The 54412-nt window shown below is 39.5% G+C and carries 68 protein-coding genes and 3 riboswitches (2 of these 71 running past the window's edge); of the genes, 22 read left to right on the forward strand and 46 right to left on the reverse strand.

Annotated elements, in window-relative coordinates; translation table 11 throughout:
* From IHV11_RS13795 to tapA, 3 genes are all read right to left on the reverse strand, one after another.
* A protein-coding gene (locus tag IHV11_RS13795) for a CalY family protein (RefSeq protein ID WP_197195183.1) crosses the window boundary here: on the reverse strand, positions 1–279 show its beginning. It extends 315 nt beyond the left edge of the window; 279 of the gene's 594 nt are visible here — the first part of the coding sequence; the start codon lies at positions 277–279; its stop codon lies beyond the left edge, outside the window.
* A gap of 73 nt (positions 280–352) precedes the next feature.
* Positions 353–934, reverse strand: coding sequence for a signal peptidase I SipW (gene sipW, locus IHV11_RS13800; RefSeq protein WP_197195463.1), 582 nt, complete (start codon positions 932–934; stop codon positions 353–355).
* A gap of 2 nt (positions 935–936) precedes the next feature.
* Positions 937–1773, reverse strand: coding sequence for an amyloid fiber anchoring/assembly protein TapA (tapA, locus tag IHV11_RS13805; RefSeq protein ID WP_370568690.1), 837 nt, complete (start codon positions 1771–1773; stop codon positions 937–939).
* Positions 1774–2157: 384 nt separating this feature from the next.
* On the opposite strand from tapA, the gene IHV11_RS13810 reads away from it, so the two are divergent.
* Entirely contained in the window at positions 2158–2364 is a 207-nt protein-coding gene (locus IHV11_RS13810) for a hypothetical protein (protein WP_197195185.1), read from the forward strand.
* A 203-nt stretch (positions 2365–2567) separates the two neighbouring features.
* On the opposite strand, the gene IHV11_RS13815 is transcribed toward IHV11_RS13810, so the two are convergent.
* The 5 genes from IHV11_RS13815 to IHV11_RS13835 form a co-directional block, all read right to left on the reverse strand.
* Positions 2568–2993 (reverse strand): hypothetical protein, encoded by a 426-nt coding sequence (locus tag IHV11_RS13815; protein ID WP_197195186.1) that lies wholly within the window; start codon positions 2991–2993, stop codon positions 2568–2570.
* A 142-nt stretch (positions 2994–3135) separates the two neighbouring features.
* On the reverse strand, positions 3136–3468 hold the full coding sequence (locus IHV11_RS21395) for a helix-turn-helix domain-containing protein (protein ID WP_197195187.1): 333 nt from the start codon (positions 3466–3468) through the stop codon (positions 3136–3138).
* 47 nt (positions 3469–3515) lie between these two features.
* Complete coding sequence (locus IHV11_RS13825; RefSeq protein WP_197195188.1) at positions 3516–4457, reverse strand: polysaccharide deacetylase family protein; 942 nt, start codon at positions 4455–4457, stop codon at positions 3516–3518.
* Positions 4454–5800, reverse strand: a complete 1347-nt coding sequence (locus IHV11_RS13830; protein WP_197195189.1) for a glycosyltransferase family 2 protein — start codon at positions 5798–5800, stop codon at positions 4454–4456. The genes IHV11_RS13825 and IHV11_RS13830 overlap by 4 nt, the downstream gene beginning before the upstream one ends.
* Positions 5800–6612 (reverse strand): glycoside hydrolase family 16 protein, encoded by an 813-nt coding sequence (locus IHV11_RS13835; RefSeq protein ID WP_231620344.1) that lies wholly within the window; start codon positions 6610–6612, stop codon positions 5800–5802. The genes IHV11_RS13830 and IHV11_RS13835 overlap by 1 nt, the downstream gene beginning before the upstream one ends.
* Before the next feature lie 437 nt (positions 6613–7049).
* Between IHV11_RS13835 and IHV11_RS13840 the strand changes: the two genes are divergently transcribed.
* Positions 7050–7562, forward strand: a complete 513-nt coding sequence (locus IHV11_RS13840) for a DUF2628 domain-containing protein (RefSeq protein ID WP_197195191.1) — start codon at positions 7050–7052, stop codon at positions 7560–7562.
* Positions 7563–7784: 222 nt separating this feature from the next.
* Here the strand turns inward: IHV11_RS13840 and IHV11_RS21520 are convergent, their stop codons facing one another.
* The 7 genes from IHV11_RS21520 to IHV11_RS13875 form a co-directional block, all read right to left on the reverse strand.
* A complete protein-coding gene (locus IHV11_RS21520) occupies positions 7785–8081 on the reverse strand; it encodes a DUF2651 family protein (RefSeq protein WP_370568680.1) in 297 nt (98 codons plus the stop codon).
* 97 nt (positions 8082–8178) lie between these two features.
* Positions 8179–8454 (reverse strand): hypothetical protein, encoded by a 276-nt coding sequence (locus tag IHV11_RS13850; RefSeq protein ID WP_197195193.1) that lies wholly within the window; start codon positions 8452–8454, stop codon positions 8179–8181.
* 141 nt (positions 8455–8595) lie between these two features.
* The gene (locus tag IHV11_RS13855) at positions 8596–9063 is read right to left on the reverse strand and encodes an SMI1/KNR4 family protein (protein WP_197195194.1); all 468 of its coding nucleotides are present in this window, start codon (positions 9061–9063) and stop codon (positions 8596–8598) included.
* Between the two features lie 412 nt (positions 9064–9475).
* On the reverse strand, positions 9476–10150 hold the full coding sequence (locus IHV11_RS13860) for a hypothetical protein (protein WP_197195195.1): 675 nt from the start codon (positions 10148–10150) through the stop codon (positions 9476–9478).
* A gap of 138 nt (positions 10151–10288) precedes the next feature.
* Positions 10289–10804 carry a HEAT repeat domain-containing protein gene (locus IHV11_RS13865; protein ID WP_197195196.1) on the reverse strand — a complete coding sequence of 172 codons (516 nt, stop codon included), beginning with the start codon at positions 10802–10804 and terminating at the stop codon, positions 10289–10291.
* A 307-nt stretch (positions 10805–11111) separates the two neighbouring features.
* Positions 11112–11483: a hypothetical protein gene (locus IHV11_RS13870; RefSeq protein ID WP_197195197.1), complete on the reverse strand. Its 372-nt coding sequence runs from the start codon at positions 11481–11483 to the stop codon at positions 11112–11114.
* Between the two features lie 287 nt (positions 11484–11770).
* Positions 11771–12745 (reverse strand): NAD(P)H-dependent flavin oxidoreductase, encoded by a 975-nt coding sequence (locus IHV11_RS13875; RefSeq protein ID WP_231620345.1) that lies wholly within the window; start codon positions 12743–12745, stop codon positions 11771–11773.
* Positions 12746–12955: 210 nt separating this feature from the next.
* Positions 12956–13047, forward strand: a riboswitch (cyclic di-GMP riboswitch).
* Between the two features lie 29 nt (positions 13048–13076).
* Between IHV11_RS13875 and IHV11_RS13880 the strand changes: the two genes are divergently transcribed.
* From IHV11_RS13880 to IHV11_RS13890, 3 genes are all read left to right on the forward strand, one after another.
* Positions 13077–13220, forward strand: a complete 144-nt coding sequence (locus tag IHV11_RS13880) for an anti-repressor SinI family protein (RefSeq protein WP_370568681.1) — start codon at positions 13077–13079, stop codon at positions 13218–13220.
* Between the two features lie 98 nt (positions 13221–13318).
* Positions 13319–13639 carry a helix-turn-helix domain-containing protein gene (locus IHV11_RS13885; protein ID WP_144703208.1) on the forward strand — a complete coding sequence of 107 codons (321 nt, stop codon included), beginning with the start codon at positions 13319–13321 and terminating at the stop codon, positions 13637–13639.
* Positions 13640–13818: 179 nt separating this feature from the next.
* Entirely contained in the window at positions 13819–14862 is a 1044-nt protein-coding gene (locus IHV11_RS13890) for an STAS domain-containing protein (RefSeq protein WP_197195199.1), read from the forward strand.
* 508 nt (positions 14863–15370) lie between these two features.
* Here the strand turns inward: IHV11_RS13890 and IHV11_RS13895 are convergent.
* The 7 genes from IHV11_RS13895 to IHV11_RS13925 form a co-directional block, all read right to left on the reverse strand.
* Positions 15371–16024: an NlpC/P60 family protein gene (locus IHV11_RS13895; protein ID WP_197195200.1), complete on the reverse strand. Its 654-nt coding sequence runs from the start codon at positions 16022–16024 to the stop codon at positions 15371–15373.
* 174 nt (positions 16025–16198) lie between these two features.
* Positions 16199–17068, reverse strand: a complete 870-nt coding sequence (locus IHV11_RS13900) for a DUF6843 domain-containing protein (RefSeq protein ID WP_197195201.1) — start codon at positions 17066–17068, stop codon at positions 16199–16201.
* Positions 17069–17169: 101 nt separating this feature from the next.
* Positions 17170–17883 carry an ABC transporter ATP-binding protein gene (locus IHV11_RS13905; RefSeq protein ID WP_197190076.1) on the reverse strand — a complete coding sequence of 238 codons (714 nt, stop codon included), beginning with the start codon at positions 17881–17883 and terminating at the stop codon, positions 17170–17172.
* On the reverse strand, positions 17880–19043 hold the full coding sequence (locus IHV11_RS13910) for an ABC transporter permease (protein ID WP_197195202.1): 1164 nt from the start codon (positions 19041–19043) through the stop codon (positions 17880–17882). Before IHV11_RS13910 ends, IHV11_RS13905 begins: the two co-directional genes overlap by 4 nt.
* Positions 19013–20242 (reverse strand): ABC transporter permease, encoded by a 1230-nt coding sequence (locus tag IHV11_RS13915; RefSeq protein WP_197195203.1) that lies wholly within the window; start codon positions 20240–20242, stop codon positions 19013–19015. The genes IHV11_RS13910 and IHV11_RS13915 overlap by 31 nt, the downstream gene beginning before the upstream one ends.
* 297 nt (positions 20243–20539) lie before the next feature.
* Positions 20540–22165 (reverse strand): DUF6583 family protein, encoded by a 1626-nt coding sequence (locus IHV11_RS13920; RefSeq protein WP_197195204.1) that lies wholly within the window; start codon positions 22163–22165, stop codon positions 20540–20542.
* 195 nt (positions 22166–22360) lie between these two features.
* Complete coding sequence (locus IHV11_RS13925; RefSeq protein WP_197195205.1) at positions 22361–22861, reverse strand: sigma-70 family RNA polymerase sigma factor; 501 nt, start codon at positions 22859–22861, stop codon at positions 22361–22363.
* A 601-nt stretch (positions 22862–23462) separates the two neighbouring features.
* On the opposite strand from IHV11_RS13925, the gene IHV11_RS13930 reads away from it, so the two are divergent.
* On the forward strand, positions 23463–23681 hold the full coding sequence (locus IHV11_RS13930) for a DUF1659 domain-containing protein (RefSeq protein ID WP_197195206.1): 219 nt from the start codon (positions 23463–23465) through the stop codon (positions 23679–23681).
* A 41-nt stretch (positions 23682–23722) separates the two neighbouring features.
* Entirely contained in the window at positions 23723–23938 is a 216-nt protein-coding gene (locus IHV11_RS13935) for a DUF2922 domain-containing protein (protein ID WP_066398672.1), read from the forward strand.
* A 110-nt stretch (positions 23939–24048) separates the two neighbouring features.
* On the opposite strand, the gene IHV11_RS13940 is transcribed toward IHV11_RS13935, so the two are convergent.
* The 5 genes from IHV11_RS13940 to IHV11_RS13960 are packed head-to-tail and all read right to left on the reverse strand — an operon-like array spanning position 24049 to position 28023.
* Positions 24049–24450 carry a MaoC/PaaZ C-terminal domain-containing protein gene (locus IHV11_RS13940; protein ID WP_197195207.1) on the reverse strand — a complete coding sequence of 134 codons (402 nt, stop codon included), beginning with the start codon at positions 24448–24450 and terminating at the stop codon, positions 24049–24051.
* 2 nt (positions 24451–24452) lie between these two features.
* The gene (locus IHV11_RS13945; RefSeq protein WP_197195208.1) at positions 24453–24830 is read right to left on the reverse strand and encodes a MaoC family dehydratase; all 378 of its coding nucleotides are present in this window, start codon (positions 24828–24830) and stop codon (positions 24453–24455) included.
* Entirely contained in the window at positions 24827–25933 is a 1107-nt protein-coding gene (locus IHV11_RS13950; RefSeq protein WP_197195209.1) for an acetyl-CoA C-acyltransferase, read from the reverse strand. Before IHV11_RS13950 ends, IHV11_RS13945 begins: the two co-directional genes overlap by 4 nt.
* Complete coding sequence (locus IHV11_RS13955) at positions 25930–27408, reverse strand: AMP-binding protein (RefSeq protein WP_197195210.1); 1479 nt, start codon at positions 27406–27408, stop codon at positions 25930–25932. Before IHV11_RS13955 ends, IHV11_RS13950 begins: the two co-directional genes overlap by 4 nt.
* 42 nt (positions 27409–27450) lie before the next feature.
* Positions 27451–28023, reverse strand: coding sequence for a biotin transporter BioY (locus IHV11_RS13960; RefSeq protein WP_197128435.1), 573 nt, complete (start codon positions 28021–28023; stop codon positions 27451–27453).
* 188 nt (positions 28024–28211) lie between these two features.
* On the opposite strand from IHV11_RS13960, the gene IHV11_RS13965 reads away from it, so the two are divergent.
* Entirely contained in the window at positions 28212–28391 is a 180-nt protein-coding gene (locus IHV11_RS13965) for a DUF2187 domain-containing protein (RefSeq protein WP_066398675.1), read from the forward strand.
* Between the two features lie 138 nt (positions 28392–28529).
* Here the strand turns inward: IHV11_RS13965 and IHV11_RS13970 are convergent, their stop codons facing one another.
* Complete coding sequence (locus IHV11_RS13970; RefSeq protein WP_197195211.1) at positions 28530–29144, reverse strand: hypothetical protein; 615 nt, start codon at positions 29142–29144, stop codon at positions 28530–28532.
* A 163-nt stretch (positions 29145–29307) separates the two neighbouring features.
* On the opposite strand from IHV11_RS13970, the gene IHV11_RS13975 reads away from it, so the two are divergent.
* Positions 29308–29448 (forward strand): YpzI family protein, encoded by a 141-nt coding sequence (locus IHV11_RS13975; protein ID WP_082861516.1) that lies wholly within the window; start codon positions 29308–29310, stop codon positions 29446–29448.
* Between the two features lie 273 nt (positions 29449–29721).
* Here IHV11_RS13975 and IHV11_RS13980 read toward each other — a convergent pair whose 3' ends face one another.
* Entirely contained in the window at positions 29722–30219 is a 498-nt protein-coding gene (locus IHV11_RS13980; protein ID WP_197195212.1) for a DUF1648 domain-containing protein, read from the reverse strand.
* Positions 30220–30346: 127 nt separating this feature from the next.
* Between IHV11_RS13980 and IHV11_RS13985 the strand changes: the two genes are divergently transcribed.
* Positions 30347–30718: a VOC family protein gene (locus IHV11_RS13985; RefSeq protein WP_197195213.1), complete on the forward strand. Its 372-nt coding sequence runs from the start codon at positions 30347–30349 to the stop codon at positions 30716–30718.
* Between the two features lie 49 nt (positions 30719–30767).
* Here IHV11_RS13985 and IHV11_RS13990 read toward each other — a convergent pair whose 3' ends face one another.
* Complete coding sequence (locus tag IHV11_RS13990; protein ID WP_197128427.1) at positions 30768–30983, reverse strand: carboxymuconolactone decarboxylase family protein; 216 nt, start codon at positions 30981–30983, stop codon at positions 30768–30770.
* 48 nt (positions 30984–31031) lie between these two features.
* Positions 31032–31211 (reverse strand): hypothetical protein, encoded by a 180-nt coding sequence (locus tag IHV11_RS13995; RefSeq protein ID WP_197128425.1) that lies wholly within the window; start codon positions 31209–31211, stop codon positions 31032–31034.
* Positions 31212–31546: 335 nt separating this feature from the next.
* Between IHV11_RS13995 and IHV11_RS14000 the strand changes: the two genes are divergently transcribed.
* From IHV11_RS14000 to IHV11_RS14010, 3 genes are all read left to right on the forward strand, one after another.
* Positions 31547–32725, forward strand: coding sequence for a S8 family peptidase (locus IHV11_RS14000; protein WP_197195214.1), 1179 nt, complete (start codon positions 31547–31549; stop codon positions 32723–32725).
* 191 nt (positions 32726–32916) lie between these two features.
* Positions 32917–33132 (forward strand): hypothetical protein, encoded by a 216-nt coding sequence (locus IHV11_RS14005; RefSeq protein WP_197195215.1) that lies wholly within the window; start codon positions 32917–32919, stop codon positions 33130–33132.
* 64 nt (positions 33133–33196) lie between these two features.
* Positions 33197–33304: riboswitch (SAM riboswitch) on the forward strand.
* Between the two features lie 103 nt (positions 33305–33407).
* Positions 33408–34076 carry a sulfite oxidase-like oxidoreductase gene (locus IHV11_RS14010; protein ID WP_197195216.1) on the forward strand — a complete coding sequence of 223 codons (669 nt, stop codon included), beginning with the start codon at positions 33408–33410 and terminating at the stop codon, positions 34074–34076.
* 30 nt (positions 34077–34106) lie between these two features.
* Here IHV11_RS14010 and IHV11_RS14015 read toward each other — a convergent pair whose 3' ends face one another.
* A complete protein-coding gene (locus IHV11_RS14015; protein ID WP_197195217.1) occupies positions 34107–34397 on the reverse strand; it encodes a hypothetical protein in 291 nt (96 codons plus the stop codon).
* Between the two features lie 177 nt (positions 34398–34574).
* On the opposite strand from IHV11_RS14015, the gene IHV11_RS14020 reads away from it, so the two are divergent.
* Entirely contained in the window at positions 34575–34766 is a 192-nt protein-coding gene (locus IHV11_RS14020; RefSeq protein WP_197128417.1) for a hypothetical protein, read from the forward strand.
* A 53-nt stretch (positions 34767–34819) separates the two neighbouring features.
* Here the strand turns inward: IHV11_RS14020 and IHV11_RS14025 are convergent, their stop codons facing one another.
* From IHV11_RS14025 to IHV11_RS14070, 10 genes are all read right to left on the reverse strand, one after another.
* Positions 34820–36751 (reverse strand): vWA domain-containing protein, encoded by a 1932-nt coding sequence (locus tag IHV11_RS14025; protein WP_197195218.1) that lies wholly within the window; start codon positions 36749–36751, stop codon positions 34820–34822.
* 65 nt (positions 36752–36816) lie between these two features.
* The gene (locus tag IHV11_RS14030; protein ID WP_197195219.1) at positions 36817–37701 is read right to left on the reverse strand and encodes an ATP-binding protein; all 885 of its coding nucleotides are present in this window, start codon (positions 37699–37701) and stop codon (positions 36817–36819) included.
* Between the two features lie 175 nt (positions 37702–37876).
* Positions 37877–38647: an HAAS domain-containing protein gene (locus IHV11_RS14035; protein ID WP_197195220.1), complete on the reverse strand. Its 771-nt coding sequence runs from the start codon at positions 38645–38647 to the stop codon at positions 37877–37879.
* Entirely contained in the window at positions 38644–38976 is a 333-nt protein-coding gene (locus IHV11_RS14040; protein ID WP_197195221.1) for a PadR family transcriptional regulator, read from the reverse strand. The genes IHV11_RS14035 and IHV11_RS14040 overlap by 4 nt, the downstream gene beginning before the upstream one ends.
* A 136-nt stretch (positions 38977–39112) precedes the next feature.
* Positions 39113–39289, reverse strand: coding sequence for a hypothetical protein (locus IHV11_RS14045; protein WP_197195222.1), 177 nt, complete (start codon positions 39287–39289; stop codon positions 39113–39115).
* Between the two features lie 15 nt (positions 39290–39304).
* Positions 39305–40039: a YdcF family protein gene (locus IHV11_RS14050; protein WP_197195223.1), complete on the reverse strand. Its 735-nt coding sequence runs from the start codon at positions 40037–40039 to the stop codon at positions 39305–39307.
* Positions 40040–40131: 92 nt separating this feature from the next.
* On the reverse strand, positions 40132–40623 hold the full coding sequence (locus IHV11_RS14055) for a hypothetical protein (RefSeq protein WP_197195224.1): 492 nt from the start codon (positions 40621–40623) through the stop codon (positions 40132–40134).
* A gap of 34 nt (positions 40624–40657) precedes the next feature.
* A riboswitch (cyclic di-GMP riboswitch) is annotated at positions 40658–40740 on the reverse strand.
* A 167-nt stretch (positions 40741–40907) separates the two neighbouring features.
* A complete protein-coding gene (gene panF / locus IHV11_RS14060; protein WP_197195225.1) occupies positions 40908–42347 on the reverse strand; it encodes a sodium/pantothenate symporter in 1440 nt (479 codons plus the stop codon).
* On the reverse strand, positions 42344–42637 hold the full coding sequence (locus IHV11_RS14065) for a YhdT family protein (protein WP_197195226.1): 294 nt from the start codon (positions 42635–42637) through the stop codon (positions 42344–42346). The genes panF and IHV11_RS14065 overlap by 4 nt, the downstream gene beginning before the upstream one ends.
* A gap of 185 nt (positions 42638–42822) precedes the next feature.
* Positions 42823–43461 (reverse strand): spore coat protein, encoded by a 639-nt coding sequence (locus tag IHV11_RS14070; protein ID WP_197195465.1) that lies wholly within the window; start codon positions 43459–43461, stop codon positions 42823–42825.
* Between the two features lie 392 nt (positions 43462–43853).
* Here IHV11_RS14070 and IHV11_RS14075 point away from each other — a divergent pair, with 392 nt between their 5' ends.
* On the forward strand, positions 43854–44360 hold the full coding sequence (locus IHV11_RS14075; RefSeq protein WP_197128397.1) for a transposase: 507 nt from the start codon (positions 43854–43856) through the stop codon (positions 44358–44360).
* A gap of 131 nt (positions 44361–44491) precedes the next feature.
* On the opposite strand, the gene IHV11_RS14080 is transcribed toward IHV11_RS14075, so the two are convergent.
* A complete protein-coding gene (locus tag IHV11_RS14080; RefSeq protein ID WP_197195227.1) occupies positions 44492–46465 on the reverse strand; it encodes a methyl-accepting chemotaxis protein in 1974 nt (657 codons plus the stop codon).
* Between the two features lie 256 nt (positions 46466–46721).
* Between IHV11_RS14080 and IHV11_RS14085 the strand changes: the two genes are divergently transcribed.
* Positions 46722–46892 (forward strand): aspartyl-phosphate phosphatase Spo0E family protein, encoded by a 171-nt coding sequence (locus IHV11_RS14085; protein WP_082861519.1) that lies wholly within the window; start codon positions 46722–46724, stop codon positions 46890–46892.
* Between the two features lie 149 nt (positions 46893–47041).
* Here the strand turns inward: IHV11_RS14085 and IHV11_RS14090 are convergent, their stop codons facing one another.
* Positions 47042–47989, reverse strand: a complete 948-nt coding sequence (locus tag IHV11_RS14090) for a nucleoside hydrolase (protein ID WP_197195228.1) — start codon at positions 47987–47989, stop codon at positions 47042–47044.
* 76 nt (positions 47990–48065) lie between these two features.
* On the reverse strand, positions 48066–48482 hold the full coding sequence (locus IHV11_RS14095; RefSeq protein ID WP_370568683.1) for a thiol-disulfide oxidoreductase DCC family protein: 417 nt from the start codon (positions 48480–48482) through the stop codon (positions 48066–48068).
* Positions 48483–48610: 128 nt separating this feature from the next.
* On the opposite strand from IHV11_RS14095, the gene IHV11_RS14100 reads away from it, so the two are divergent.
* The 3 genes from IHV11_RS14100 (at position 48611) to IHV11_RS14110 (ending at position 51803) form a co-directional block, all read left to right on the forward strand.
* A complete protein-coding gene (locus IHV11_RS14100) occupies positions 48611–49273 on the forward strand; it encodes a DUF975 family protein (protein WP_197195229.1) in 663 nt (220 codons plus the stop codon).
* A 203-nt stretch (positions 49274–49476) separates the two neighbouring features.
* On the forward strand, positions 49477–51102 hold the full coding sequence (locus tag IHV11_RS14105) for a hypothetical protein (RefSeq protein ID WP_197195230.1): 1626 nt from the start codon (positions 49477–49479) through the stop codon (positions 51100–51102).
* Positions 51103–51107: 5 nt separating this feature from the next.
* Entirely contained in the window at positions 51108–51803 is a 696-nt protein-coding gene (locus IHV11_RS14110) for an OmpA/MotB family protein (RefSeq protein ID WP_197195231.1), read from the forward strand.
* A 56-nt stretch (positions 51804–51859) separates the two neighbouring features.
* Here the strand turns inward: IHV11_RS14110 and IHV11_RS14115 are convergent, their stop codons facing one another.
* Positions 51860–52342 carry a hypothetical protein gene (locus tag IHV11_RS14115; RefSeq protein ID WP_197128385.1) on the reverse strand — a complete coding sequence of 161 codons (483 nt, stop codon included), beginning with the start codon at positions 52340–52342 and terminating at the stop codon, positions 51860–51862.
* 216 nt (positions 52343–52558) lie between these two features.
* Here IHV11_RS14115 and IHV11_RS14120 point away from each other — a divergent pair, with 216 nt between their 5' ends.
* The 3 genes in view from IHV11_RS14120 to IHV11_RS14130 are tightly spaced (each overlapping or abutting the next) and all read left to right on the forward strand, a layout consistent with a single transcriptional unit that may run on beyond the window.
* A complete protein-coding gene (locus IHV11_RS14120; protein ID WP_197195232.1) occupies positions 52559–53104 on the forward strand; it encodes an RNA polymerase sigma factor in 546 nt (181 codons plus the stop codon).
* Complete coding sequence (locus IHV11_RS14125) at positions 53105–53860, forward strand: hypothetical protein (protein WP_197195233.1); 756 nt, start codon at positions 53105–53107, stop codon at positions 53858–53860.
* Positions 53861–54412: the 5' portion of an ABC transporter ATP-binding protein gene (locus IHV11_RS14130; RefSeq protein WP_197195234.1), read on the forward strand. The gene runs 333 nt beyond the window's last position; only the first 552 of its 885 coding nucleotides appear in the window; its start codon is at positions 53861–53863; its stop codon lies beyond the right edge, outside the window.

Consider the following 54412-nt stretch of genomic DNA (forward strand, 5'->3'; position numbering starts at 1 on the left):
TGCATCAGTAATAGTATAATCTGTCATAAGATCAATTGTCGCAATGTCTAATGACCCTCCATTCACTAGATCAAAAGATCTTAGCATTGTATCACCTGGTTTAATATTAGCAACGTTGATTATAGTTGTCGGATCTACACTTAAATCTAATGTTCCTGCTGCAAATGTAGCACTTGCTTCTGCTGAATCACTAAAGTACGCATAAGTCCCCCCACCTACTAAAGACAAACCAAGTGCTGCAGAAGCTACCCCAAGACCTAATTTCTTCTTTAAACTCATATTAAACTTCCTCCCTTTCACCCTTTTTTGGGTATGTACAATTTTTATATTGAAGCCGTATCGATTAATATCTTTACGGCATTTCAATCTCATTAGTGGGAGTCGTAGTTGTCTTTTTTGTCACTTCTACTTCTTTAATGGCTTTCCATATCGTAACGGCAGAGTAAAGAAGTAATAGGACACCTGGTAAGATTAATAGTAAGGCAGAGCCCATTTTAGATTGAGCAGCGTTTAAGAGATAACCGATGTAAGGAATTGTGAAACCGTTATACTCTCCAACAACGTTTGCAGCTAACACTGGCGCTAGATCTGGCGCGTCATTATTATCACCTTTTGTAATGTATTGTGTGTTATCTCCAGTTCCTCTTACTTCCTGAACACGGTGAGTAATTAACTTTGTTTCAGATTCTTTGAAGGTAATAACATCGCCCTTTTGAAACCTTTTCAAGTCACCACCTGGTTTTATAGCGATAATAGATCCCGTTTGTATATCAGGTTCCATTGAGCCAGATAGAACTGTCTTTAGCTGAAAACCCATCACAGTAGGTTCTCCACCTGAAGCTTTAGATGAGATTACTACGAATGCAGTAGATATTAATGTGAGAAACAATATAGTGGTCACAATGTTACTAATCCATCTTTTCACAATAATCATTTTCATTTTGGATCATCCTTTTTTGTCTCATTTTGTTCAACAGGTTGAGAATTAGGATTTACTACACCTTGTGTAGTTGTTTTTTGCGCTTCTTGTGCATTTGAACTCGATTTGGTCGGATCTATAGGTTTTATATCTTCTTTTGTTTCATTTGTTTGAGTTGGTGGTACTTCCTCCGTTGTTTCTGGTGTTGAAGGTTGAGGCGGTTCCTCTTGTTTCTGTTCAGGTACCTTTTCAACTTCTTCTGCTTTTTTTGGAACTTCTTTTGGTTCTTCAATAATTTTTGTATTAAAGCAATTTACTGCTATTTCATCACTCCAAAGCTCCCCTTTTCCTGGGTGCCCTGGTCTCTGAAAAGCTTTAAACTTATAAATTCCGTTTATAGTAGGTGTTAAAGATAACACTAAGCTTTCACCACTTTTGAGAGCTTTTATTTCTCCGCTTGAAATCTTCAAACCGTCTTTCGGATTGCCTTTTTCAGCCCACCATACTTCATAGTTAACTGATCCTTGCATGTACTTATCTCCACCATTTTTAATAGTCACCTTAATCGGTACACATTGATCGTTATTAGTAATTTGCTTAGTGTTTGGTAAAAATAATAACGAGCTCTTATCCCATTTCTCTGGCCAGGTTCCTACTTGAATAATTCCGTTTACGCTTTCCGTTTCGTTAAAGTAAGCACCTGTGTTACCAGTTAGGTGCAGAGTAGAGAAAGTCAAAGAATAAAAAATGATTCCCAATTTGAGACTAAATATGTACAACCAATTTCTTTTTCTAAACTTGCGTAAGCGCGTAACTCTAATTTTGCACCCCTCCTTCGGATTAAGGATCAGGATTTTTTGTTCTTTTTAAAGAACGTTTATATCATTATTATAGAACGTTTTTACTAGTTTAAAAAACGGTAAACAGGTTCATTTTGTTCTTTTTAAAGTACGTTTGAACTATATTCCGCTGTTTATCTTTCTTTTTCATTGATTTTCAGTTTTTTTCCGGAATTATTTGTTCTATCAAAAGAACAATCTTATTAATAATGCTGTCAATTCGGTTATGTTTTTACTCGTGGATAAGGGGAGGAGAAATTGTATAAGTCTGCGATGCAACTAAATTGGATGAATGTTAATTAAAAAAAATCTGGTTTTTACTTAATAATTTCTTTACAGTAAATATTTTCCATAATATGATATAGGTAATTTGTATGGAGAAAAAAAAGGAGTGCGGCCATGTATATCATTCCAACTGGCAGTTCCATCAATAATGATTTTGATTTTAATAATCACCGTTATTTGATGGTGAAGGTAGATGTTGTTTGTTTGAAGAAAAAAGTGACCGTTGACTCTGGATATATTGATGATTTCAATGAAAAGCTAATAGTGGTGAATGGAAAGGCATTTATTCGAGATCAGTATTTGTTTGTTTCAAAATCTTAGAAATATTGATATGGGATAAATTTATAGTGAGTAAGAAAAAGACATTTGTATGGCATATGTCTTTTTCGAATTATAGAATCGGCAAGATTCAATAACACATCAAAAAAACCTCGTAATTTAACAACGAGGTTTTTTGGGTACTGCCCATCGAAACGAACTTTTTACGTTTTTCAGAGGCTTATATATTTTTTAAATTTACAGTATTAACGTGCAGTTCGTCTAAATTTAAACACAAACCCAATTACGAACGAAACAATTGTCATGATAAACAGTGCAGTTGTAATAGTTGTTACGCCAGAATTCATGTTAAGTGCATGGTAAACTTGTACGCAAATGCCAAATGGAATGGCGAAGAATAAGAACAACATACCGAAGATTGCATTCTTCGTATTGTACAATTCTGTTTTGTGCGCGAGATCTAACACTTTTAAGCTAAGAATCCAAAATGCACTTGTAATTGACCAGAATAGAAGTATGGAAGAAATAAATGAAGTTGAAGTCAGTCCCATAATTCGTTCATAGAACAAATTTATATTCCCCCATACCATCACCGTTTGATAGAGACCTAATGCGAAAAGCGCCGACAAAAATGCAAATGCAAACCCAAACCCAGATGTAATATGTTTCATCCCCAAATATACTCTCCTTCCCCAATTCCGATAAAACGAAACCTAATTTTCAAATTATTTTACTATATTTTTTAGAAAATTGGAACCCTTTAATGCGCTTTTTATCATTTTAATTGGAATAGTAAGGGAAAGGAGTAATGAATTAGTTTATTTGTTTTCTTTTCCACATCGTAAACTCAATGTAATCCATCAATTCTTCTAATTGATAATCGTCCATTTGAGCTAACGCTTTTTTTAAATTCATAAGGTCATTTTGAAGCTCACTATTTCCAACGCTATCTGCCTCAAATAATAATCTTTCTTGTTCGACATCCAACGCTCTTGCAATTTTATTAATGTATTCAAACGTAGGATTGTTTTGTAGATTTCGTTCTATATTACTCAGATATGATTTTGCGATTCCAGCTTTTTCGGCAAGCTCCGTTAAGGTTAATCCCTTTTCAACTCGTAGACTTCGTATTTTGGCCCCAATCATGTATAACCCCTCCAACCTGCTAATTTGTCTTCTCTACAAATCTTTTGTTATTTTACGAGCTGCTTAAATTCTTGCAATGTAGTGTTATATAAAATCTGAAACCGTGGAATCTCATACATATGATCCTTAGGACTTGCTGCTCTTTCCTCTGTTGTAAACGCCATTTTAAAACCCGCTTGCTTTATTATCTTAATACTTTCCGGAGAATACTCTCCATATGGATAGGCAAAGCCAAGGCGCTCTCCTCCTAACTGGAAGATGCTTGTATGAATATCGTTAACTACATCATCTTTAGACTTCGACAATAAGTACGAAGTTTTTACTCCATTCTTTTTCTCTCTTTTATGAAAGCTGTACGTATGACTTTGATACTCAAATACATCGCATCCCTTTCTTAATTCTTTTGCACCGAAATATTGCACATGTTCAGGTGTATACGGATGTACTTTATTAGATATTGCACCTGTAATGATAAAGTTCACAGCTTTGAAGTCGTATTTTTTTAGGATAGGATAAGCTTCTATAAAGTTATCTTTGTATCCATCATCGAACGTGATGACAACACTTTTCTCCGGAAGTGCTATATCCCTATTTAAAAAGCCATGCAATTCATTAAGTGATAAGGTGACGTATCCCTCATCTTTCAAATATGTCATCTGTTTATTGAAATCTGCTTTTGTAACGATCATGGGATTTACTTTTCCGTTAATATAATGTTTTTTAACTATATCTTTTTCATCGACAATTCGATGATACGTTAAAATCGGGATATCTTTTGCCGCTTTTTGCACAGCAAATGTTCTAACAACCCTTTTCGATCCATCTGTACAGCTTTCTAAAGCAATTCGCTGATTGCTAGGCAGAAGTCCTTCATGTTCTTTAGCGAGAATCTCATACTCATTGATCACAAATCCAAGCCCCCAACCTAGACCACTCAAAAGGACAAGAAAACCAGAGGCAACGGAAATTTTAGAAATGAGTTCCTTCATGCTCTCTTCACTCCTTTCCAGGAGATATTTCCAGATCGCTCTAACTTGTCCCATGATTGCGATTTATAAAAATAAGAAGTCGTGCCATACACAACAAAAGAAAGATTAATCATGCGGTAAATAAAGATTTCAAAAGGAAGGAATAGGATTATCCTTACAAGATCTACTTTCGAAAACTTTATTCCATGAAGATGCGTGACATAAATGGTTGTTAAACTCTGATACATGAAAAGCATAACTGCTCCTAGTCCAAGGAGAAGCAATAATAAAACGTTGCTCTGGTTATAGAGTATTAAGAAAGGAGTTATAACGAATGGAAACGCGTTTAAAGTTCCAATAATAAATTGGTCAACTAAGAAAAAGAGAGAGAATCGGATTGAAAATTTATGAAAATAACACGTTCGGTAATGGACGAGACAATCTATAAAGGCTTTCTGCCATCTAACTCGTTGTTTAAACATGTCTTTTAATGTGCTTGGACACTCTGTGTAACAAATAGCAGTTGGCACAAACGCTACTTTTTGCTTACTTTTCGTTTCTTTTATATATTTGTGCAGCTTCAGCGTGATGTCCATGTCTTCACCGATTGTTTTCCTAAACCCGTTTATACTAAAGAGTGTCTCTCTTCTAAATGCACCGAATGCCCCCGCAATGACAGTTATCGCACCGATGGAAGCTTGAGCTCTTTTATGAAGATAGAAGGCTGTTAAATATTGAAGAAATTGAAACTTTATAATTCCCTTCACTTTAAATGTCGGTTTTAAATTCTGGATATCTCCTGTAAACGCTTGTGCAATGAGTACATTACCGCCACATGCAATTACGTCTTTTTCTTGGAATTTCACATTCATTTCCTCTAGAGCGTGCTTTTGTAAATAACTATCTGCATCTAACGTGACAACAATTTCATTTCGGCTAAATCCAATACCAGCATTCAGAGCATCTGCTTTACCGCCATTTACTTTATCGATTACATATATATTCGGAAATTTTAATGACTGATACGTATTCTTTATATATTGATACTTCAACTCTTTGTCTATTTTCCTATCACATACTTTGAAAGCTAATAGCTTATTTAGATAGTGCAGCGTGTTATCTGTTGACCCGTCATTAACAATGATCAACTCAGCATCTTTGTACTTTGAATAAAGAAAACCTACCAAACAATGCCGGATCACCTTTTCCTCATTATAGGCAGGGACAATAACAGAAAATGTATAGTTCTTGGTAACTTCATTTAGCTTCTTTTTCTCATTTTTGAATAGTGGAATGAAGATATAAAGAGATTGAAAGATAACAAAAGCCATGAAGATTCCTAAAGCAAAATACGTAAACAGCATTATTGACCACTCCCCTCACTTTTTTGATAAACACGTACATAGTCAATTAACATGTCTTTAGGATACTGATCTGTTGGACTAGGTGGGCCTGGCCAATTACCACCAATTGCTGTATTTAAATAGATGAATAATGGAGTAGAAGGAGAAAACTCTGTTGTTTGGAATACTTCCTGATTGTCAATTAACCAAACAATTTTGTCTTTTTCCCAAATGAGGCTGTATAGGTGAAAGTCCTTTGAGAAATCTACATCTTTACTAATAAAATGCCTGAAGTCTCTCTTTCGCTTTCCATTGGAATCCTGCCAATGAACAACAAAATATAGATCGTTCGGCGAATCCCCCAAATTCTCCATCATATCAATCTCTGGCAGCCAGTTTCCGTTTATTGAATTTACTAACCAAAATGCCGGAAATACCCCTTTACCTTTTGGAAGTTTAGCTCTTATGTCGATCTTTCCGTAAGTGAATTCCAATTTATTCTCAGTAGTCAAAGCACCTGAAGTGTAGTCTCTTCCCTTAAACCGCTCTCTTTTACTTTGGATAATAAGATGCCCTTCCTGAACCTTTACATTTTCAGGTGTGTAGTATTGCCATTCACCATTTTTATCAGATGGCCAATCCTGAAGGTTCCAATCTTTTAAAGATGATTCATTCTGGAACTCATCACTCCACAATAATTGCCATTGATTAGTTTTTGTAGGTTGATTAATAGCCTTTGTTTTTAAGATTACGCCTGAAGTGATCTCATCCAGTGATTCCACTTGTTTGATTTCAGTAAGTTTTTTCTCTTCAACAGCATTAGTACTAGTCATTGGCATAAAGCAAACTAGAAACAAAAATAGAACACGAATTAGTGATCACTCCCTACGCATTAAAATTTTGTTCTTTTTAAAGAACAAAAAGATCAAAAAAATAGGTGTTGATAAAAATTGTTCTTTATATAAGTTTTTGTTCTTTATATAGAACTTATTTGTTTTCAATATAGCAGGAGTTGAAAACCTTGTCAATTCTTGTTTCTTTTGGGTATCTAATTATTTTTAATGAAAATAAGGAAAAATTAAGAGTGATATAGTTTTTTAGTTTGTGTTTTCGTTTAAGAACAGTTGTGATTCAATTTTAGTTGCTATCCCTATGTTTTAAAAACTTAAAGAGTTTAAAAATTAGAATAAAATGGAATATATTCCTGTAGCTGTATATTATTTACTACGAAATAGATACAGTTAATAAAATACAGAAGGAGTTAAATAGATTGGATCCGTTCACTGAAACTAATAATATGAAGTATTCAAATTTCGAAGGAGTTATGGATGAAAGACAGGAAACAAACCTTATAGAATTTGTTGGAGAGAAAAAGAAGGATTATTACTTAAAGAAGTGGCAGAAGGATAATAGTTTTAATTGGGCTGCTTTTTTCTTAACGCTCTTATGGCTTGGTTATCGAAAGATGTACACACCCATTTTTCTTGTCTTAGCTGCTTTTTTTGCCATCGATATCATTTTTCTTGTAATGGAAATCGAAGGAACACTTATCAATCGATCTCTAGGCGCTGCTCTTTCTGGCTGGCTAGGCATCGGAGGTAACCTTCTGTATAAAAAGCATGCGCAAAAACAAATTAACATGATCGAGCAAAGTTCAATCAGCGATAAAGAAAAGATCCATGAAATTCGCAAACGCGGTGGAACTAGTAAAATGGGTGCTTTTCTAGCATTATTAATGATATTGGCTTATGTTGCACTCGTTTTGCTTATTTATAGCTTTTAACAATAAAAAAGAGAGATCCTATTTTGTAACAGGTTCTCTTTTGGAGGAGAAAATTGTAATTTACAAGCCAATTTGCAGATGAATTACCATTATAAGTGGATATGTAAATGACAAAAATAACGACCAGATTTTTGTCTGGTCCGTTTGGCCTTATTCAATTAGCACTCAAATAGTTGACTAAGAATTTTTTGCTGCATAAGGTGAATAGAAATTTTAATTAGGCTATGATTCTCGTTTTCTTGTTGAAACAAGTGTTTTAACAGCAAGTCCAGCGATATAAGATAAGATTGTATAAATAACTACCCACATCAAGAATGATGTATTGAACACTGTATAAGTAGTAATTAAAGAAAAAATTAATAATGCCCCTGGGATTAAATAAACATTTCGAGAAATTAAATAACCCAGTCCACCTAACATAATTGAAAGTAATGGGAAAGCGTAGATTACTAATCCTACCAAATACACATAGTCACACCTCTTAAATACCAAAATTTTTTTAAAACAATCCCAATCCATCTTGCTCGTGCTTAGGCGTTAATCCTTATTTAATCAACGCATCAGATTGTGTAACAAATCCTTATAACAGTATTTCTAAAAATTTCAATTTTATCGTTTATTTATTCCTAAATTGTTGCTCGTTTTTGGTTAATAGGTAAGAGAACAATAACCCTACTAATAAAAATAGAGTTGTAATTATGAATGTTGCAGTTCCAGGATTTTCATTTACGGTTTTCCACAATGGTTTCCCTCCGTCCCAACTTGTAACTCCTTCTAATGCAAGTCCTTCCGTTTCGTAAAACATAGCCCAGATATGATATATCTTTGCACTGGTGAAACCAAGCACCACTCCTACTGTACCACCAATAAAATATTTTATTTCTTTCTTCAATTTAAATCCTCCAAAAGAAAAGATTTGTATAAATAGATAACGTTTTAGATTCCCCCGTATGTATAGATGAGTAAGGGAATAGCAATCCCCTTATGCTCCAATCGTACCCGATTGTTGTATGAACGATTCTGCTATTAGTTATCAATCCTCCATTGACTCTTGCAATGTATTTAATAAAAATTCACCAAAGCTTCCTGCTTCAACTTCAAAATTTTGTTCTTCAATCGGTAATCCACTAATATAAGAAACAACCTCAGCATTATCATCATTATGATTCTGTACTTTGGAACAATCTAAACAAAAATACACGCCATCATACCCTGTGAAGTAAAAGCAAACTAAGTGATTTGGTAAGCCTTCCTCTTGTCTAAAGTGTTTTGTAATCCAGGTCATACTGGGAACTCCATTTTCTTCAATTCCCAAACCGTAAATTTCTTCTCCAAAAATATCTCCAAGACCATACTTCTCCAAAAAAAGTCTATAACTTATCGGGAAATTTACATTTAATGCTGCTTCAGCAGAATTAATCATTTGTTCTTTAATTTCACCAATAAAATCTGCATCATCTGGATGATCCTCGATTATTTCAAATGCTTTATTGATTAACATTTATTTCTCTACCCCCATTAATCTTTTCAATTAAACTGTCTTTTTACTTATAATAGAAACTGCACTTCTCCTCCTTGGAGAAACGCATCGAACATACCCTTTATTTAAATACCAATTTTTATTTATTTTGCTCCATCCAATAACGTAGATATTTAAATCACTTTATTCAATAAAAAAGAGCACTTCTCCTTCTTGAAGAAATGCACCAAATCGTAATATAAGGTTAGCCAGAATTCAGGTTGACCTTTTTTTGAATAAAGAAAACTATTTATAGAGTCTCACTATAGAAAAATTCTCTCATTAATTTCTTTTTAAAATAAATCTTGGAGGAGGTCCATTTTCCTGTTCTGCTTCAAAATAGGCAAGTTTTCCTGGAATACAAGAGACAATAGAAGGCATTCATTTGTTAAAGTTATGTGCTTTGAATTTCAGTTTTTATAACTAGACATTTTTTACATATATAATAGAAAATGTTCATCTCACCGATTTGAAAATCGACTACTGAAATAAGATTAGGGTCACCAAGGTCTTGAGTAATTGTAGCAATGTACATCATTTCACTGTTACATTTCGTGCACTCTAAATCTTTAGGAAGTTCCTCATACAAAGGCGCGCCTAACAATCTACATACATATTCAGAACCAAATAAATCAAATGCAGTATCATAATTTTCTTCATTTATTGGAACATCTTCATCTTTCATTTCAAATAATTTTACATAGGTCTCTGGAAGTGGTACAGGTAGTTGATCCTCTTCATCTTGAGTCCAATCTTCAGTACTGTCTTGATTCAATACTTTTATAGTTCTCCCCTCATTACTTAATTGGAAATATTGAGGCTTCCATACCATTGCACAGTTTAGGCAAGAAACTAATGGTAACTTACTAATTCCACACGCTTTTAATTCTGAAAGCTTTGGATCTTTCAAATCAAAACAAAATATTTGGTGCATTCTCTTTCCGCACAGTTTACAAACAGGTACTTCACAATATTGGCCACCAATATTATGTTTATAATCGTCGACTTCTTCAATTACTCTATATCCTTTTATGCCTCTCCAATGTTCTCCATAAGGTCTATGTTTCATAAACATCCTCGCTTATTTAAGTTTGCTTCCAATCTATTAAATTCTTTATTTTATACAAGGTATCCTTCTTCAACAATTCTGCACGTTTTCTCAATAAGTTTCGTAATAATGGCGTCAACGCACCCGATTGTTAAGGATTTATATTTCAGATTGTAAGGAATTGATAGCCTCCTGAAATACTTCAATGACATCCTCGTCGTTTTCTAATTTACTCCTAGTAATTAATTCATCTATGACGCTTTTATTCCCAATAGATTCTAAAGCCACGACAGAATTAACTCGAATATCTTCGACAGGGTCGTTTAATGTTTTCAACAACATTGGGATTAAACTTTCATCAGGAAAATCAATCGCAAGTAATGTACACCAATACCTTCTCCCGTCTAGTTTACTTAAAAGTTCGTCTTTCATATATGGGATTACTTGTGAGATGTCGTAAGAAACAAGTATCGACCGTGTAATCTCATATACACCCCAACCATCGTATGCTCCTAATGAATATAACAATGGTTTTAAAAAGATTATCCCAGGTGGGTTTTCATATAGATAATCAATTACTTTTCTATACTCATTAACTATTTCTTCTGTAAGTTCTTCATCATCTGGCATTGGCGAGTATTTATTTAATATTCTAAGTGCTTTATCTTGGTTCACTTTGTAGTCTCCCGTTTATTTGCTTGTTCAACAATCCTGCTCGTTTGTGGAATATGGGATGCACGTTTTTAACCTTATTATATATTCGAAGCTTTTTAATCTCTTTCGCTAAAAGTGCCACGTTAATTGACAAGTGAATTGGTATACGAATTGAGTGCTAAACATAGAGCCTTGTGTACCAAAAAAAAACGCAACGAATTACGTTGCGATTTATAATGCTAATTACTTATGCAATTTAGCTTGTTTTTTCTCGTTTACTCCCTCAAAAGAGAACCCTTTACTATTTTGTGGTTATCTCTTTCCTCATCTATGAGAAAATTCTTTCCTTTTTGTTTATAATTTGGTTAAGGTGAGTTTTTAATAGGGTAGCTTTTTCCACAATTCCCTTTTCAAACTCCTCGATCGTAGTTTGATCACCCTTGCTTTTGATTGGCTCTATATTGATAATTTCCTCAAGTTGCATACGAGAAACATCACACTCTTGATCTTCACTCATTTTTTTCATAAAAATAAATGTATCCATGTCTCGATAATTTAATTCGATTTCAATCGCAAGTTGGTCATTAGTGTATAAGAAGGTTGTCTTCCAACTCCCATCTGTATCGATCGGTTCAGAAAATCCATAATCATGTATTAAATAGTTAAAACTTTCTTCCGTAATAGATGAGAATAAATTCATGGTAACACCTCCACTATAATTAGCATTTTCAAATTAAACTGTATTGTAAGGAATTCCTTACAGTTTACACGTTTTCTTTACATAAAGATATCACTTATTACTTTCTCCCTCATTCAGTTCAGTCCTCTTTTTATCTGATGAATTATCTTGTATTTGTTTGGGGTCTGACCCCAAACAAAAACATAACCTTATAATTTGTCCACTTCAGAAGGACAATACAAAAATCCCCAAAAACCATGTTTATACACAGAGTTTTTGGGGGATTTAGTTCTAAAGGACTATTAATTTCAAGGGATTATACTAATAGCTTCCTTTGTATTTAACGCATTTTTATATTCTGCTTTAAGGTCATCTACTACTTCCTGGATGGTAGAAATTTTCTTCACACTGCCTACACCTTGTCCCGCTGACCAAATGTCTTTCCAAGCTTTAGCTTTGGATTCAGAGAAAGAAAGGTCGATAGAATCTTTTTTCATCAAGTTTTCTACATCAAATCCCGCTTTTTGGAGGGATGGAAGCAGGTAGTTTCCTTTTATTCCACTAATCGCGTCTGTATAAACAAGATCCTCTAGAGTAGATTCAATCAACATCTGTCGGTAATCTTCACTCGCTGAAGATTCTTGAGTCGCTATAAAGCGCGTTCCCATGTATACGAGATCAGCTCCAAGAATCTTGGCAGCAAGTATTTCTTCACCTGTAGAAATCGCCCCAGCTAGAATCGTCATCCCATCCCAGAATTCTTTTACTGCTTTTAAGAAAGCAAATGGATTTAACGTTCCACCATGGCCACCTGCCCCACTGCACACGAGTATTAAACCATCAATGCCCGTCTTAGCAGCCTTACGCGCGTGATCAAGCGAGATAACGTCAGAGAATACGAGACCACCGTACCCGTGAACGATTTTAGCCACATCGCTTGGATTACCAAGCGAAGTAATCACCACTGGCGGCTCATATTTTTTTATTAGCTCTACATCTTCTTCAAACCGTTTATTCGTTCGGTGAACGATTAAGTTAACACCCCATGGAGCTATTTTTGCAGAAGGATCTTCTTCTCTTGCTTTACTTAGCTCTTCTGAGATATGTTTCATCCAATTTTCTAAAAGATCGGAGGTGCGTGCATTCAATAATGGAAACGTTCCTATAATTCCATTATTGCAGCTTTCAATCACCATATCAGGACTCGATACAAGAAACATTGGAGCGTTAATCACAGGTAAACTGAGTTGATTCGACAAATTCATTGGCAATTTGTTAGACAATTTATTCATCCTTTCAGCAGCTAAAATTAGTTTAATGAGAATTTATTAAGAATAATTTCAACACAACCTGCATCATTCCTCTAAAAAAGTTTTATAGGGGTAAATTGAGATTTCCATATATTACATTTTTGTTACAGTCATTTTCTGACAACATTTTCTATTTAGCTTGTTTATAATCAATTTTAGTTAGGGAATATGACCTAATTATCCTTCAGACAAGGGCAAACATTTTCGAAAGAAGTGGGCGCAAAGCCACGGGTCTAAAGCTTAACTTATAAAGCTATGATCGCCGGGTTACCTGGACATCATATACTTTCTGGAGGGATTCTTAGTGGAAAATACGTTTAAGCTGGATCACGAGTGGATTGAATTGATTAAAGAAGCGAGAGATCAAGGTTTTACTAAAGAAGAAATTATTCGTTTTTTACAAAATCCCCAATTAGCTTTAGAAAAATATCAATTGCAAGGAAATTAATTCATTGAAATAGTAAGCAAGTCACAGAATTTATTTACTTACCTCATACAGAAAGATATAATAAAGGCAAATTATTTCTTAAATGGGGATTGCAAATGATGATTGGTGAGCGAGTAAAAAAATACCGTACCGAAAAAGGCCTCTCCATTACAGCATTGGCCGATAAAGCAGGGGTAGCAAAATCGTATATAAGTGCCCTAGAACGAAATATTCAACAAAACCCTTCTATACAACTTCTCGAGAAGATTGCGGATGTATTGAATATTTCTGTAGATCACTTAATTAAAGCTGAAGTTGACACAAAAAACCTAGATCAGGAATGGGCTGAATTAGTGAAAGAAGCCATGGGTTCTGGTGTAAGCAAAGAGCAGTTTAAAGAGTTTCTCGAATTTAACAAATGGAAAAACAAACAAAACTAACCACCTGATGAAATCAGGTGGTTTTTACGTATTTTTTTCCTTTGCGGGTGTCTTCGTGGAATGTACATAATGAGGGTAATGTATTTGTGTGGGGTCAGACCCCACACAAATGTTTAATGTTAATTGAATTAGGGTACGGGAAAAGGGTGTCTACTATTTTTGTCTATGGAGGATTATAAATGAAGCAGTCGCCAAATGAACTAATGGAATCTCAAAAAAGTATAGATGTTAACGGTTCTTCTTTTCATTGGGACACAGCAAAAGGTATTTTTCAATTTGAAGGTCAAGATGTAATGCTGTTTTGGATTGATTCAGCATTCAAGGTGTTCCTAGATTCCATCGAAGAGATCACAGGAGAAGGAACTGCCGATCTTGTTTTTGAAACAGCTGGATATCGGACAGGGTTAATCGTTAGTGATTTTTACATAAGAACAATCGGAAATATTGAAATTTCCGCTGAATCATTACCTACCATTTATGCATCAGCTGGTTGGGGAAAAACATACATAGAGCTTGATGTAAAAAAGAAAGAAGCGATCATTACGATTACGAACAGCTGGGAAACGAAAGTTAAAAAAGCGCAGAACAGCGAACGCATGGGGCGATTCTTACCTGGCCATTGGGCTGGAGTTTTCACAGGACTCTTTCAAACCAACATGTGGTATGAGGTCCTAGAAAACGAAGCCGATCCTAACACACTAAAATTAGCCATCTCGGAATCACATATAACACCAAATGATAACATCCGTGATCTTGTTCAAAGGGATGAACAGCATGAAATTATGAAGCTAGAAGCTATGGTTGAAGACCGAACAAGAGAGTTAACCGATTTGATTAGGGAGATTTCCTCTCCTATTATTCCGGTAACCGATCATATTGTGGTTATTCCCTTAATCGGTAAATACAATGAGCTCCGTTCTAAAGATATGTTAGAGCATACTCTGACTTCACTGCCTCAACACAAAGCAAAATTTGTTATCTTAGATCTAACCGGTATTAAGTCTATTGATTCTGAAATGGTGGATATGTTGAACAAGCTTGTTTCCTCTTCTCGGTTGTTTGGAATGGAAACGTTATTGGTCGGCATCTCACCTGAATTAAGTATAGAAATCACGAAGCACCAGTATTCACTTGGAGATAGTACATATTTTAGAAATCTGAAGCACGCCATCCACTTTGCCTTTGCAAAGGAAGGGATGCTCATACAAGAACCTACGAAGTAATAAAATCCACGCTGCGGTTGCAGCGTGGATTTTTGTTTTGTATAAGTGCTTACTTTCCTCCGTGTGTTTCTGGAAAGAACAAATTGAAGGAATTTGTAATTGTATGGGGTCAGACCCCCATTTCTATTAAACCCCATCATTCGTCTAAGCAACTTGTCTGCCTTTACATATGATATACAGAAACCGAAACCAGTTGGAAGTCGGTATCAATTTGTGAGGTGAAACGATTAATGTGTTACAAGTGTGGAAACTACGACCACTGCAAACATGAGAAGCATGAAAAAGTTGAAAAGTGTTACAAGAAAGTAGAATGGGTTTGTGAAGAATCTTCTTCTTCATCCTCTTCATCTTCTTCTTCCTCTTCTTCATCTTCTAGCTACGAAGTGTTGAAGTGCAAAAAGTTCAAAAAAGCTAAGAAAAAGCAACATCATTGCTGTTGCGATCCTTGGGCAAGAATCTTGTTCTAGGACAGAAAAAAGGAGTCCACCATCGGACTCCTTTTTCTTTATTATAGACGCTTTGTTCCTAAGTAACGTGGTTTCCAGTAGGTATTGCTCATATCTGAAATGGTCACGCCTGTTGAAGAACCAGCGTGAATAAATTTTCCGTTTCCGATATAAATGCCCATATGCGAAGCTCCAGAATCTGTCGTTGAAAAGAACACGAGATCTCCCACACCTTGAGTGGATACACGATACCCCGTTTGGTTCCACATGTCTTTCACCGTACGCGGCAGAACGATATTGTGTGAGTTTTTAAAAACATAGTTGATGTAACCTGAACAGTCAAATCCAGCTGTTGTTGTGCCGCCCCATTTATATGGCGTACCTTGAAAACGTTTTGCATAATCAACTAGATAGGCATTGTTAACATTATAGACTCCTAGTTTGTTAAACGTATTTCGACCTGCAATCCCGTCTGCCGTCAATCCTTTGGCACGTTGAAAGCTCATTACTGCACTCTTTGTATAAGAACCGAAATATGTAGTTGCCGAACCGCTATATGTAAAGTAACCTTTATCTCGCAATATTGTTTGAAGTGTTCTCACGTCTGAATGTGTCATTGTCGGACGAAGTGTCTGATCTCCAATATTCGCAAACGCCTGTAGCGGCGACAATAATAAACTAGCACCTAAAACTGATGTAACTATCCATTTTTTCATTATTTATCCCAAACTCCTTTAATTTTCCAAGTAATCTATTATTATCCTACAATAAATAATAGGACTTGTGTTTTACGCTTCCGTTACGGAAAATAGGAATTTGGTCTTCTTGTAAAACCTTGTCGAATTTAGTATTGTGCTAAAATAATTATATGTAATAAACGATTTTGTCCTCTAATAGCCGAAATCTCCAAATCCTTCTCGCTGTAAAATTTCTTCAACCCCGATGCTATGATCCTCTAAATATTGACTACCATACGTAGAAAAATGGTCAGTACAATTTGAGTTAATAACGGTAAACAAACTATAAAGAAAATCCCTGTCATCATTTGATGTAGATCCTGAACTGCCTATATGAATACACTTTTCCTTAATCTTTTCTTTACGCCCTTCTTCATCTATATAATAGTATTTATTATTAAATGTACCTTCTGGTTCTGGTAAAGCTGTTAGCCCGTACCCTTGATCATTTATTTTTATAACATTGTAGTCTCCCACTTTGTTTGGTTGAGGCTCATCTTCAATGTCGTAAATCACTGTCACTCCACCTACATAACCAGCTGGGATGAGGTAGTATTCGTTCGTTTTCTTTTCTAGTAATTCATGCATGTAAAGCGATAAATACAATGTAAGTACAGTAAATCCAACCATAAAGATACTTTTCACTATCATTGGTTTCCACTTAAAGTTTTGTTTTTTTACCTTTTGCCATTCTTCAGACAAGAAAAAGAGAGCAGCACAAATAATCGCAAAGAAAGAATATTCTTTTATGATAAAAAAAGACAATAATGCAAAGAGAATATGTAAAAAGCCTGACAACAAGAAATGAAATCTATCAACTTTTTTCGTTATCGCATCTATTAGAAAAGATACAGGTATGCCATACAAAAAGTTACCAGCTAGCGCAAGTAAAAAAACGATGATCAAAGCTAAAGAACCTTCAGCTGAACCAGATTCATATACTAGATATAAACCTAGTAACATGGGTAATAAATAGGATGCCAAAAGAGCGGACTTCATTTTTCTCATTAGATGCTTATTCATTTTCTACCCTCCTTGTGAATGTTTTCACATATATTCTATCACTTTGGTTGCGATATTGGAATATTCAGGATAAAAAAAGAAGCCTGCTCTATCAGCAGACTTCATCCAACAATCTCTCCAAGCGTTTCCGCAAAGTTTTCAGATTGTGCAACGGAACCAAACTGTCGCACTTTTTGTTTTGAGCCGTAAAATAGCAGCTCTCCTTCTTTTAGAATTAAAAAAGAAGTACATAATGTTTCGAGCTCTTGCGCGTCATGACTGGAATAGAGAATCGTCTTCCCTTCTCTCCCCAGCTGGCGCAGATCGTTTACAATCTCTTGTTTTGCCGATATATCAATTCCGACCGTTGGTTCATCTAAAATTAGAAGATCCGGATCATGCAACATCGCGATCAAGATGTTCAGCTTTCTCTGATTTCCACCAGACAGATGCTTCACTTTCTTATCAAGGTGCTCAGCCAGTCGCCACTCCTCGCAGCGTTGCATCCATCTTTCTTCTGACGATCCCTTCGCCAACTTCGCAAAAAATCGTAAATTTTCACGCGTTGTTAGCTCATGATAGACGGCGATTTCTTGAGGTACGTAACCGATTTTCTGGCGAATCTTCTTTTGTTCTTTCCTCACATCAAGCCCATCGATCTGAACCGATCCGCCAGATCCTTTCATAAGGGTTGCAAGGATTCTCAAAAGCGTTGATTTACCTGCACCGTTCGGGCCAACAACGCCGACGGTTTCTCCTTTTTCAATAAAGAAGTTCATTTCTTTTAATACTTCTTTTCTACCAAACTTCTTCTTCAAATTTTCTGCTGCAATCAAGCGTTGTCACCTGCCTTTATAGTTGAAAGTACATATAGAACGATGCTGAGACCCACAAAAACAAGGGGAATCACAAGAGTTTCTTGGTTTAACGATGACACGATCCAATATTGCGGTGTCCATTCTGCAGCACGTTGTAAAAAGCTTGATAGCTCATCACTCGGGAAGAAAGTTCCGCTTAAGAGCGATGTGCACAATACGACAAAAAGAGTGATCGCTTGCCATGTGCGGTTGCTGTGTACGAAATAAGCGAACAGAATAGAAAGCGCGTTTAGGAATAAGACGTAACCGATCAAACCGAAAATCGTAGCCACGTTCAACGTTAACTCATCTCGCCACCAGGCAAAACCAATCAATATGATGAGCATGACTAGCTGTAAAAGCAACACACCAAGTGCGTTTCCGAACCAGTAAGCTGAAAATCGGCCGGCAGCGTAAGGTACTCTTGAGCGCATGCCAGAATCACGGTCTTTGATCGGCCAGCTGTTATATAAAAAACTAATCAACATGAGAAGTACGAGCATTCCTGGAACATAGATTGAAGCGGCATCACCAGTATCTTTTACTGACGATTCTCTCGTTACCCCAACTTTATAGTCAACCGTCATAAGAGGCTTAGGCTCCCAATGTTTGTCGCTATACGCCCAAGCATCCTTCCAGACCGCAGCCTGCTCCTTTGCATCTAACTCCTCACTTTTTCCGTATGTTTTTAAAACCGTGTTTGCGCCGTACGAATTACTCGATAATCGCTTCACTTCACTTGCAAAAATCTCGCGCACTAACCCATGAGAAATCGAACCCGACGAGAGCCACATCGTAACAAGCCCATCTTCATCATTTTTCTGTATACTGTCCATAAATCCTTCAGGTATAAAGAAACCGATGGCGGCTTTTTGTGTCTCAATCTGATTTCGCGCATCATCTTCATTATGAACATTTACCGAGACCGCTGGATTTTTACTAACTCGTTCTATGACCGTTTTTGAGTATTCCGTTTCGTCCTCGTCTACGATTACAACTGGAATCTTGGTGACATCACTTGTTTTTTCTACCGACATGTCTAAAAAAACCAGCACGAGAACCGGAACGATGAGTCCCAGCCAACTCCACGGACTTTGAAGCAGTAGTTTTATACGTGTAATGGCAATTGTCCAGACCATGGCAACCTCTTCTTTATCGTGATAAGCAGCAAACTCACTGCCCAAATTGTGATTGAAAAACTAAGCAACAGTAGAACAGACATCCACGCTTCGTTCCCCACAAATAGCGTATCTATCAGTCCGCTGTGTGCCTGATGCACGATGTTTAATACACTTATGCTGCGCCACATTTCCGGAAGATAAGATAGCGGCAAAACGCTTCCGCTTGTAGCAATGAGTCCCACAGCAAGGATGATTCCCGCTCCCCACTTTGCTCCGTTACGAACAAAAAGTTCCTGACAAAGCGCGAAAAGGGATGCGATGCTTAAGCAGTATGCTAAAACCAATGATGTCGCTGTGATGCTCCATGTTTTGGTTAAAGCATAAAATAGAGCAGTCAAAACAACGCTTTGGATGACGAGCAGAAGGAAAACGGATAGTACATTGCTAAAAAAGAATACGCCAAATCTTACCCCTTGTAGACTTAGTCTTTCGCGCAGTGCGGTTTGTTCACTCCTTGCGGTCAAACTCATTCCAAACAGTCCACCAACGAGTAACAGAATCAACACACCTGATAAGCTGTAATAGTCGATCGTTGTTACTCCGCCTAACGTACTTAGTGTTTCCGTTTCGTAAATCTTATTTCGGTTCAGAGCTTGAAGCGTAAAGTCTGTGATGACCGTGTCGCGGTAAGCTCGGAATTCTTCGGAGCTTAAGTCCATTTTTCGTAAATAATGAAAAGCTGCGTTCGCTCCGCTTTGTGCAGAAGATATCAAGTTGGCGTTCGACACCATCACTTGCTGCAAGAGTTTTGCTTGAAAAGGGCGTTCAGGGTTACCGATCACCGTTACTGGGATATTTTTGCCCTTGCGTATCCCTTTAGTAAACCCATCCGGCACGATCACCATACCCGCTATCTCGTTGCTAGCCAGCTTTTCACTCGCGCTCTCAGCATCTGTTTTTTCAAAGGTTAATACATTTTTTAGTTCTTCTGAGTTTTCATACTGCTTCATGAGCAATTTGGTTTCAAAGGTGTTATCTTCATCTACGATCGCTACGGCAAAAGGCTCTACCCACTGCTTTTCTTCAAGAAGTGGTTTTAGCCCGAGATACGTGATTCCAAGTAACAAAATTGGAAACAGCATCATAGCAATCAGAGGAAAAGGCTGCTTAAGCCAGCATTTTACCGTTAGATGGGCAATGAGTAGCGTTTGCCTCATAGTGTCGTTCCTTTCGTTTAAAATTTGGTGATGGGTTGGGGCTGAAACGGCACAGAACCTATACCCGCAGGGGCATTGTACTGGGTGAATCCAGAAGTTTTGCCTATTTATCCACGAGTTTTGCCTGTTTATCCAAAAGTTTTAGCACTTTATCCAAAAGTTTCGGCCGTTTATCCACGAGTCTACAATCCTCGACAAAACCGACGTAGCCTACATGCTTTAAATACCCTAATGGTTAGAAAAAAAGGACAAAGATCAACTTTGTTTTAAGTTATCTCTGTCCTTCTTATTATGATTCTATTGGAACATTTGAGCGATTTCACCGATAAATTGCTCGATGTTGCGTTGAATTTCTGACATCATCGTCATCATTTCAGCGTCACTCATCTCAGCTACGTTTACTGCTTTTCCTTCTGAAAGCTCAGGGAATTTCAGTTTATCGCCGAACGTTGTTTTTGTTTTGATGTTCAATCCAACGTTAATATCGCCCATTGTAGCGTCGTTACCTTTTAGTGTTACTTTGTAATCGTGGTTTGCAAAGTCTTTATCAAGGTTTTGGTCACCCGTGTGCTCGATCTCAAGCGTCATGTCTGGAAGCTCCATTGGCGCATCGCCTGCAGGAACAAGATTAGCCGTCCATTTTGACTTCTTATCTGTGCCTTCACCTTTAATTTGGAAACCGATACCTTCTGTTGTACCGTTTTCAGTCATTTCGAACTTCGCTTTAATGTCGCGCTTCTTACCGTCTTTCCCTTTTGGTTCGCTTTCCATCTTCACATCAACTAACAATGTTTCGTTTTCAGGACCTGCGTTAAGAACCCAAGAAGAGTTCGTTACGTCGCCCTTCGTCCAGCTTTCAGACTTGTAGTTCATCGGAACCGCTTCTTCACCGTTCGCACCAATCTTCATCGTTACGTTACGGCTTACTACTTTATCATCACCATCGATGATAACCACTTGCTTCATTCCACCTGGAACTTGCAAGTCATCTTTGATCGCTTTTTTCGCATCAGCAAGAAGTGTCTTAATTTCTTTCTTCGCATCTGCTTTACTCATGTTGCCCGTTGGTGCCATCATGCCTGTTTGAAGTCCGCCTTGCAATGCTGATTGTTCAGCGATCGCATCTAGGATCTCATCGTCTTTTTCAATCTTTTCAACAAAGTTTACAAGCATTGTCTTTGTTTCTTTTTCAGAAAGAGAAACCGTTAACTCGCGAAGCTTCTCACCCTTAAAATCAACATCGTCTTTCATTTTTACGTTTTCATCTTTCACGCTGTCAGCATACACTTTTGCGAACTCTTCAAACGCTTCATCGCGAGCGTCTTCACTTAGATCGCCATCCACTGCTTTAAAGAAGTTTTCAAGCTTTTCCATACCTTGGTACGCTGGATCAAACTTACGCATCACGTCACCGAACTGACTGTTTTCAAAGTAAACGTTCTTATCGTAAGCTGCGGGTACATTTACAGCTGTTTGTTTGTTGTTTTGATAAAACTCAGCATTCATTAAGTCTGCATCATTCATTCTTAAAGCCATTCCAACAGATCCTTCTTCTTTCTTAGGATCATGCTGTGTTGTTACTTTGAATTCGCTGTTTTGAAGAACAGAGCCGATCAAAGCCGCTTCCATTCCACCTGCTCCAAACATCGCCGGGTCAACATCTACCCCAACGCTCGCTTCAGACTTATACGCTTCTTCCATCTGCTTTTCAGATAATGCTAGCGCATCTCCAAAGCTGTCTTCAAATGATTCGTTCAGTGCTTTAAATGTGTTCATCTCGGATTTTAAATACAATTCACGCGGAGATAGATCAACGAACATCGCATAAGCAGTTGCCCCGATTGCAAGCACTGCAATAATAGCTAGCCCAATGATTAAAGGTCTTTTCTTGTTTCCAGTACTCTGATTAACTTGTGTTTCCATCGTTTAATTGTCCCCCTCTTAATAAATATATAAGCTTTGTCCTACCAACTTATTACACTGTTATTCTAAAAAAATAGCAGCTTATATCTCTATTGGCTTTTATGGGTAAAAAAGGAATTTTTTCGCCCACAGTTTTCTACTATACCCTAATTCTAGAATTATATCCATCAAATCACATAGTAAGAAAGTTTGATTTTATTGGGTATTTAAAACTGTACGTAGTTTTTTTATTGCAGCCTTTCTCCATGACTTCACCGCATAAAGCGTGACCCCAAACGTTTTTGCAATATCTGCCTCCGTGTTCATATGAAAGACTCGATGCACAACCCACCGTTGCTGATTTTCTGTTAGATGCATCAGATAAAGGTTCAATGACTCGTCTTCCAAAAATGGAATGCGGTCTTGATGGGAAAAGTGTTGAAACGTTAACGATTCATGAGGATCATGCGTGACCTCCGCCTCCTGCCTCTTCAGCTCGTTTCGCAACTCTTGTAAAATTCGGCCGCGAACATGGATAAAAGCAAATGACGAGAACTGTCCTTTTTCCGGGTTATATGTTTCGTAAGCTTTCCAGAGTCCGAGTAAACCAGCTTGATAGTATTGATCGAAGTGGTTCGTGAGGTGGTAGCGTTTGATCTGGGATTTGATGAGTGGTTCGAACATGGCTGCAACTTCTTCAAACGGCGTGTGTTTCATGGGAATCGTTCCTTTTGGAATGTGCGCACATTCGGGGAATTCCGCGGTATCTTCACTATAGATTGGAGGAGTTTTGTAAAACAAAGTGCAACTCTTGAAAAGTTGTATAGTTAACGATGCAAAACGACAAAAGTTGCCTGTTAACTTTTGAAAAGTTATCCACAATGTGTGTGCAGAATTACGAAAATTAATAGATTTTTTGTGTGAAATGCTGGATTTTGAAAGTTTTGGGTGTTGATTTTGAGTAAATGGAGGGGATTTGTGGATAACTCAGTGGAGCATTTGTATGTAAGTTGATTTCCGTTTCAGGTTGCTCGCTTTCCGCGGGGCAGGCGGTGAGCCCCTTGCCGCTATGCGCCGTTAAGGGTCTCACCTGACCGCTTGTCCCGCAGGAGTCTCGCACCTTGCACTCCAACCAACTTATCAATGTTGTTGTCGAGAGCAACATCTTTAGTTAGAAAGCACTCCACCTTCGTTCAATGATTTTCTTCAATTCAAAGTAGGTTCTGAACAACACTCTAGTAATTTCAAAAATTTTGTTAGCCTCATGGCTCCTTTTCACTTCTTTCTGGAACTTATGATGTGAAAGGAGGTGAGGCACATGGCAACAGCAGCTTTAATTGATTCAGCAATGCGTTTGGAGCTTGATGGTGGATTGGATGCAGACAACAAACCGGTAGTGAAGTATAAGAACTTCGCTCATGTTAAGACTTCTTCAACACCTGACCAGCTTTATGCGGTAGCAAACGCATTATCAGGACTTCAAATGTATCCCCTTGTGATGATTAAGCGAAACGATTCCTTCGCGATTCACTCTTAAGAGTAGTAGCGAGGAAAATATAGAAGAAAGGAGGGATTTCAATGGCCAAAGTGCTTGAATTGCAGTTTCTTAACCAAGAGAACAAAACGGTAACCATCCGTCTGGATGCTCCGATCGAACCGGTTGATCCTGCAGCTGTAAATGCAGCGATGGACACGGTAATCGCACAAAACATTTTTACTTCTTCGGGCGGAAACTATACGAGCAAAAAAGGTGCGCGTATTGTTGATCGTGAAGTGAGCGAGATTGAACTATAAATCATATAGTAAGTGACTACAGCGACCGTAAAAAAACCGTGTTCTAACCAATTGGTTAGGAAACGGTTTTTTTGAACTGTGGATATTGTTGATAATGTGGATAAGTAATGCTATTTATACACATGTAGCACAATTCTACTTTTCGCTACCTGTGGATAAGTCGGGCTTGAAATAGTAACATCTATGTTAAATGACTCTTTTTCAACAGATTCGATTGTTCCATTTATACTGATCGTTTCCCCTACTAAAACAGGTGCTTTAAATTTCATCTCATATGTTTTTACCCAATAGCCTTTATCAAGATAGGGTTCCACAATATTGGATGCGATTGCCATCGAAAGCATACCGTGTATGATTTTAGCCGAAAATCCTTTTTCTTTTGAAGCACGATCATCAAAATGAATAGGATTAAAATCACCAGACACTTCCCCATATTTCCTCACCAAATCTTCATTTACTTCTATTAGTAAAGGCTCGAGTGCATCGCCTAATTTTATGGTATGATAAACCATTTTCACTCTGCCTCCTTTAAAAGAGTCGATTTTGCCGAAAATACCATTTTTCCGTGCACGTTTTTACCAATAAGCTCTTGATGCAAAACAAGAAATTGACGTCTTTTCTCTACGGAAATTAAGGAAACAGTACATTGAATTGTATCTCCAATCGAGATAGGATGTTCGTAATGAAACACTTGGTCTTTGTGAATAAACGATTGTTCGTGAAACCATGGCACGTTGATATATTGATAAAAAATCATCGGTAGAGCTGGAGGAACGTAATCTATAGCACTTTTTCGATTACCTGATGCCTCAACGTAAGCTTTAACAAGCGCTTCTGTTATCGTTATGGCAACCGACTGCGTCACTGTCCCTTCATACTGTTTAAAATTCATGGGTGCTCACACCTTTCAAATAGTGTTGCAATCCCAAGTCCACCGCCGATACCTAACGTGGCTATACCAAACCGGTCACCTGAGGTCATCTCCCTTAGCAGTGAAGTCACGAGAACCGCTCCTGAGGCACCATAAGGATGTCCAAATGCAATTGCACCACCGCCTTTGTTCAGCTTGTCCCACGATATGTTAAGTTCTTGAGCAGAAGCAACGACTTGGGACGCGAATGCCTCATTCAGCTCAAATACATCAATTTCACTTATAGAAAGGTCCATCCTCTGTAAAAGCGTGTTTACAGCTGGAACTGGTCCGATTCCTGGCACGTTTGGATCAACACCTGCCGTGACAGCGTCAATAAATAGTAGTTTTGGTGCAAGCTTAAGCTCTTTCGCTTTTTCTTCACTCATGACGAGTACGATAGATGCACCATCGTTTAAACCACATGAATTTGCGGCAGTAACTGTCCCATTTTCTTTAAATGCAGGTTTTGCACGTTTCAGCAGTCTTTCGATCACAGAAAGTCGCTTGATTCCTTCATCCATTAAGGGCACATCATTATACGCAACGAGTTCATTATTAAAGCGATTTTGTTCATTAGAATCTATCGTTCTCTTATAGCTTAGAAGCGAATATTCATCCTGAATTGCACGTGTTATGCCGTATTTTTCAGCCACGTTCTCAGCTCCAACACCCATGTCAGGATCCCCTATAGAGTCTGGAGAAAAGCGAGCTCGTTGTGGAAACGTTGATGTACTAACGGATTCGGTGCCACCTGCTAAATATATGTCTCCTGCACCTGTTTGAACTAGCCGACATGCGAGGTTTATCGCTTCAAGTCCAGAACCGCATTGACGATCAACTGCAAAACCTGCAACGGTCACTGGAAGACCTGCTGTTAAAGCAGATAAGCGTGCAATATTCCCACCAGGACCAACTGCATTCCCTAAAATCACATCTGACACCAAATCAGGAGAAACATTATTATCTTTTAAAATCTTTTGAATGACAGCAGCCGCTAGTTTTTCTGCTCCAACACCTTTAAAGTAGCCCGCTTTCTTTCCAATCACTGTACGTTTGGCATCGATAATAACAGCTTTTTTCATGAACAGAGTACACCTTTGCTATAAATCTCTTTTATCTTTGATCTTGCAATTTTTCCGCTCGACGTATAAGGAAACTCTTTTGTAAAAATAATGTGTTTAGGTACTTTGAATGTCGAAAGATGCTCTCTACAAAAACGTTGGATATCACGAACTGTAAGGTTAGCATCTTCTTTTTGGATGATTGCTGCTGAAACCTTCTCTCCCCAATACGAATCTGGCATCCCAAAAACAACAGCTTCCTCAACTCCATCTAGTGAGTGCAATACTCTTTCGATTTCTTCAGGATAAACGTTTTGTCCTCCAGAGATTATCATGTTGTTACTGCGTCCTATAATGAATAAATCTCCGTCATCATCTAGCTTAGCCAAGTCACCTACTGTCAGCCATCCATTATCGTCCCAAACTTCTTTATTCGCATCTGGCCTATTAATATAGTGTGAAAACAGCATCTCACTTTTTACAAAAAGAGTACCTATTTCTCCTTTTTCCACTTCGTATCCATCTTTTCGAACAGACAGTTCTACATTATGAAAAGCGCGTCCTACCGATAACGGCTTTTGTAAGGCAGTTCGGTGATTAATAAAGCTTACAAAGCTTAATTCAGATGCACCATAAAACTCGAAAAGCTCTGTTTTAGGAAACAGATTATTTATTTTCCTTTTAAGTCCAGATTCCCATTTGGCCCCTGAAGATATTATTCTTTTTAGTCTTGGATCACCGTTCTGAGAATCCATTTCTTTAGTTAGTGCAGCAAGCATAGTAGGAACAGCATAAAGAGCTGAAACTTCGTCTGACTTGATCTCTTTTAAAGTTTGAGTAGCTGAAAACTTGGACAACAGTTTCACCTTTCCACCTAAATAAATCGTACTGATCGCTGCGTACAAAAATAACGAATGAACAAGTGGTCCAGGTACGAGTACTGCGTCACTCTCAGTAAGGCCAAAGTCTGTTTTACTGCATGCAAAGCTTTTAACCCAAGAACGATGGTTGCGTACAAAACATTTCGGAACACCCGTTGAACCTGAAGTGAACCCCATATAAAACAATGAATCGTCTGCAACAGTACTTTTTACTTCTTCACACTGGCTTAGGCTTACATCATCAATAGCAGAAATTAGAGTGATTTTTCCGTATTTCATTTTGCTCTGCCATTTTTCTGTAGTAATAACCAAATCCGGCTCACATTGTTTTAGCCTATCTTCCAGCTCCTTTTCTTTCCATTTCAAATCAAGGGGAATACAAATCCAGCCAGCAGAAATGGCTCCTAAGAAATATTGTAGAAAATTGATTCCGTTAGGCACATATAGCGCTGCTTTTCCCTGGGTTCCTTTGAAGGCCTGCCTATGAAAATATGAAGCGATTTTCTTAACATTGCGGTCCAGTTCTAGATAGGTTATTTTATCTTCACCCATTTGAATCGCTGTATTCTCAGGATGTAAAAGGGCACTTTGTTGAATCGTATCGGTAATTAGCACAGAAGTCCTCCCTATAGAAAAAGACTGTCCGAAGACAATCTATTAATGGCTGATCGTATGATTTTGAGTAAGAGCAGTCTGATTTTTAAATAATCTTTGTCTTATTTTAACACCAAGTGCGGCTGCGATAGTAGCTTTTATCAAATCGCCTGGTAAGTAAGCTAAACCTGAAACTGCAGCTGTCTCCAAACTGATGTCCATTACAAATGCAACAACTGGAATACCGCATAGGTAAACAAAGACGATTCCTGCGACGAAATTGTATATGAAGACCTTCCACACTTGAAGTGGCTGTCTTGCTTTTTCGATCAATAACCCGATTAAGAAAGCTGATAATGGCCAGCTAAGAATATATCCAGCACTTGGTCCTACAAAAACACCTGCGCCACCGCGTCCACCAGCTAATCCTGGAACACCAGCTGCAATTACTAGTAAGAAAACAATCATACTTAATCCGCCTAGTCTGGCACCAAGCACCACACCTGCAAGCATTACACCAAGAGTTTGTGCTGTAATGGGAACTGGTGTAAAAGGCAAAACGATTGGGGGCAGGAATCCTAATACAATCATGATTGCTGCGAATAAAGCTACATACGTCATCTCTTTTGTTTTCATGAAAAAACACCTCATCATAGTTATGTCAACTTATATTAATTTTAAGTTAACATTAAAAGCGCTTCAATAGCAATACGTAATTGATTCAGCTATAATACTTAACAAATAGAAGTTTTTAAAAATAAAAGGAAAAATAGTCACAATTATGGTAAAATAGTACAAACATTAATTACGTTGGAGGAAAAGGCATGGAATTTAAAATCGGTGATATTATTGAAACATTCGACGGCTTAAAAGGAGAAATTACTTCATTGTTGACCAACACCGCTGTTGTGGACTTTTCCGTAACAGAAAACTATTCGGAGCATTTTGAAGATGCAAAGCAAGTTGTACGTTTGAACGATATTAGACAAATCATAAATAGCTAAATATTATATAGAAATAAACGACTTTTAAATGGAGTGTAGCAGTTTCTCCTCGCTCCAATCCATTTTCAAAGATTTTCAACAATACAAAAACAGCTCTCTGTGCAGCGAAACTGCGCAGAGAGCTGTTTTTTTGTTTTTTTACAAGTTTTTACGATTGTTCTGTGAAGTCACGCCTACTGAAACGATGTTTGAATCATTTTCTCTTGTGTAAGTCGTTTCTTGCGCTGATCCAGTGGAATAATCGTGCAGCTTGTCATTTCCGATCGGGTTATCAGCTAGTTCGGATCCTGCTTCTTTTAATTTTGAACCGATGCTGCCAAGCTCCCCTTTTGTTTCTTTAGCTGTCGATAACACATCACTTGAGATCTCTTTTAGCGTATTAATGTTACCAAAAACGTCTTTATTGAGACGCTCATAGAGTGCTTGCGCGTCGTTGATCGCATCTTTTAAGGTGGTGCTAGCTGTTTTGAACTGGCTGATCATCTGATCTTTCACTTCACCTGGATTTTGTTTGACTTCCGTAATCATTTTGCTGGAACTATCCTTCAACCCTACCGCAGTGTTCTTTACTTTTGACCGTGTATTATAATCAATCAAGGCAAGTGCCCCACCAACGATACCGCCAATTACGATTCCTGTTAGTAGCTTGCTTTTTTGCGGATCTGCCACTCTCTCTCGTTGCGCTGTACCGTAAGCATCTTCAGGATACATGCCGTTTTCATATCCGTTTGTAGTGTTTACACTCTGTACCATTTTAAGTCCTCCTCGATTAATTTTTTTCGTAGTTAGGGGATTCCCTTTTCTCTAAAAGCTAAACGTTTGGGTAGGCTGTTTCAGGATATTTTCAGCTTTTACATAAAAGTTTCAGTTAGTCCTCATACTAATGAAAATCTGATGTGATTGGAGGGTTTTCACTATGGGAAAAGACAGACAGGAAAAGAAGTTGCGTGAATCTGGCCGAGTTGAATCTGACCGTGACCAAGATTTGAAATATTCTGGTGCTACTAAGATGGAAGGTCCAGATGAAGCGCGTGCACGCAACCATCAAGATCAATAATCAAAAATGGAGCAGCTCACCAAAAGGTATGAGCTGCTTTATTATTGTTTCAGTAGTCGGTATGAGTCGAAAATTCGATAAAAAAATTTATCCGTGAAATTAAAATGATTTACCGTGAAATTATGGAGCTTATCCGTGAAATTAATTCACATTACCGAACTATGATGAATAACTATCCTTATACGGCGCACACATAGCTAGTATGTACTCTAGGAAAAGACACACTTCAAAAAAAGAGGACTCTACTTCTCCAAATGAAGTTCGTCCCCTTTTTTACTTCCATTTAATTGATCTTACGATGAAAAAAGCGATGAATCCTGTGATTCCTATGATAAAAATGGGGAGTACCCACACACTTAATCCTTCACTTGTTCCATTGGCGACTTCTGCACAGGCCCAAGTCATATAGACGAAAAAGATCAAGATTTCATTTTTCATTACATTGATCATCATGCGCGCATTTTTATACTGTCTTTCTACGTTTTCTTCCGTTAAATTAAAATAATTGTAGATGTGCGGAAATTTTTCTAACACGGTAAGAAGTAACCACGTTACCGCTCCCATCACGATTAAAATCCATAGGTTGTTCTTACTTCCCCAGCCATCTGGTTCTCCGGCTGCATTAAAGTGGGTTGGCACGGTGTCCGGAATAGCAGCCCACTGTGAGATCAAGCTCACTGTTCCTATAACCAATAAGGTGATTGATGCGATATCTAAAAAGTTTTCAAACCATGTTCTTTGTATTTTAAGTTTTGGTCGGCCTTCATACATATACTTTTCAACCTCCTTACCCTATGCTATACGTTTTTTTTCGATGAAAAGTTTCGTCATGAATTGAATTGTAATCAGGGTAAAAGATATCTATAGTTAAATTATCAGATATTTTAAGGAGGATCTTATGAAACTTGGTGCTTTTTCTGTGAGTTTAAGTGTAAAAGATATCCACCGTTCAAAAGCTTTTTATGAAAATTTAGGATTTGAATCTTTAGGTGGCAACATCGAGCATAACTGGTTGATTATGAAGAATGAGGATACGGTTATCGGCTTGTTTCAAGGTATGTTTGAGCAAAATATTTTGACTTTCAACCCTGGATGGAACCAAAATGCGAAAAATCTTGAAAATTTCACTGATATTCGCGAGCTGCAGAAACAGCTGAAAGAAAGAGGAATTTCGTTATCGACTGAAGCGGATGAAACGAGTGAGGGTCCTGCGAGTTTGACTCTTGAAGATCCAGATGGAAACCTAATCCTGATCGACCAGCATAGATAATACATAAAACAACGTCCAGATCGCATGCGTGATCTGGACGTTTTATTTTTTAATCGTTTAGTATTCCCATCGCGATAATAAACCAGTTGGCTCCGTTTTTGCTTCCGATTTGGAAGAATAGCGCAATGATCTCTTCTTTTGAAAAATGTTTCGTGAGTCGATTGTATAATTCATCTGGCAGTTGTCCGTGATAAGCCATGATGTGATCAGCGAGTTCGAGAGCTAGACTCTCACGTTCTGATAGTTCTGCGTTTCCTTGCTTCATCGCCGTTTTTCGTGAGGACTCATCCAGAGTCCCGTAGTCCATGCTTTGTCAGTAATCGCACCCATTGTTTGAGGCCGCTCGTAAGCGGAGCATCTCCATAAGTTCAGGCTCTAGTATGTCGTTCAGCGCTTTTTCCATCTGCTGAAAAGCATCTAGAATACCTGGTGCGTTAGCAAGGGATTTCTTAAAGGGTGTTCCTTCCACATCTACTTCTGGTAAACGTGCCATCTGTATTCCTCCTCCTCAAATAAAAAATTTCTTTTTTCTTTCCCTTTTACCTTACACCATTCTTCAAAGTAGTCCTATGTTTCTGTTTAAGGGGATGAGACTGAATGCGCTTTCTGTCGAATTTGAGACTTATCACCTACCCACTTTATATTTTAAGATAATAAATAGGTCATGCGGACCTAGAATCTCTTGTAGTAATATCTTCTCTGTGATTGTAGTCTTTTGGTAAATAATCATTATTTTCGAATAGTATTAAAGGGTTTTGTTGAAAATTGTTGAATTCCTTACCATCGGAGCCAAGCTTGCTTGGTAAATACAACAGAGGAGTGATTTTTATGTTAAAGCGTTTCGTGGCGACTGCCGCAACATTACCACTACTTGTTTCATTAGCATTGCCAGCATCTGCTGCAAATTCGGAGGTGTCGAAAGCTTCCTTTACACCGGCTGCAACGAAAGCTGCTTCACAAGAAATTATTGTTCATTTTAAAGATTCTGTTTCAGCAGCAGCTAATACGAAAAACAAAGTTTCACAACTTGGCGGTAAAGTAGTTGAGGTTACAAAAGACTTTACAGTCGTAAAAGTAGACGGCAGTGTGACAGATGCGATCAAGAACTATGAAAATCTTGACTCTGTTGAGTATGCGGAACCTAACTTAACGTTCCATGCAAGCTATGTACCAAACGATCCTGCTTATCAAAGTCAGCAATATGCGCCACAAAAAGTAGGAGCTGAGCAAGCTTGGGATACTACGCAGAGCTCTTCCTCTGTAAAAATTGCTGTAATTGACACAGGCGTTGACTATAACCACCCAGACCTTGCTGGGAAAGTCATTAAAGGTGCCGACTATGTAGATGACGATAACGATCCATTGGATGAGAACGAGCACGGTACACACGTTGCCGGTATCGCGGCTGCGAACACAAATAACGGAGTGGGAATCGCAGGTCTTGCTCCAAAAGCTTCTATTCTAGCAGTTCGAGTACTTGATGCGAACGGCAGCGGATCTTTAGATGACGTCGCTCAAGGCATTCGTTACGCAGCTGATCAAGGTGCGCAAGTTATCAATTTAAGTCTTGGTGGAGCAGGCGGCACACAAACGCTTCAATCTGCAGTTGATTATGCGTGGGGCAAAGGTTCTATAGTCATTGCTGCTGCAGGAAATGAGGGCGTATCTTCTCCTAGCTATCCTGCTTATTATACGAACGCGATCGCGGTTGCGGCTACTGATCAAAACGACCGTAAAGCTTCATTCTCAAATTTCGGTACGTGGGTTGATATCGCAGCGCCAGGTGTTAACATCTATTCAACAACACCAAATAACCAGTATGCGAGTTTCTCAGGAACGTCTATGGCATCACCAGTTGTTGCGGGTGTAGCAGGACTTCTGGCGGCTCAAGGTAAGAGTGCTTCTCAAATCCGTGCAGCGCTTGAAAACACAGCTGATCCTGTATCCGGAACAGGCAGCCAGTTCCAAAACGGACGCGTAAATGCAGCGGCAGCTGTTCAGCAGTAATTGATATAAATAAAAATGTTCCCAAACCTCTGGAAGTTAGTGTTTATCACTTCTGGAGGTTTTTTATTTTCGTTTTTTTATAGGTGACAACTTCAATTTCCTTCTATAAATGTAACGTGTACGGTTTAAAACCTCCTCTTTCATGAAAAACTGTTAACAGAAACATCTGTAAGAAGCGGAGGATTTCAGCTATGTTTGGTCTTGGTAAAGGTAAGCAAAAGAAAAAAACGTCTCAAGGTTCTGGCAAGAGTGAGTCGACGGAAACGGAAAAAAGGCAGAGTGAAAAGGAAGCAGAAGAAAAGATCGTGTACTTTTTCTTGATCAGCACTGCGGTTTTTGGAGTGGTCGTTCTGTATCTAGGCATTTCTCGTGAGATGTCTTTTGTGGCTGATCTCATTTCGAGTTGATTTTTCATGTCCTGACTGTATAATAGTTGTAACTTACATATCGTTTTTAAGCCGATTAATCGGTCTCTTATTTCGAGCAGGCGGAGGGAATTAGCCCTATGAAGCCCGGCAACCACCTAATTTGTTAGGCACGGTGCTACATCTAACAGTTTTACAGACTGAAAGATAAGAGGATGTGAACAGAACCATTCGTCCTCTTTTTTTTATAAAAGAGGGCGTTTTTTGTTTTGCTACCTCAAATGGAATCAATCGCACTAAAGAAAGGATGTTCATGTATGGACCTTAACAAAGCGAATCGCATTAAAAAGATGCGTGTCCCACAAGTCGATGAAAAACTAGAGAACCGCCTGCCTCCTGGGCAGGTTGAAACAAAAAAGTTCCCTATTCTTCATGAGGGGGACGTTCCTGTTTACGATATGAAAAAATGGTCGTTATCTGTAGAAGGACTCGTAGGAAAACGTGTCGAATTTAGTTTTGAAGACATCATGAAGATGCCTCAAACGACAGTAGTAAGAGATATTCACTGTGTGACGAGATGGTCACGGTTCGACAATGCGTTTGAAGGTGTTAAATTTACTGACTTTTTAAAGCACTTAAATGTGGATTCAAAAGCAAAGTTTGTGATGGTCCACGCTGATTACGATTATACGACGAATGTTCCTATCCAAGATCTGTTACGCGATGATGTGATTCTTGCGCACTCTTTTGACGGCAAGCCGTTAACGGAAAAGCATGGGTTTCCGCTTCGTCTCATCGTTCCGCATCTTTATTTTTGGAAAAGTGCAAAGTGGATTCGTAAGTTCGAGTTCTTAGATGAGGATCAGCCAGGCTTTTGGGAGCAGAACGGCTTTCATATGTACGGCGACCCGTTCAAAGAAGAACGATTTTCGAGCGATGAATTTGAGATGCCTGAAGATGAGTGGAAAAAGAAAGAGTATGATTGATCCCAAATGAAAAATTAGGGGGAAGAACGTTTATTTTCTTCCCCTCAGCATTTTAATCTCATTTTTTAGCGCTGTAATCTGATCTTGGATGTCTTTCATCTGAGCTTCTTGTTCTTGCTGGTCTTTAAGATCGTTCGCTTGATCGATATACACTTGTCTGAGAGCGATCGCTGCACTGAACGTAGCTAGAAAATCCCCCGCGGTCACAAGCGTTGAGGCGAGTAAGGCGAGTTCTGCAGCAAACGTGGTACCATCTTTATTATTTGATAAGTATTCTTCTTCTGCTTCTGCTAAAATGACGTCTACTACACGTTGATTCACATCATTCACTCCTAACACCTGAATTAGTAATACTATATGCGTTTGCCCTATTTGCGGTGCCCGATGTTACCCTTCATATCCCGATTTTCGAACACATAAAAATTCGGCTTTTTTCGTGAATTGTTCTTAATGTATAGGCATTTTGTCCGATATTATCCTTACTAGGGAGGTTTGGCGATGGAACAATGGCTGTCTTTTCGTATTCCGTTCGATATCATTTCCATTTACATCTTACTTGCCGCAATCATTGTGGTCGGCATATTTTCAAGCGTACTTCGAACAGCCTTACCAGAATGGTCTGTTAGGATCTTTAGCTACACGGGGTTTGTTGGAGTAATCTTTGCATGGCTGAAGCTACTGGAATATTGATACATACATAAAAAAAACGCCTCGGGGTTAACTACCCCAGGCGTTTTGGCGTTTTATAAAGATTTGAAAAGGAGCTTACGAAGTACAGGCATCAAATAGTCGACAAGCTCCGAAGCACTTGGCACAACTACATTTTGCGGACCATAGATGTTCTGCATTAACTTCTCTTCTTCCTCTGTAATCTCTCCGTTTGCGATAAACATACCAATCGTTTCGATCCCATGCTTTCGTGTACGAGTGACTGCTTCATGTGTATCGAGTACGCCATGCGATTCATAATCGAAAGCCGCTGGTTCACCGTCTGAGAAAACGAGCAGAATCTTTTGCTGCTCTGGACGCTTTGCGAGCTCCTCACCCATACGTCGGATGGAGTAGCCGTCACGGTTATCTTCTTGTGGTTCGAGCTGTATGATCGGCGCTCCCGATTGATGCAGAGAGTTACGATAGGAGATCACATCATGAAAATAATTCGGCTGATCGTTAGTAGAAGCATCTGCTGCATCTTCCCAAAAGCCAACTACAGAATGCGGAATCCGAAGAGCTTTTAACGTTTCATGAAAAAGCACGATCCCTTTTTGCGTTTCTTCCATCTTGTTGAACATGGACGCTGAACAGTCGACGAGGAGCGTGAACGTCGTATCGAGTTCTTGTGGAGATTCCTGCTTTTTCCGGAAAAGCCTTGGATTCTTATCAGTTACGAGCCTCGTAAGCTTCTTTCCAAGTCTTCCAAAGTGCAAATCTTCTCTCGGTGCTGTTCGTTTGTGCTCCATCGTTTTTAAAAAGTTCTGTTTCAGCTGCGAAACGAATGGCGCGATCTCTTGGTTATATTCGTCGTATTGAGCAATTTCGTCGAGAGTTGCCGGTTTCGCTGGCAAGAAATGCTCGGTTACGTTCTTGTTCACTTCTCCGTACGGGAAGTGGTTTGCAGAGTCAGAACCATTTTGGTTGTTGTCGGTTTCGGCTTCATGCTCGTTTTGGGTGTCGAAGTCGTTGTTGTCTGTACTTTTAGCGCTCGTTTGAACCGATCCGAACACCGCGTCACCACTTTCCGCTTCCCTCGCACCTTCTCCTAACAGGTCTGTGTTTGTCCCTTGATCAAGATCCATCTGTAAAAATGAATCCTGCGGATCAGATGTTTCATCATGCCAAGAAGAATGAGACTCTTTTTCTTTATCGTCTTTATCTTTGTCTGAATCTTCATCCTTGGTGATCGTTTTCTTCGTTTTCGTTTCGTTGTTGCGTGTAAGGTCGTCAAAGTTTTGATCGGTCTCACCAGTTGTTTTGCTTTGCTGCGACTGATCGCTGAAACTGCGATATGCGGTTTTCATATCGTTTAAGTTTGTATGTTTTTGTGTGATAGCAGCCATTTCGCTGATGATAGCCGCTATATCTTCAGTCGATTTTGCCGTTGTAAGTTTTGTTAAATGAGATCGCAGTTCTTGATAGAGTTTCTGCGTTTCTTCTGGCACGGCTACAAATCGTTTGTTCGCTAAAAGAATGATATGGCAAAAAAACGCATCAAGTGTACGTTTTTGCTGAATATGCTTTCGGTACTCACGGTTGTAATGAACCTGAAACGTTTCTTTTCGCAGCTTAAAAGCATGCTTCATCCCCGGCCGGTCGCTAACACAGATCTGTTCTAATCGATAATCTTCTGCAAAAAGAAGGACTTGCTTGAGAAATTCACGGTGCGGATGAGATTTCAACTGCTTCAAGGTATCCCAGATCACATGGTCGTCCGTGTGAAACTGAGTACCATAGCTGCGCAAATAAACATCCGATTTCCAGCCTTCCAGCTGAATTTCGCGCGGGTACGGGTTCCAGAACTGGCTGACGTGTGTGACGCCGCTGTTTCGTTCAAGGTACGAGTGATACGAGAACGAAACGTCCATTTTATCCACTTTTGAGAGTGAGCGGGAAAGATCGATCAGTTGCATGTGAACAAAAGAATCGATCTTTGTATCCGCAAATACTAGGAATTTCATCTAGGGAAAACCTCCAAAATCGTCGTGGGAAATAAATTGTATGGGGTCTGACCCCATTTCCCAGCTTACGCGAACAGGGTTGCGGCTACGTTAGCGACGAGGGCGCGTTCGCGCGCATCTTCAAGCTTGTCTGCGATCGCGCGCTGAATGGCACGCTTCGCCGGCAAATAAACAGAGAGATCGGCTGCATCTAGCAACGCACGGATAGATGCTGCATCTTCAGACAGATGACCTGCTTTTGCTTGCCCGATCAAATCTGACGACAACTGAACAAACTTGGATAGTACCTCTTCGTCTTTTTGCTGAGATTGGTTTTTTAGCATTTCTTTTAACGTATCACATTGAATGTAAGGCACTTCAATCACGACAAAACGATTTTTCAGCGCTTCGTTCAACGGAACTGTTCCGATGTACCCTTCGTTGATCGCGGCAATGACATTGAAACCACGCTGCGCTTTTACCACTTCACCTGTGAAAGGATTGGCAATCGTACGGCGGTAATCGAGCATTCCGTTTAGAATCGGCAGCGTTTCTGGTTTTGCGATGTTGATCTCATCAATATAGAGAAAATGTCCGTTCGCTGCCGCTCTCGTGACTGGTCCTGGAATGAACTCTATCTCTTGTTTGCCCTCGCTGTAGCTTAACGTCTTATGACCAAGCAGCGCTTCAGCATCAAGATCGACAGAAGCGTTGACTTGGTGCAGAGGTTGTCCGAACACATTTGAAAGAAGCTCTGCAAGCTTTGTTTTCCCTGAACCCGTCGGTCCTTTCAACAATACATTTTTTCCGAGAGCAAGCGCGATCACTGCATCCTCAATCAATGCTGCATCAGGCGCTGTATATCCCTGCTCCCCAATTAATTCTTTATATTCATTTGGTAGATTTTCTAGTCGTTTTGCTGCATCTTGCTGCAGTTTTTCTTTTATTTCAATCGGAAGTTGGAGATTCATATCAAATTTCCTTTCTGTATCAGTGATCTTACCATTATTCTAGATCACTTCATCTATCAACAGTATTTCCACTTATTTGCTGTGTAAAGCCTTACACAATGTAACATTGTAAGCTTTTTCAGTGCAAGTACGTTGTTTGTTAAACACTTTCTACTCAGAAGAAAGAACCGACCATTTAGATTCGGTTCTCTTTTTTCGCTTTTTTAAACGTATACACGTTATAGATAATAAGTGTTACAAACAGCACACTTATTGTTAAGATGGCTTTCGTTTCTTTTTCGAATGAGGTCAGGCTGATTATAAATTCAGGTAGAAAAAGCATGGTTGGAATGACGATTGTGAACCAGGTTTTGCTCCATAATGAGATTCCAATAAAGATGGCGATAGCAAGGAGTGCCGCGATAATGTTTCCTGTTGTTCCAAGCTTTATGACGACCGGAGTCTTATATGCATCGTTTGCAAACATAAGACCTAAAAAGAACAAAATTGGTAAGATTCCTAAGGTCAATGTGGTGATGATCGTCTTTGTTTTAGAAAGCTTAGTGCTCGCTAAGAACTTAAACATTCTTAAATAGAAAAGCACGAGGATGACACTAACGGCCGGATAACCGATCACTTGAAGCAACGTGTACTTCACGCCTCCTCTTATCGAATCACCAAGCAAAACATAGGCGAAAACACCGAGAACGATGATCGGCAAGTAAGAGAGCCATTTGAAATCAAATGACATTTCGTTTGAAAGCTGCTCCATATAAGCTTTTGGCGAATGGCCGATGATGTGAGATACTGATTTTCCGCGCTTTTCCGCTTCAATCAGGTGGTCTTCCAACTCTTCTACGATCTCTTTCACCTCTTCATCTTTTTTTCCACTCGAAAACAAGTAAAGGCTTAGGTTATCTAAAAAATCCTGACTTTCAGCTGTTAACGTATGTTTGGGCGCATTCATTTTCCGCTTCCTCTCTTTTGTAAAATTTGATCGACCGAACGGCTTAATTGATTCCATCTTTCAATAAATGCTTGAAGTTCTTCCTCGCCCTTTGAGGTAAGTGAATAATACTTCCGCCTTGGCCCCGCCGTTGATTTTTTTAGCGTCGTCGTAACAAGTTCTTCTTTTTGCATTCGTATTAATAGCGGATAGATCGTTCCCTCACTCGTCTGTTGAAATCCGTATGACTCAAGCTTTTCAGCTAACTCATAGCCATAAACTTCTCCTTCGTTGATGATGGCTAATAGGCAGCCGTCGAGAATTCCTTTTAACATTTGAGTGTTCGACATGTGCTACACCTCATTTCACTATCTTGTATTACAAGGGTTATAGATAAAAAAGAATGTCTTGCATAACAAGATATACCAATAGTATATGCGGCACTAACTTGTAATGCAAGGTATTTGTGTTAATTTGTTCCAAAAATTATTTTTCCTTATTCATGAGCTCCACTACATGAGGTTTGGGCTCCCAACAATTGAACTGATAGTCTGGTTTCGTTTCATACCCTAAACGTACGCAGTGATAGCGCATCGCTTGATTCGTTTTTTCAGGTTTAAAATTTATACAAGTCGCGCAGCAATGGTATTTATTTTTGTTCATGGAAGCCGTCCTCCTCTATCTGTCAGTAAAATAACTTTTTATGATCGCCATATACTCTCTAACGTGAGCTTGTGGGACAGAAGAAATTCTCAACGGTGAGCCTAGTCCCTCTGCCTCAATGCCAACACGCTTTGCGATCATCTTTGTTCGGAAAAGATGGAAGTCACTTGTTACGATAAGCAGTTGGTCGTTCGGTTGTATCATTTCCTTTGTATATAATAAGTTTTCGTATGTACTCGTAGCTTTTTCTTCAATCTGTATCCGGTTTGGTTCAATTCCATTTTCAACGAGATAATTTTTCATGATAGATCCTTCGCTCTTCGTTTTACCGAAGCCAAGACCACCGCTTACGATGATGGTAACATTTGGATGTTCCTTTGCGTACGCGAGCGCTTGATCTAGCCGACCTTTCAGTACAGCACCCGGACGATTATTCTTTGTCCCGCCACCAAGTACGAGGATCGAATCTATCTTGGAGGAAACCTTCTCAGGATCAGTGTTGGCAGATGTAAGAATAAAAGTTTCTAGCGTTGCTGCAAAAAGAATGGTTGCAATCAGGACGGTCATCGTCGTTTTTTTGTACGTTTTAAATAGTTTCATAGCTGTGTTGTAACGGAAGAAAAGGATGAAGAAAAAAGCACCTAACAAGAAGAAAACCGCAAGACCCATATCCATGTTGGTCGTTTGAAGCAGCATGGCCGTTGCGTATACTGCAAAGAGGATCCCAAGCGTTAGAAATAGTTTTTTCATAGTGTTGTCTCCGTTCATAGATTTTCTATATTCTAGGATATCAGAAAAAGGAAAAGAGCGGAGAATGAAGTTTCCGCTCTTTTAATAAGTTATTATTTTTTATTTATATCAGACTCTTGAATTTCTTTTTGAATGGCTGAAGAAATGTCCGCTTTCTTTTGCTCGGAAGAACGTGTCGCATCCGTGCTCATGTTCTCTGTTTTTTTATTTACTGCTTCGTTCTTTCTTTTCGTAATTTCTGCGAGTTCTTGTTTGTAATGCGTTTCAAGTTCTTTTTTCTTGTCTTGAATGATCTTTTCTTTGTTATTATCTAGATCTTTCTTTGCGTCAGCAATGATTCCCTTTACTGCTACATTCACATTTTTAAGCAAGTCATTCTTCTCTTTGTTCAACTCAGACTCGATCTCAGATTGGTACGTATACTCCATAATCTTATTATATAAGTCGTTAGCAAGATTAGGATTTGCGGCGTACGCAGATGTAGTACCTACACCAAGTGCGATCGTAGTCGCTAAAACAATCTTCGGCCATTTCTTAGCTGTCTTTTTCTTCGTGCTGAATTTTTCTTTACGTGAAATTTCCATAATAAATACCCCTTCCTTTATCTAGAGAACAAATAAAGAAAGCGGTCGGTTGCGCTACTAGCTTCAGTTATTCCAAGCGCCCACATACAGAATAACCTTCACAGCTCCACACTTATCTAATTATATTCTGATATAAAATTACCACCAGCCACATTCTCTGTAAATGGGTATTTAGTAAGATATTACTATAAATTGTTTTTTTAGTATTTTATTGTAGAAAAGAAGATGGTGCTGAGGGGGAGAAATGAAAGAAGCCAATGTCCACCGAGTGTGGACATTGGCTTCTAGAATGTATTTGTCTGGGGTCTGACCCCCTTTGTGAAACTCCCCACAATGTAGGCAACCAAGGAAAGTACGATCGGCAGCACTACTGTGTGCATGCCCCAAAGATTTGGATAGTTAAGATGTAAGAACATATAGGATCCTACCCCTACGATCAGAGAGGCAATCGCTCCGTTTGCGTTTCCTCTTTTCCAATATAGCCCCAATACGATTGGCCATATGAAGGCAGCTTCTAGTCCTCCGAAGGCAAACAGATTCAACCAGATCAACAAGTCAGGCGGGTTAATCGCCATTGCGAATACGCTCAGTCCAACAACCGCTGTTATCCCAAAGCTCAATTTTTTTACAAATTGCTCTTCAGCATCTGGTTTAATGTAATTGATGTATACATCCTTAATAATTGCAGAACTTACGAGTAAGAGTACTGAGTCCACCGTCGACATGACCGCAGCTAAAGGCGCTGCCAACACGATACCGGCTAACCACCCTGGCAATACTTCGAGTGCTAGAAGCGGCATCACTTTATCCGGCACTTCAATTCCCGGTAGCACGACTCTTCCGAATACACCAGCTAGATGCATACCTAGCATGATGAACCCCACAACGAACGTTCCGATGATCATCGCCCGATGCATCGCTTTTGCATTTCTATAGCTCATCGCTCTCACCGATATTTGCGGTAAGCCTACGACCCCAACACCAACCAAGATCCAAAACGATGATACGTAGAGAGGAGTAAGCGATTGATCAGAACCATATGGTGTAATCAAGTTTGGGTTCTCCGCTCGTAACTCGCTCATGATGTTCTCGATACCTCCACCTGCGATAATCGTACCGGCCAATATGATGATGGTTCCGATTACCATGACGACACCTTGTATTGCATCTGTTATTACAACCGCACGAAAGCCGCCGGCAATCACATACACGAGGACAGAGCCAGAGAAGATGAAAAGTGCTGTCGTATAGGAAACTCCGGTAAACGATTCGATCAACCTTCCCCCGCCCACCCATTGAGCGGCCATTGCAGAAAATAGGAAGACCACAATGCTTATTGCAGATAAAATAACGACCCACTTGCTTTCATATCGCGCTTTTAGAAAATCTATCAGTGTGACTGCGTTAATCTTTCGTGCAACGATAGCAAACTTTTTACCAAGCACAGCAAGGGTGAAGTATCCTGTCACAAGCTGCGCCATGGCAAGCAGCACCCAGCCAAGTCCTAATTGATAGGCTGCACCAGGTCCACCGATAAAACTCGAAGCACTTCCGTATGTCGCTACCATCGTCATCGCAAGAACAAACCCACCAAGTTCTCTACCTGCTAAAAAGTAATCTTGTAAAAATGACGATCCGCTTCTAATGTGCCGAGATGTATAAATCCCTACAAAGAACACTGAGATCAAAAAGATTACTAAAGGAAGAATCACATCCCAATTCATCCGACATCTCCCTCCTCATTCTCGTTCGTTTCATCAAGTTCAAACGGAACCTCTTTAAAGAAGAACTTCACCATAATCCAAACTAAAATCGTAAAAACAACAAATCCTACGATACAGCTATAAAAAAACCAAGATGGAAAGCCAAGTATGTATGTATATTCTTTTATAGGACGTCCGCCAAGGCCATAAGCGAACGCATACCACCAGATAAAGTTCAAAATGGCAAGCACTGTACCCATGATAGCTTCTCTATTCGATACTCGGTACCGCCAGTCTGTTCCCTTTTTCATATCCTTAACCCCCTGGAGTTTCAGTACAAAATATAAGTCCACTCATAACTATGGCAAATTCATTTCTCGTTGTCGAGTCCTTTCAGCTTTTATGAACTTTTCTATTTCTTTTCATAATATCCCTGTTTAAGTATGTTTAAAAATAAAAACGAGCACCTTTATTGGGTACTCGTCTAGGGGTCTTTTTATTGAAGAGGTGGCTGTGTTTGAGTAGACGGAGCGTATGCACCAAGCATACTCGTCATATCTTGTTGGTTCAGTTGAGGAATTTGGTAGTAATGATTTTTATTCTGCCAGATAGACAATTCGTATGCCATCTCGATCCAGTTCGGAATTCCATCTGCTAATACGCGTCTAAGCACTGGGTTTGTAACTTCAAGTGTAGCCATGCCTCTTAGGGAAGCATTCGATTTCAAAGTTCCTAGAATTAAAGTCGAAACGGATTGATCGTTTAATTCTGTAACGCTTTGAATAGGTTTAACCGGTTGAGCAGGTTTCAAACCATATACAAAATCATTATCTTGAGCCATCTTGTATGATTCTGTTCGCATTGCTGGGTCTTTTCCTGTCTGAAAACCTTGTACACACGCGTTATATTCTTTTGTAATGTGTTGATAATGACGGTGAAGCATCGTTTTGAGCTCAGGATCCTGAACATGTCCTTTACAAAGTGTATATAAGTTCAATGTTCCAACAATTCCGCTCAGCATCTCATGAACATCAAACATCTCATGTCCCCCATGGTTAAGTTGAGCAGGTACCTGTCCGTTCTGCATGTTTACATGGTTGAATTCAGGATTGCTGTTCCCTGTTTGCGGATTCATGTTAGGTTGATTTTGGTTCTGATTCAAATGACATACCTCCGTTAAATAAAAATACGGGGTTATTTTATGTAGAATGGAAAACTCTATTCCCTTTCCTATGAATAATTTCCGGGGAAATTTGATAAAAAGTTCGTTTAATGGATTGAATTCGACATTTTTTTATAGGAATTCTGCTAAAAAAGATAACTTCTTGAAAAGAGAAGTTTCGAACCGGTTGCATTCCAAAACTGATATAAAGGTTTTGCTTGAAAACAACGGGGGAAATAATTTTTTTGGGGTCAGTCCCCATTTCCCAGATTCACTTGCAAGACGTATAATGTAAATACGATTGAAAGGAGGTGAAAAACATTCCTAGATCCCCTCGCATTTGGTATCCTGATGCTGTTTATCACGTGACTACCCGCGGAAATCGCAGGGAACCTCTTTTTTATTCCCACTTAGATTTCCACCGCTATTTAAAGATCTTAAGTCATTGTGTTAAAAAGCATGCTGTTGAGCTCTTCTCGTATTGCCTCATGACAAACCACACTCACTTACAAATTTTGTGCAGCAAATCACCACCTGGAGATTTCATGAAAGAATTAAATGAAACGTACGCTATGTATTTCAACAAGAAATACGAACTGACTGGCCATGTGTTTCAAGGTCGATACGGAGCAGAATTAATCGAAGATCGGTCACATTTGTTAGACACGAGTCGCTATATTCATTTGAATCCCGTTTCTGCTGACCTGGTCATGTACCCCTTAGAATATCAATGGAGCAGTTACCGCTATTATGTAACCCCATCGGTGTGCCCTTTTGTACACACCTCAACCCTTCTTGAGCAGTTTAGCAATTCGAAATCTCAATATCGAGATTATGTTGAGAGCAAGATTACCCCTGTAGTAGAGCTTTAAACCCTTTTAGTTCAGATGTAAAAGTACACTCTTTCCTTTTTCAAAAAGTCAGTCGTATCAAAGAAAAAGCCGTTTTTGTCTTTTTGAAAAAGACAAAAACGGCACTAATGTAATTGTGTGGGGTCAGACCCCTAAAATGTAAACCGCTGGACGTGGGTACGCATTTGTTCCGCATACTGCTCAAGCTGATCCGCTAAGTGGTTCAACTGCTCCATCGACACGGATTGCTGTTCTGCTGATGCGGAAACCTCTTCTGTTCCAGCCGCTGTTTCTTGAGTGATCGCCAAGATATGCGACGCATTCTCAAGGAGAACATCCTTTTGCTTCGTCATTTCATCCACTGACTGAATCACATCTTTTAATGCTTCTGCATTACCTTTAACGGCACTGGAAATCGCGGTAAAGCTTTGCTCTGTCTCTTCAACCGCTTCGCTTTGTGAAAGAATGAGAGCTGCTGCTTCTTGAACTTGTCCGACGGTGTTTTCGGTTACTTGCTGCATATCCGTAATCAATGCGCTAATATCTTTCAAAGATAGTTCAGTCTGCTCTGCAAGTTTTCTTACTTCATCTGCAACGACCGCAAACCCTCTTCCAGATTCTCCTGCTCTAGCCGCCTCGATTGCTGCGTTTAGCGCCAATAAGTTCGTTTGGTTTGCTATATCGCTTATCGTTAGAACGATTTGTTGAACGCTGCCAGATGTTTCATCAAGTTTTTTAATAGAAGAAATCATCTCTTTTGTCATTTCTGTTGTCATCAGAGACTTCTCTTTTAGCATGCTCACCTTTTTTACACCGGTCAATGATTCTTCATTCATTTGCTGTGTCGCTTTTTCGATCGTCTCGCCATGCGCATGAACTTGACTGATTCGCTCAGCTAGTACGTTCGCAGCTTTTGCATTCTCATCCATCAACTCTGCTTGATGAGAAGAGCCCGCTGCGATCTGCTGCATCGTCGTTGAAACTTCTTGCGCGGATGCTGAATTTTCTTCCGCACTCGCAACGACCGTTTGAGACGCATCTGTCACATGATCGGTAATCTGAGCCATTTCGGCAATCAACGTCCGCATCTGATTAGACATCTCATCAAAGCTTGAAGCTAGTTCACCGATCTCATCTTTTCTTTGTATAGAGACGCTTGTCTGCAGATTTCCATTCTTGATTTCATGCATCGCATCCTTTAATTGATTCACAGGCACCGTAATTCTTCTTGAAACAAACAGCGAGATGACTGCCGCTACTAAAAGAGTGACTAATAAAGCAATCCCAATCGGTAAAAGAATGACAGTAGCTTTTTGTTCAAACTCACTAAGTGCTACAGTTCCTGCTAATTTCCAACCAGTTGTGTCGTTCTTTGTGTAGCTGACCACTCTTTCTTCACCGTTGATGTCGGTCGTGATCGTTCCATTTTTTTTCGTGATACCTTTATAAAATGATTCTTTTGTTGCGCTTTTCCCCAGCATCTTTGTATCAGGATGCACCATATAATTCCCCGAATTATCGATGAGAAGAGCATAACCAGTGTCCCCGATTTTCACATTTTGCATAAGTGTTAAGATATCATTTACGGCGATATCAATTGCCGTTACACCCACGACTTTCCCGCTGTATTCAACCGCTTTTACGGCTTTTACTACCGGGCGGTCTGTCGCTTCGTCAATAAACGGATCTGTCCAGAAGACTTGAGTAGGATTCTTTGTTGCTTGTTGGTACCACGGCGTTAGCGTCATGTCCTCAACTGGTGATGCAGGTATAGGATACATGACCACTTCTTTGCTTTCAGAAATGAAATAGCTGTTCATGATTGCTTCATTTGCTAGATGATAGTCTTCGAACTTAGAAATAATATAGTCTGGGCTATCTCCTTTTGCATGGAGCTTAATCGTTGCCGAATCTGCATAAGCAGAAACGAAATTGGCATTGTCTTTTAAAAATCCGTTGAGTGTCTCATCCAGATCATGCATGCGTTCTGATGTGTTCTTCGATGAATTATCAACGGTTGTTTGCTTACTAAACATATAACTAACTCCGCTCACTACGAAACCAGTCATCACAATAAGTAATAGAAAAGGCACAAGAATTTGCCTCTGTAGACTTTTTTTAATCATTTCTTCCTCCTGCAGTTACTTTTTACTAAGCAGCAAAAAGTATATCGACAGAAAGCAACAAAGTTTTACAGGAAAAAAAGCACATTTTGTCTACTGGAGTAGTACAAAATATGTAAAAGTGTAATTGTAGGGGGTCTGTCCCCCTATATGTGTAAAAAAATAATAGACTTGACACAAAATATGGTATATAATATTTACAAGATTTACCGATATTAATGGTGCAGAAGTGGTTATTATATTAGAGGGGGAATGGACCATGAGCCGAAGCAATGCTCTTGTCTTAACTACAGAGATAGACGCCATTCGCACGACCATGTATGAGGTAAGTAAAAAGGTTAATAGTCTTGCAGATCCGCTTCTTGTTCAGTTGAGCCAAATACTAGACGAAAAGCTAAACAAACTAGATCAAATTAAAAATTGCGCTTAATCACATAAAACGACACTTAAAGTTCGACCGGGGTTCGTACGTTTCGTAGAATCACCGGTTTTTTATTATGATGCCGTTTCTACCCTTTCCTCGTTCTCTTAAAACGATCTTAAAAACCCCTAACTTCCTTCCACGATTCTAAACTAACACTATGAAAATGTCTCACCCGTCATAATACTCATAAAATCTCGGAAGAAATAGCTATAATCAAAATCAAACGCGATTCGGTGTCGTTTTTCATCATCTGCAAACTGTGCATACGGCCGAACATCGGCAATACTTTGACCTCTTGCCGTATTGCCATTTTGAATCACAATATGTACCGGCAGCGACTTAAACGTGAACATATCTTCTCTTATGCAGGCCATCAACGTAATGGCATCGTGAACAGGACTTCCGAGTATTTCTGGGTTTCTGCTTTTGTAAAAGTTGTAATAAAAGTCTAGCATCGGTTTTAGGATCGGAACCTTGCCTTTGTAATCAATATAATTAACCATCTCCGGAGTAACAACTGCCCTATCCGTCACATTCAACGGGATGATCGTTACGTTTTCTGCGTACGTTAACACGATTCTGACCGCGATCGGATCACCGTAAAAGTTCGCCTCTGACACTGCCGTCACGTTTCCCGGCACCCAGAACGCTCCCCCCATAATATAGTACGCTTTTACTTTTTTCATAAGTGACTGAAACAAAATAAACATCGTTGCAAGAGACGTCAACCTACCCGCATTCACGATGATTAGATCATCTTGATACTGTTCAATCACATTCACGATCTCAAAAAAGTTCTCAATAAATCCTTCTGGTACGCCCGGTTCGATCGGACCTAACCCGTAAACACCATGAACATCTGGATAAAAGGTAGGCTGTTCCCCAGTCATCGGAACTTCTGCTCCACCGATGATCCTAACATCCTGTGGAAAATTAAATGTTTTAGCAATATATTTTACATTCGCTACTGTTTGTTCTCTCGATACGTTGCCATAGTCCGCCACAACACCAACGATATCAATTTCATCACTTAAAAACGCATAAGCTAAGGCAATCGTATCGTCTATTCCAGCGTCACCGAAGAACAGAACTTTTTGTCCCATCGTGCAGTTCCCCTTTATAGGCATTTGTTCTATCTTATTAGGCGATCTGCGCACTTATGAAGTTTGGTCGTGAAAACTATTGCAAAAACCTATTTCGAAGGTCAGGTGCCGGGATCATACAACTCTCTTTTTGCCCAAACCATCGGTATCGATTATTGGCGATCTTTTTATAGAAAGCGTTGCGAATCGGCCGTGGAACAATCTTTAGATATTGGCCTAGGCTGTATGGAAATCTAAGGAACAGAGAGGTTGCCGCTACCGCATCCGATTCTGTATAGATCTTTCCATCTTTAACTAAAATAACGGAATTCATTTGTGCGGGATCCATGTTGTAATGTGAAAGCAGCTTCTGCCCAGCTTGTGACTGTATGGCTGAGAACTTTAACTCATTACTTTTTTCATGTTTGAGTATAAATTGCACGCTCCCATTACAAAGATTACAAACTCCATCAAAAAGAAGTACAGCACCATTTACCTCATCACATTTCTGCACATCCAAACCTCCCTTTTCAAAACAAAACATACTTTCCTCTAGTCTACTATTAATTTTCATGAAAACGCATCTTTCCGCCTTCTAAACCGTAGTATAAAGATAGGACAACTTCAGAAAGGTGATACATCATGAAAAATAAAGAAATCAAACAGCATGCCCGGCTTCAACTTAAAGGACAATGGGGCACAGCAGCGTTATTCACGTTGTTGTTCTCGAGTATCTATTACCTCATCCCACTAATCATTGAAGTGAATTTGAGTGGTGGTTGGAATGCTTGGTTGAATCAACCCGCCGACGAACTTAACGGACCAACATCCAGCACGTTCATCATCACACTCGTTTTACTGCCTTTATATATTGGATATTTGTGGACTTTTTTATCAGTGATCCGAACAGGTGAGAAAATGAACGTTTCAAGCCTATTTCAAGCGTTTTCTGAGATCAGTACATATGTAAAAATACTCGGCACCTATCTCGTGATGATGGTGTACTTGATTCTCTGGTCTCTTCTTTTACTGATCCCTGGAATCATTAAAGCATTCGCGTATTCGCAAACGTACTTTGTTCTAAAAGATCATCCGGGTATCGGCATTAACGCTGCGATCAAGAAAAGCCGCAAGCTGATGGACGGCTATAAGTGGAAGTTCTTCGTTTTACAGCTAAGCTTTTTAGGCTGGGGAATTCTCTGTGTTTTATCACTCGGCATCGGCTTCTTTTGGCTCGCTCCCTACATGAGCGCTTCGTATGCTGCGTTTTATAACGATCGCGTTGAGAATTACCAAAGAGATTAAGAGCACACCTGGCGTCAAGATTAATTTCTTTCCTTTGAAAAAAATTAACCCCAAAAACTCTCCCCCTGAAATGTCCATCTTGAATGGACATTTCAGGGGGTTTTGTATTTGTTTGGGGCCAGACCCCATTTCCTAAAATATTTCCCGACAGTAGGACATATCTATCAATATAGGACAATCAGACAAGACATCTAAGGGGTGGCATGATGGATCAACTTACTTTAATCGTCGTCGGGGTCATTGGGTTTCTCGTGTTTATGGGGATTGTGGGGCACACACAAACCGCTTACCACTTTCGGAAATGGAACAAAGAGCTTCAACAGCTTGAAACGAATAAAGATCAGCAGCCGTATTCGCAATGGCTGCAACGTGTCACAGCCGATTACAAACAGTTTCATCTTGCAGGTGTACCACAGCTCAACACGCAAGCACTGATCGAAAAACACCTATACAACGAACGAATTCCGCTTCTTGGCGTCTTTCGGGTACCGGTCGGCAATATCCAAAAGCTGCTCAACCAGCTTCCATCCTTCACCATTATTCTTGGTGTACTCGGAACGTTCGTAGGACTTACACTCTCCCTTTTATCCATGCAAGATACGCTCATGACGCTTGGGACGCAGCCTGCTGATTCAAACCTTACGCTTAATTCGATCATCTCCTCCCTTACCGCACCATTTGAAGGGATGAGTGTTGCCTTTTATACGAGTATTGCCGGGATCGGAGCTGCACTTCTGCTCAATTCCATTCAGTCTGGCTTCTTCTCGCAAGGAACATCACTGTCTTACATGCAGAACAAACTTTTAGCTGATTGTGAAGTGTATCTCGATCACAACATCAACAGCGATCTGATCAACGATAAGCCGCAAGACTCGGTTGAGCGCCTTCTTGATCGCCTGGCCTCCCGCGTAGAGTCATCGTTTGACAAAACGCTCGGTGAGTTCGCCTCACAGATGGTTAATTTTACAGCCGGTCTTCAAAAAGCGATGGAAGATGTGAATGGCATATTTGAAGCACAGCGAGAGCATGCGGAAAAGTTCGGTGCATCCGCTACACAGCTTGATCAGTTCGGACAGCGGTTTAACGAGACAACCAAAGAACTCGGAACCATTCAAAAAACGGTCGACACGAGTATTAACGCGCTCGCTAAGAACATCTCTTCGTTCGAGCAACAGCTAAAAACGAGCAACGACCGTCACACACAAGGTCAGCAGAAGTTTGAACAGCTCATTCAGCGCTCTGATAAAATGCTGCAAGAAGCACAGCGCCGGTCTGAAGAACATGCACAATCGATGCTCCGCGGCATGCAAGAACAGCTGCAGCACTATCAAAATCAGCATGACGCACTCGAGAACCGTCTCGCGCAAAAGCAAGACGAATGGCATTACCGCTATGCTGAAAAACAAGGCGAATACGGCCGGGCGGCGGCTGACTTCGCTTCAAGCGTCGGACAGCTCGAAAAAGGATTTTACGCTGCGGTCGAACACATCAAAAGAGATTTTACAGATCAGGTTCGCAACATCATGGACAGTCAGAGCCGACAGCTGGCTTCTGCCCTAAACAACTCACAAAATCAAAACAGAAGCGATGACGATATGCGCGAGCTCGCACGAACGCTTGAAAACCTGCACCACGGCTTAACACGAAGCATCACCGACAACAATCGTACACTCTCTGACATGTACCACCTCATGCAGCGCATCTATCAAGCGGCCATGAACCAATCATCCAACCAAGTGATCTATGAAACACGCAGTCCTCGCGCACCCGAATACGTAGAAGATGAACGCATGCCAGAAGTGTCGCCGCAAAATTTTAGGAGACGGTGATCGGTATGAAGGCACGCAAATCTTACTACAACGACGACAGCCAAGAAACAAAAGAAATCTTCTGGCCAAGTTTTACCGATATGATGGCGATGATGGTGCTCGTTATGGTCTTTATCGCGATTCTCGCTTATGTGCAGAGCATCTATAACGCGTATGATCAAGCTCAGATCAAACGCGAACTTGGTCAGGTGGCAGAGGTGAAGAAGCATATCTCTGATCTCATTCAAAAGCAGCTAGAAGAAAACGTTGGAAAAGATAAGATCATCCGTGGACCGAACAACACGATCTCAGTTGAAGGCAACATCCTTTTTGATACCGGAAGTGCAGATATATCAGCAAAAGGAAAACAAGTGCTCGACCCACTCGCTGACGCACTCGCCGCGATCATCGAAGAAAAAGACATGAGTCAGTATCTGTACATCATTCTGATTGAAGGCCATACCGATTCTGTTCCATATGACAACTGGTCGCTCTCCACTCAGCGCGCGGTCGCTGTCGTTGATTATCTTGGGAAAGCAAACCCTAAACTCGCTAAAAAAGAGTATGCTCAATACCTCGCCGCAACCGGATATAGCGAATATAAGCCGATCGCAGAGGGGAATTCATCTCAGGCGCTCCAAAAAAACCGCCGCATCTCGTTTCAAATCATTTTGGACGACGACAAATGGCAGAGCAAGCTCAAGGAAATTGTTGAGCAATAACATCATCTAAAAGCACAAAAAAACGAGCGGAACACTTCGCTCGTTTTTTTCTGCTATTATGCTTCCTTTTTACGCAACTGACGCTTGAAATATAAAAAGATCGGAAGTGGAATGAGTATAAATCCAGAACTTTTGACAATATTATTCATCTCATTCCTTTTCTCCTGCAACTTGTCGTTTTCAATCATCATCTCGTAGTCTTTCCGCATCTCTTCTTCCGTTTTCTTACTAGGCAACGGCTTTCCGTTTTCATCATATTCTACTTCCGCTAAACCGAGTTTATAATCTGCAAAACTAGCTTGATACGTATCCGGACTCACAATATCGGCCACGCTCATAAATACGCTAATACTTCCTCCTATCGTTAGCAAAAGGGTCGTAAACAATACCAAATATATATACAAATATCTAAACATCTTCTCTTCCCCCTTCTCATCGTAAGCTGTTTTTGACTTCACTGCTGCAATCGCCACTCCGACAAATAACAATAATACGACCACTGCAAAGTACACCAAGTAATCTAGATCAAAATTAAACATTTATTCACCTAGCTTTCTATTTAAATCGCTTTATGAACAGAGCTACTCTTCTATAGTTCTTCTTTTATTTGCTATAACTATTTAATTCTCCTTTAACCCCTAAATGATTCTATAATAAAAAATGGAAATATTTTTATAAAAAGTAAAACTATTTATCTTTTATATACGAATATATGAGCAAGACAACCTTTTTAGTCTGGAAGTGAAGACAAAATCATGATGATGCAGAAAAGATGGATCAGCTCTGTTCAAAAAAAAGGCGATCAACATGCCGCAAACGAGCTGATCTCTCATTACTATCAATCTATTTATGCCTATGTTTATAAACAAACGCTGAACAAAGAACTGTCGCTTGATCTAACACAAGATATCTTTATTAGCATGCTTCAATCCATCCAGCAGTTTGATGAGAAAAAAGCATCTTTCAAAACGTGGCTATACCGAATCGCAACATACAAACTCGTAGATTATTTTAGGTCTAAAAACTATACATATGATCGTTCCACAGACTCGATAGAAGGTGTTGATGTGGCTACAACTTCAGATTTCACGCTCGAATTGGAATGGAGAGAAGATATCGAAAAGGTAGCACAGCTCATAAACACTTTCTCGATCATCGATCAGCAGGTTTTGCGGCTCAAATTGTTCGGGGAGCAAACGTTTATCGAAATAGCAAGTTCTCTCGAAATGCCTGAGTCATCTATTAAAACAAAGTATTATGCTGCGATAAAAAAAGTGAAGCAACGAATGGAGGCTGAATAAATGGAGAAACAAAAATTCCACATCGAATATCCCACGGATCTTGAAAGAAGAAACCAGATCTCATCTATCGTATCTGCCGGTCTAACTAAACCCAAATCGTTTCCATCTTATCTTCTTGAAATGTATCAACAGCTCGGCTTTCGCTATTTATTTCGAGATGCTACTGAAATTCTTTTTACGACCTGTTTAGCGCTAGCTGTAATGCTGTACGGCATATTTTCACTGAAATCATCTATAGACACACAAGATTTGTACTCTTTCATCTTTACGCTTTCTCCTATTTTTTACTTTGCTCTATCCTCTCTATTTTTAGTACGTGCTTTAATGAAAGACACTTTTTCAGTAGAGATGACCTGTAAGTACCATGTGTTTCAGCTAGCCGCTTTTCGTATGTTCATTTTCAGTATGCTAACAATGCTCATAAATATCACATTGATTATCGTTCTATCGTTCTTGTTTCAATCGATTCAAATCCTGGATGCACTGCTGTTATCATGCAGCTCGTTAAGCCTATTTTCGGTCCTTTACCTGTACGCCTTACGCTATGCAAAAGGGCCGTACGCCACTTATCTAATGATGGCAAGCTGGCTGTTAGTGAATGTTCTGCCAGCCACCTTAAATCAGAACATGTACAGTATGTTTTTACGTCATGTACCTGCGTATGTGTATGGCATCGTACTCATCATCAGCATCATGCTCTATGTAAAAACGTTAAAAAAACTAATCGCATTTCGAGGCGCAGAAGGAGTTTTATAAATGTTAATCGTTGAAGACGTTACAAAGAATTTTGGTCAGTTTCATGCACTAAAAAATATTAACCTAGAGTTTCATAACGGCGTGTATGGATTGTTGGCACCGAATGGAGCGGGTAAGACAACACTGATCAAGATGCTGACGACGCTTTTGTTTCCGACGAGGGGAAGCATCCGTTATGACGGAGAAGATATTATTAAAATGGATGAAAGATACCGGGAGATGATCGGTTATCTTCCTCAGGAGTTTGGTTATTACAAAAATTATTCGCCTACCTCCTATCTGCTTTACCTCGCGGCATTAAAAGGAATACACCGAAAAACGGCAATTACTCGTGTTGAAGAACTGCTTAAAACCGTAGCACTGGATCATGTGGCAAACAAAAAGATGAAGAAGTTTTCAGGCGGGATGATTCAACGTGTCGGGATCGCTCAGGCCATGCTGAACGACCCAAAAATTCTGATCCTAGATGAACCAACAGCTGGCTTAGATCCTAAAGAACGTGTTCGTTTTCGTAACCTGCTTACAAACCTGGCACGCGATCGTATTGTTATT

Origin of the sequence: Fictibacillus sp. 26RED30 (assembly GCF_015903845.1) — a bacterium.
Classification (GTDB): domain Bacteria; phylum Bacillota; class Bacilli; order Bacillales; family Fictibacillaceae; genus Fictibacillus; species Fictibacillus phosphorivorans.

What these genes read in the sequence shown, in the direction of transcription:
- sipW (WP_197195463.1), bottom strand. Translation starts at nt 934, where the DNA reads ATGATTATTGTGAAAAGATGGATTAGTAACATTGTGACCACTATATTG.
- IHV11_RS13810 (WP_197195185.1), top strand. Translation starts at nt 2,158, where the DNA reads ATGTATATCATTCCAACTGGCAGTTCCATCAATAATGATTTTGATTTT.
- IHV11_RS13815 (WP_197195186.1), bottom strand. Translation starts at nt 2,993, where the DNA reads ATGAAACATATTACATCTGGGTTTGGGTTTGCATTTGCATTTTTGTCG.
- IHV11_RS21395 (WP_197195187.1), bottom strand. Translation starts at nt 3,468, where the DNA reads ATGATTGGGGCCAAAATACGAAGTCTACGAGTTGAAAAGGGATTAACC.
- IHV11_RS13825 (WP_197195188.1), bottom strand. Translation starts at nt 4,457, where the DNA reads ATGAAGGAACTCATTTCTAAAATTTCCGTTGCCTCTGGTTTTCTTGTC.
- IHV11_RS13830 (WP_197195189.1), bottom strand. Translation starts at nt 5,800, where the DNA reads ATGCTGTTTACGTATTTTGCTTTAGGAATCTTCATGGCTTTTGTTATC.
- IHV11_RS13835 (WP_231620344.1), bottom strand. Translation starts at nt 6,612, where the DNA reads ATGACTAGTACTAATGCTGTTGAAGAGAAAAAACTTACTGAAATCAAA.
- IHV11_RS21520 (WP_370568680.1), bottom strand. Translation starts at nt 8,081, where the DNA reads ATGGATTGGGATTGTTTTAAAAAAATTTTGGTATTTAAGAGGTGTGAC.
- IHV11_RS13855 (WP_197195194.1), bottom strand. Translation starts at nt 9,063, where the DNA reads ATGTTAATCAATAAAGCATTTGAAATAATCGAGGATCATCCAGATGAT.
- IHV11_RS13860 (WP_197195195.1), bottom strand. Translation starts at nt 10,150, where the DNA reads ATGAAACATAGACCTTATGGAGAACATTGGAGAGGCATAAAAGGATAT.
- IHV11_RS13870 (WP_197195197.1), bottom strand. Translation starts at nt 11,483, where the DNA reads ATGAATTTATTCTCATCTATTACGGAAGAAAGTTTTAACTATTTAATA.
- IHV11_RS13885 (WP_144703208.1), top strand. Translation starts at nt 13,319, where the DNA reads ATGATTGGTGAGCGAGTAAAAAAATACCGTACCGAAAAAGGCCTCTCC.
- IHV11_RS13890 (WP_197195199.1), top strand. Translation starts at nt 13,819, where the DNA reads ATGAAGCAGTCGCCAAATGAACTAATGGAATCTCAAAAAAGTATAGAT.
- IHV11_RS13895 (WP_197195200.1), bottom strand. Translation starts at nt 16,024, where the DNA reads ATGAAAAAATGGATAGTTACATCAGTTTTAGGTGCTAGTTTATTATTG.
- IHV11_RS13900 (WP_197195201.1), bottom strand. Translation starts at nt 17,068, where the DNA reads ATGAATAAGCATCTAATGAGAAAAATGAAGTCCGCTCTTTTGGCATCC.
- IHV11_RS13910 (WP_197195202.1), bottom strand. Translation starts at nt 19,043, where the DNA reads ATGGTCTGGACAATTGCCATTACACGTATAAAACTACTGCTTCAAAGT.
- IHV11_RS13915 (WP_197195203.1), bottom strand. Translation starts at nt 20,242, where the DNA reads ATGAGGCAAACGCTACTCATTGCCCATCTAACGGTAAAATGCTGGCTT.
- IHV11_RS13920 (WP_197195204.1), bottom strand. Translation starts at nt 22,165, where the DNA reads ATGGAAACACAAGTTAATCAGAGTACTGGAAACAAGAAAAGACCTTTA.
- IHV11_RS13925 (WP_197195205.1), bottom strand. Translation starts at nt 22,861, where the DNA reads ATGAAACACACGCCGTTTGAAGAAGTTGCAGCCATGTTCGAACCACTC.
- IHV11_RS13930 (WP_197195206.1), top strand. Translation starts at nt 23,463, where the DNA reads ATGGCAACAGCAGCTTTAATTGATTCAGCAATGCGTTTGGAGCTTGAT.
- IHV11_RS13935 (WP_066398672.1), top strand. Translation starts at nt 23,723, where the DNA reads ATGGCCAAAGTGCTTGAATTGCAGTTTCTTAACCAAGAGAACAAAACG.
- IHV11_RS13940 (WP_197195207.1), bottom strand. Translation starts at nt 24,450, where the DNA reads ATGGTTTATCATACCATAAAATTAGGCGATGCACTCGAGCCTTTACTA.
- IHV11_RS13945 (WP_197195208.1), bottom strand. Translation starts at nt 24,830, where the DNA reads ATGAATTTTAAACAGTATGAAGGGACAGTGACGCAGTCGGTTGCCATA.
- IHV11_RS13950 (WP_197195209.1), bottom strand. Translation starts at nt 25,933, where the DNA reads ATGAAAAAAGCTGTTATTATCGATGCCAAACGTACAGTGATTGGAAAG.
- IHV11_RS13960 (WP_197128435.1), bottom strand. Translation starts at nt 28,023, where the DNA reads ATGAAAACAAAAGAGATGACGTATGTAGCTTTATTCGCAGCAATCATG.
- IHV11_RS13965 (WP_066398675.1), top strand. Translation starts at nt 28,212, where the DNA reads ATGGAATTTAAAATCGGTGATATTATTGAAACATTCGACGGCTTAAAA.
- IHV11_RS13970 (WP_197195211.1), bottom strand. Translation starts at nt 29,144, where the DNA reads ATGGTACAGAGTGTAAACACTACAAACGGATATGAAAACGGCATGTAT.
- IHV11_RS13975 (WP_082861516.1), top strand. Translation starts at nt 29,308, where the DNA reads ATGGGAAAAGACAGACAGGAAAAGAAGTTGCGTGAATCTGGCCGAGTT.
- IHV11_RS13980 (WP_197195212.1), bottom strand. Translation starts at nt 30,219, where the DNA reads ATGTATGAAGGCCGACCAAAACTTAAAATACAAAGAACATGGTTTGAA.
- IHV11_RS13985 (WP_197195213.1), top strand. Translation starts at nt 30,347, where the DNA reads ATGAAACTTGGTGCTTTTTCTGTGAGTTTAAGTGTAAAAGATATCCAC.
- IHV11_RS13990 (WP_197128427.1), bottom strand. Translation starts at nt 30,983, where the DNA reads ATGAAGCAAGGAAACGCAGAACTATCAGAACGTGAGAGTCTAGCTCTC.
- IHV11_RS13995 (WP_197128425.1), bottom strand. Translation starts at nt 31,211, where the DNA reads ATGGCACGTTTACCAGAAGTAGATGTGGAAGGAACACCCTTTAAGAAA.
- IHV11_RS14000 (WP_197195214.1), top strand. Translation starts at nt 31,547, where the DNA reads ATGTTAAAGCGTTTCGTGGCGACTGCCGCAACATTACCACTACTTGTT.
- IHV11_RS14005 (WP_197195215.1), top strand. Translation starts at nt 32,917, where the DNA reads ATGTTTGGTCTTGGTAAAGGTAAGCAAAAGAAAAAAACGTCTCAAGGT.
- IHV11_RS14010 (WP_197195216.1), top strand. Translation starts at nt 33,408, where the DNA reads ATGGACCTTAACAAAGCGAATCGCATTAAAAAGATGCGTGTCCCACAA.
- IHV11_RS14020 (WP_197128417.1), top strand. Translation starts at nt 34,575, where the DNA reads ATGGAACAATGGCTGTCTTTTCGTATTCCGTTCGATATCATTTCCATT.
- IHV11_RS14025 (WP_197195218.1), bottom strand. Translation starts at nt 36,751, where the DNA reads ATGAAATTCCTAGTATTTGCGGATACAAAGATCGATTCTTTTGTTCAC.
- IHV11_RS14030 (WP_197195219.1), bottom strand. Translation starts at nt 37,701, where the DNA reads ATGAATCTCCAACTTCCGATTGAAATAAAAGAAAAACTGCAGCAAGAT.
- IHV11_RS14035 (WP_197195220.1), bottom strand. Translation starts at nt 38,647, where the DNA reads ATGAATGCGCCCAAACATACGTTAACAGCTGAAAGTCAGGATTTTTTA.
- IHV11_RS14040 (WP_197195221.1), bottom strand. Translation starts at nt 38,976, where the DNA reads ATGTCGAACACTCAAATGTTAAAAGGAATTCTCGACGGCTGCCTATTA.
- IHV11_RS14045 (WP_197195222.1), bottom strand. Translation starts at nt 39,289, where the DNA reads ATGAACAAAAATAAATACCATTGCTGCGCGACTTGTATAAATTTTAAA.
- IHV11_RS14050 (WP_197195223.1), bottom strand. Translation starts at nt 40,039, where the DNA reads ATGAAAAAACTATTTCTAACGCTTGGGATCCTCTTTGCAGTATACGCA.
- IHV11_RS14055 (WP_197195224.1), bottom strand. Translation starts at nt 40,623, where the DNA reads ATGGAAATTTCACGTAAAGAAAAATTCAGCACGAAGAAAAAGACAGCT.
- panF (WP_197195225.1), bottom strand. Translation starts at nt 42,347, where the DNA reads ATGAATTGGGATGTGATTCTTCCTTTAGTAATCTTTTTGATCTCAGTG.
- IHV11_RS14065 (WP_197195226.1), bottom strand. Translation starts at nt 42,637, where the DNA reads ATGAAAAAGGGAACAGACTGGCGGTACCGAGTATCGAATAGAGAAGCT.
- IHV11_RS14070 (WP_197195465.1), bottom strand. Translation starts at nt 43,461, where the DNA reads ATGAATCCGCAAACAGGGAACAGCAATCCTGAATTCAACCATGTAAAC.
- IHV11_RS14080 (WP_197195227.1), bottom strand. Translation starts at nt 46,465, where the DNA reads ATGATTAAAAAAAGTCTACAGAGGCAAATTCTTGTGCCTTTTCTATTA.
- IHV11_RS14085 (WP_082861519.1), top strand. Translation starts at nt 46,722, where the DNA reads ATGAGCCGAAGCAATGCTCTTGTCTTAACTACAGAGATAGACGCCATT.
- IHV11_RS14090 (WP_197195228.1), bottom strand. Translation starts at nt 47,989, where the DNA reads ATGGGACAAAAAGTTCTGTTCTTCGGTGACGCTGGAATAGACGATACG.
- IHV11_RS14100 (WP_197195229.1), top strand. Translation starts at nt 48,611, where the DNA reads ATGAAAAATAAAGAAATCAAACAGCATGCCCGGCTTCAACTTAAAGGA.
- IHV11_RS14105 (WP_197195230.1), top strand. Translation starts at nt 49,477, where the DNA reads ATGATGGATCAACTTACTTTAATCGTCGTCGGGGTCATTGGGTTTCTC.
- IHV11_RS14110 (WP_197195231.1), top strand. Translation starts at nt 51,108, where the DNA reads ATGAAGGCACGCAAATCTTACTACAACGACGACAGCCAAGAAACAAAA.
- IHV11_RS14115 (WP_197128385.1), bottom strand. Translation starts at nt 52,342, where the DNA reads ATGTTTAATTTTGATCTAGATTACTTGGTGTACTTTGCAGTGGTCGTA.
- IHV11_RS14120 (WP_197195232.1), top strand. Translation starts at nt 52,559, where the DNA reads ATGATGATGCAGAAAAGATGGATCAGCTCTGTTCAAAAAAAAGGCGAT.
- IHV11_RS14125 (WP_197195233.1), top strand. Translation starts at nt 53,105, where the DNA reads ATGGAGAAACAAAAATTCCACATCGAATATCCCACGGATCTTGAAAGA.